The 56454-nt window shown below is 66.1% G+C and carries 48 protein-coding genes; 43 read left to right on the top strand and 5 right to left on the bottom strand.

The annotated features are described in order from the left end of the window. Positions 1 to 481 precede the first annotated feature (481 nt). The 19 genes from JW958_05090 to JW958_05000 all read left to right on the top strand — a co-directional run bounded on the left by JW958_05090 (position 482) and on the right by JW958_05000 (position 21359). The gene (locus JW958_05090; GenBank protein ID MBN1825623.1) at positions 482 to 1504 is read left to right on the top strand and encodes a tetratricopeptide repeat protein; all 1023 of its coding nucleotides are present in this window, start codon (positions 482 to 484) and stop codon (positions 1502 to 1504) included. Positions 1505 to 1749: 245 nt separating this feature from the next. Next, positions 1750 to 2997 carry a transcription termination factor Rho gene (gene rho / locus JW958_05085; GenBank protein ID MBN1825622.1) on the top strand — a complete coding sequence of 416 codons (1248 nt, stop codon included), beginning with the start codon at positions 1750 to 1752 and terminating at the stop codon, positions 2995 to 2997. A 57-nt stretch (positions 2998 to 3054) separates the two neighbouring features. Next, complete coding sequence (gene rpmE, locus JW958_05080) at positions 3055 to 3279, top strand: 50S ribosomal protein L31 (protein MBN1825621.1); 225 nt, start codon at positions 3055 to 3057, stop codon at positions 3277 to 3279. A 134-nt stretch (positions 3280 to 3413) separates the two neighbouring features. Beyond that, complete coding sequence (locus tag JW958_05075; GenBank protein MBN1825620.1) at positions 3414 to 4409, top strand: DUF1385 domain-containing protein; 996 nt, start codon at positions 3414 to 3416, stop codon at positions 4407 to 4409. Then, positions 4399 to 5469: a peptide chain release factor 1 gene (gene prfA, locus JW958_05070; protein MBN1825619.1), complete on the top strand. Its 1071-nt coding sequence runs from the start codon at positions 4399 to 4401 to the stop codon at positions 5467 to 5469. The genes JW958_05075 and prfA overlap by 11 nt, the downstream gene beginning before the upstream one ends. Before the next feature lie 226 nt (positions 5470 to 5695). After that, positions 5696 to 6613 (top strand): peptide chain release factor N(5)-glutamine methyltransferase, encoded by a 918-nt coding sequence (prmC, locus tag JW958_05065; protein MBN1825618.1) that lies wholly within the window; start codon positions 5696 to 5698, stop codon positions 6611 to 6613. Further along, positions 6610 to 8538: a selenocysteine-specific translation elongation factor gene (gene selB / locus JW958_05060; GenBank protein MBN1825617.1), complete on the top strand. Its 1929-nt coding sequence runs from the start codon at positions 6610 to 6612 to the stop codon at positions 8536 to 8538. The genes prmC and selB overlap by 4 nt, the downstream gene beginning before the upstream one ends. Further along, positions 8535 to 9560 carry a low-specificity L-threonine aldolase gene (ltaE, locus tag JW958_05055; GenBank protein MBN1825616.1) on the top strand — a complete coding sequence of 342 codons (1026 nt, stop codon included), beginning with the start codon at positions 8535 to 8537 and terminating at the stop codon, positions 9558 to 9560. The genes selB and ltaE overlap by 4 nt, the downstream gene beginning before the upstream one ends. 34 nt (positions 9561 to 9594) lie before the next feature. Then, the gene (gene rsmI / locus JW958_05050; GenBank protein ID MBN1825615.1) at positions 9595 to 10473 is read left to right on the top strand and encodes a 16S rRNA (cytidine(1402)-2'-O)-methyltransferase; all 879 of its coding nucleotides are present in this window, start codon (positions 9595 to 9597) and stop codon (positions 10471 to 10473) included. Positions 10474 to 10543: 70 nt separating this feature from the next. Continuing rightward, positions 10544 to 11122, top strand: coding sequence for a CDP-alcohol phosphatidyltransferase family protein (locus JW958_05045; protein ID MBN1825614.1), 579 nt, complete (start codon positions 10544 to 10546; stop codon positions 11120 to 11122). Positions 11123 to 11260: 138 nt separating this feature from the next. After that, complete coding sequence (locus tag JW958_05040) at positions 11261 to 12034, top strand: TIGR00266 family protein (GenBank protein MBN1825613.1); 774 nt, start codon at positions 11261 to 11263, stop codon at positions 12032 to 12034. A 191-nt stretch (positions 12035 to 12225) separates the two neighbouring features. Then, on the top strand, positions 12226 to 13872 hold the full coding sequence (locus tag JW958_05035; GenBank protein MBN1825612.1) for a S41 family peptidase: 1647 nt from the start codon (positions 12226 to 12228) through the stop codon (positions 13870 to 13872). 25 nt (positions 13873 to 13897) lie between these two features. Then, positions 13898 to 14887, top strand: a complete 990-nt coding sequence (gene dusB, locus JW958_05030) for a tRNA dihydrouridine synthase DusB (GenBank protein ID MBN1825611.1) — start codon at positions 13898 to 13900, stop codon at positions 14885 to 14887. Then, positions 14877 to 15635 (top strand): nickel pincer cofactor biosynthesis protein LarB, encoded by a 759-nt coding sequence (gene larB / locus JW958_05025; GenBank protein MBN1825610.1) that lies wholly within the window; start codon positions 14877 to 14879, stop codon positions 15633 to 15635. Before dusB ends, larB begins: the two co-directional genes overlap by 11 nt. Beyond that, positions 15632 to 16804: a nickel pincer cofactor biosynthesis protein LarC gene (gene larC, locus JW958_05020; GenBank protein MBN1825609.1), complete on the top strand. Its 1173-nt coding sequence runs from the start codon at positions 15632 to 15634 to the stop codon at positions 16802 to 16804. The genes larB and larC overlap by 4 nt, the downstream gene beginning before the upstream one ends. Next, entirely contained in the window at positions 16801 to 17343 is a 543-nt protein-coding gene (pyrR, locus tag JW958_05015; GenBank protein MBN1825608.1) for a bifunctional pyr operon transcriptional regulator/uracil phosphoribosyltransferase PyrR, read from the top strand. The genes larC and pyrR overlap by 4 nt, the downstream gene beginning before the upstream one ends. Next, positions 17340 to 18281, top strand: coding sequence for an aspartate carbamoyltransferase catalytic subunit (locus tag JW958_05010; protein MBN1825607.1), 942 nt, complete (start codon positions 17340 to 17342; stop codon positions 18279 to 18281). The genes pyrR and JW958_05010 overlap by 4 nt, the downstream gene beginning before the upstream one ends. Beyond that, a complete protein-coding gene (locus tag JW958_05005) occupies positions 18265 to 19587 on the top strand; it encodes a dihydroorotase (GenBank protein ID MBN1825606.1) in 1323 nt (440 codons plus the stop codon). The genes JW958_05010 and JW958_05005 overlap by 17 nt, the downstream gene beginning before the upstream one ends. Then, positions 19584 to 21359: a TonB family protein gene (locus tag JW958_05000; protein ID MBN1825605.1), complete on the top strand. Its 1776-nt coding sequence runs from the start codon at positions 19584 to 19586 to the stop codon at positions 21357 to 21359. The genes JW958_05005 and JW958_05000 overlap by 4 nt, the downstream gene beginning before the upstream one ends. Before the next feature lie 18 nt (positions 21360 to 21377). Here JW958_05000 and JW958_04995 read toward each other — a convergent pair whose 3' ends face one another. Continuing rightward, positions 21378 to 21815, bottom strand: coding sequence for a MarR family transcriptional regulator (locus JW958_04995; protein ID MBN1825604.1), 438 nt, complete (start codon positions 21813 to 21815; stop codon positions 21378 to 21380). A 234-nt stretch (positions 21816 to 22049) separates the two neighbouring features. Here JW958_04995 and pyrF point away from each other — a divergent pair, with 234 nt between their 5' ends. The 3 genes from pyrF to JW958_04980 are packed head-to-tail and all read left to right on the top strand — an operon-like array spanning position 22050 to position 24055. Beyond that, a complete protein-coding gene (gene pyrF / locus JW958_04990) occupies positions 22050 to 22721 on the top strand; it encodes an orotidine-5'-phosphate decarboxylase (GenBank protein ID MBN1825603.1) in 672 nt (223 codons plus the stop codon). Continuing rightward, positions 22711 to 23289, top strand: a complete 579-nt coding sequence (locus JW958_04985) for an orotate phosphoribosyltransferase (protein ID MBN1825602.1) — start codon at positions 22711 to 22713, stop codon at positions 23287 to 23289. Before pyrF ends, JW958_04985 begins: the two co-directional genes overlap by 11 nt. Further along, positions 23282 to 24055: an MBL fold metallo-hydrolase gene (locus tag JW958_04980; protein ID MBN1825601.1), complete on the top strand. Its 774-nt coding sequence runs from the start codon at positions 23282 to 23284 to the stop codon at positions 24053 to 24055. Before JW958_04985 ends, JW958_04980 begins: the two co-directional genes overlap by 8 nt. Here the strand turns inward: JW958_04980 and JW958_04975 are convergent. Next, positions 24042 to 25133: a quinone-dependent dihydroorotate dehydrogenase gene (locus JW958_04975; protein ID MBN1825600.1), complete on the bottom strand. Its 1092-nt coding sequence runs from the start codon at positions 25131 to 25133 to the stop codon at positions 24042 to 24044. The two genes, JW958_04980 and JW958_04975, sit on opposite strands and share 14 nt — an antisense overlap. Before the next feature lie 130 nt (positions 25134 to 25263). On the opposite strand from JW958_04975, the gene JW958_04970 reads away from it, so the two are divergent. The 5 genes from JW958_04970 (at position 25264) to JW958_04950 (ending at position 32633) form a co-directional block, all read left to right on the top strand. Next, positions 25264 to 26571 (top strand): UDP-glucose/GDP-mannose dehydrogenase family protein, encoded by a 1308-nt coding sequence (locus JW958_04970; GenBank protein ID MBN1825599.1) that lies wholly within the window; start codon positions 25264 to 25266, stop codon positions 26569 to 26571. Between the two features lie 88 nt (positions 26572 to 26659). Next, on the top strand, positions 26660 to 27592 hold the full coding sequence (locus JW958_04965; GenBank protein MBN1825598.1) for an SDR family oxidoreductase: 933 nt from the start codon (positions 26660 to 26662) through the stop codon (positions 27590 to 27592). A 32-nt stretch (positions 27593 to 27624) separates the two neighbouring features. Beyond that, positions 27625 to 28788: a DegT/DnrJ/EryC1/StrS family aminotransferase gene (locus JW958_04960; protein ID MBN1825597.1), complete on the top strand. Its 1164-nt coding sequence runs from the start codon at positions 27625 to 27627 to the stop codon at positions 28786 to 28788. Beyond that, positions 28785 to 29747 (top strand): GDP-mannose 4,6-dehydratase, encoded by a 963-nt coding sequence (locus JW958_04955; protein ID MBN1825596.1) that lies wholly within the window; start codon positions 28785 to 28787, stop codon positions 29745 to 29747. The genes JW958_04960 and JW958_04955 overlap by 4 nt, the downstream gene beginning before the upstream one ends. Before the next feature lie 234 nt (positions 29748 to 29981). Then, positions 29982 to 32633 carry a protein kinase gene (locus JW958_04950; protein ID MBN1825595.1) on the top strand — a complete coding sequence of 884 codons (2652 nt, stop codon included), beginning with the start codon at positions 29982 to 29984 and terminating at the stop codon, positions 32631 to 32633. Between the two features lie 31 nt (positions 32634 to 32664). Here the strand turns inward: JW958_04950 and JW958_04945 are convergent, their stop codons facing one another. Next, positions 32665 to 33159, bottom strand: a complete 495-nt coding sequence (locus JW958_04945) for a permease (protein ID MBN1825594.1) — start codon at positions 33157 to 33159, stop codon at positions 32665 to 32667. Between the two features lie 305 nt (positions 33160 to 33464). Between JW958_04945 and JW958_04940 the strand changes: the two genes are divergently transcribed. Continuing rightward, complete coding sequence (locus tag JW958_04940; GenBank protein MBN1825593.1) at positions 33465 to 35483, top strand: M6 family metalloprotease domain-containing protein; 2019 nt, start codon at positions 33465 to 33467, stop codon at positions 35481 to 35483. A gap of 162 nt (positions 35484 to 35645) precedes the next feature. On the opposite strand, the gene JW958_04935 is transcribed toward JW958_04940, so the two are convergent. After that, positions 35646 to 37433 (bottom strand): hypothetical protein, encoded by a 1788-nt coding sequence (locus JW958_04935; protein ID MBN1825592.1) that lies wholly within the window; start codon positions 37431 to 37433, stop codon positions 35646 to 35648. 205 nt (positions 37434 to 37638) lie between these two features. On the opposite strand from JW958_04935, the gene JW958_04930 reads away from it, so the two are divergent. The 14 genes from JW958_04930 to JW958_04865 all read left to right on the top strand — a co-directional run bounded on the left by JW958_04930 (position 37639) and on the right by JW958_04865 (position 54858). Then, positions 37639 to 38640: an undecaprenyl/decaprenyl-phosphate alpha-N-acetylglucosaminyl 1-phosphate transferase gene (locus JW958_04930; protein MBN1825591.1), complete on the top strand. Its 1002-nt coding sequence runs from the start codon at positions 37639 to 37641 to the stop codon at positions 38638 to 38640. A 128-nt stretch (positions 38641 to 38768) separates the two neighbouring features. After that, positions 38769 to 40037 (top strand): serine--tRNA ligase, encoded by a 1269-nt coding sequence (gene serS, locus JW958_04925; protein ID MBN1825590.1) that lies wholly within the window; start codon positions 38769 to 38771, stop codon positions 40035 to 40037. A gap of 26 nt (positions 40038 to 40063) precedes the next feature. Next, complete coding sequence (locus tag JW958_04920) at positions 40064 to 41371, top strand: HAMP domain-containing histidine kinase (protein ID MBN1825589.1); 1308 nt, start codon at positions 40064 to 40066, stop codon at positions 41369 to 41371. A 54-nt stretch (positions 41372 to 41425) separates the two neighbouring features. Then, a complete protein-coding gene (locus JW958_04915; GenBank protein ID MBN1825588.1) occupies positions 41426 to 42970 on the top strand; it encodes a response regulator in 1545 nt (514 codons plus the stop codon). A 5-nt stretch (positions 42971 to 42975) separates the two neighbouring features. Beyond that, positions 42976 to 43443 carry a tRNA (adenosine(37)-N6)-threonylcarbamoyltransferase complex ATPase subunit type 1 TsaE gene (gene tsaE, locus JW958_04910; GenBank protein ID MBN1825587.1) on the top strand — a complete coding sequence of 156 codons (468 nt, stop codon included), beginning with the start codon at positions 42976 to 42978 and terminating at the stop codon, positions 43441 to 43443. Beyond that, a complete protein-coding gene (gene tsaB, locus JW958_04905) occupies positions 43440 to 44108 on the top strand; it encodes a tRNA (adenosine(37)-N6)-threonylcarbamoyltransferase complex dimerization subunit type 1 TsaB (GenBank protein MBN1825586.1) in 669 nt (222 codons plus the stop codon). The genes tsaE and tsaB overlap by 4 nt, the downstream gene beginning before the upstream one ends. Before the next feature lie 9 nt (positions 44109 to 44117). Beyond that, complete coding sequence (gene rimI, locus JW958_04900; GenBank protein MBN1825585.1) at positions 44118 to 44597, top strand: ribosomal protein S18-alanine N-acetyltransferase; 480 nt, start codon at positions 44118 to 44120, stop codon at positions 44595 to 44597. Then, entirely contained in the window at positions 44584 to 45456 is an 873-nt protein-coding gene (locus JW958_04895; protein MBN1825584.1) for an acetyl-CoA carboxylase carboxyltransferase subunit beta, read from the top strand. The genes rimI and JW958_04895 overlap by 14 nt, the downstream gene beginning before the upstream one ends. 97 nt (positions 45457 to 45553) lie before the next feature. Beyond that, a complete protein-coding gene (locus tag JW958_04890; GenBank protein MBN1825583.1) occupies positions 45554 to 49024 on the top strand; it encodes an LPS-assembly protein LptD in 3471 nt (1156 codons plus the stop codon). A 180-nt stretch (positions 49025 to 49204) separates the two neighbouring features. Further along, positions 49205 to 49354 (top strand): hypothetical protein, encoded by a 150-nt coding sequence (locus JW958_04885; protein ID MBN1825582.1) that lies wholly within the window; start codon positions 49205 to 49207, stop codon positions 49352 to 49354. Between the two features lie 69 nt (positions 49355 to 49423). Continuing rightward, positions 49424 to 50614, top strand: coding sequence for a hypothetical protein (locus JW958_04880; protein MBN1825581.1), 1191 nt, complete (start codon positions 49424 to 49426; stop codon positions 50612 to 50614). Then, positions 50532 to 51428 carry an NAD-dependent deacylase gene (locus JW958_04875; protein ID MBN1825580.1) on the top strand — a complete coding sequence of 299 codons (897 nt, stop codon included), beginning with the start codon at positions 50532 to 50534 and terminating at the stop codon, positions 51426 to 51428. Before JW958_04880 ends, JW958_04875 begins: the two co-directional genes overlap by 83 nt. Beyond that, positions 51425 to 53623 carry a hypothetical protein gene (locus tag JW958_04870; protein ID MBN1825579.1) on the top strand — a complete coding sequence of 733 codons (2199 nt, stop codon included), beginning with the start codon at positions 51425 to 51427 and terminating at the stop codon, positions 53621 to 53623. The genes JW958_04875 and JW958_04870 overlap by 4 nt, the downstream gene beginning before the upstream one ends. A gap of 263 nt (positions 53624 to 53886) precedes the next feature. Beyond that, complete coding sequence (locus JW958_04865; GenBank protein MBN1825578.1) at positions 53887 to 54858, top strand: hypothetical protein; 972 nt, start codon at positions 53887 to 53889, stop codon at positions 54856 to 54858. Between the two features lie 64 nt (positions 54859 to 54922). On the opposite strand, the gene JW958_04860 is transcribed toward JW958_04865, so the two are convergent. Continuing rightward, positions 54923 to 55525 carry a transposase gene (locus tag JW958_04860; GenBank protein MBN1825577.1) on the bottom strand — a complete coding sequence of 201 codons (603 nt, stop codon included), beginning with the start codon at positions 55523 to 55525 and terminating at the stop codon, positions 54923 to 54925. A gap of 394 nt (positions 55526 to 55919) precedes the next feature. On the opposite strand from JW958_04860, the gene JW958_04855 reads away from it, so the two are divergent. Beyond that, positions 55920 to 56402, top strand: coding sequence for a hypothetical protein (locus tag JW958_04855; GenBank protein ID MBN1825576.1), 483 nt, complete (start codon positions 55920 to 55922; stop codon positions 56400 to 56402). Positions 56403 to 56454 lie beyond the last annotated feature (52 nt).

Below are 56454 nucleotides of genomic sequence, written 5' to 3'. Positions count from 1 at the left end.
CCCACCTCCGCCCGCCCCGATAAGCTCGACAGATTCATTTCTCCCCTCGACGGAGGCGGGCTCCGGTGGGTGCCCGGCGAGTCGAGAGGGCCCCGAGAGGGAGCCCGGCGGCGGAAGGGAGGGCCGCCCCCCGCCCCTCCTCCTCGAAGGATCACGCCGTCCGTCCGAAGAGGAGGCGGAGGGGATGGCGGGGGAGGGTTAAGGTGAGGGTGCCTTTCCTTCCACCCCCGGCCCTCCCTTCGGAGCACGGTCCGGATACTCCCCCCCTTCGCGCTTCGGCGCTCCTGGATTTTCCCGCCGACCCGCCTCCCTCTACCTTCTTTCGGTGGAACCGGTTGCAAGGCTTTAGGAGTACAAAAAGGGGCGATTTTCCTTGACACTTTCCCGGGAGGACACGTACGGTTTGTGAGACTTCGATGATGCCAACCGTCTCGAGTTCGCGAGACCGTTTCCCACACAGGTACTCGGGTAAGGAGTAATCATGCGTCAGTTCGGTCGTCTCCCGATTCTGGTGTTCCTTTTATCGATGATAGTCGTTTCCCTGGCCTGCATGGCCAACCCGCACTTCGTCGGCGGCAAGAACTACATCAAACAAGAAGTGTGGGACAAAGCGATCGTCGAGTTGGAGATGGCGACGAGCGCGCAGCCCCAAAACGCCGAGGCCTGGTACTACCTCGGCTGGGCTTACGGTGAGACGGGAGATTTCGCCAAGGCGAGCGGCGCCTTCACCAAGTCCAAGGAGATCTCGGACCAGTTCGCCGACCAGGTGGACACAAAAGTCCAAGATTTCTGGGTCGACCTCGCCGCCCGCGGACAGGACCTGGCGAAGGGGGGACAGTACGAGGCGGCGGCGGAGAAGTTCGAGAATGCCCTCTATCTGAGGCCGGAACACGTGGGGACCTATATCTTCACGGCCGACCTCTACGCCGGCATGGGGGACGTGGAAAAGGCGGCGGAGAAATACGAAAAGGCGCTCGAGATCCAGCCGGACAACGACACGACCTTGACCAACTACGCCAAGCTCCTCGAAGAGAACGGTCTCGACTCCCGGGCGCTCCCGCTTTTCGAGAAGCTTCACGCCTCCCGTCCGGACGACGCGAACCTGGCCCACCACCTGGCCGATCTCTACGGGCGCACCGGCCAGGAGGAGAAGGAAATCGATCTTTACCGGGAGTTGGGCGATCCCACTCCGTTGATGGGACGCGCCTACGACGCCTTCGCGGCGGAGCGTTACGAGGAAGCGTACGACCAATACCACAAAGCGATGGAAGTGGCCCCTCCGGGTTCGGACTCGTATTTCGACGCCGCCTACAACGCCATGGTTTCGGCCTATCGGGCCAAACGATACGAGGACGCGATCGCCCTCGGCGAGAAGCTGACACAGGAGAAGCCGGAGGAATCCCAGTACTGGCGCCTTCTCGGCAACAGCTACTCCCGGGTGAAGAGGACCGCGGACTCTTTAAACGCCTTGAAGAAGGCACAGGACCTGGAGACCGGGAAGTAGCTTTTCGCTTGACAGAAAATGGCTCCTTCCCTAGACTTGGGGAGACCTTGAGGGCATCCAGCCCCCGGTGTCTTCTTGCTGACTCAATCTTCTCCGAATGAGCTAGCCGAACGATCGCGTGATCCTAATACCAGTCGGGATCCGAACTCGTAGAAGGCAGGAAGGTCCTTCCGCCAGCAGTTGATCCGAAGAAAAGGGTAAAATAAGCCCCCGCGGGGAGTCGCCCCGCGAAGCGAGGTGATCCGGTGGATCTTGCCGAAATGAAACACAAAACGGTGTCCGAGCTTCTCGAGTTCGCCCAGGACCTGAAGCTGACCGGCACCAGCGGCCTCCGGAAGCAGGAGCTCATCTTCAAGATCCTGGGCGCCCAAACCGAAAAGAACGGGCTCATTTTCGGCCAGGGCGTTCTGGAGATACTCCCGGAGGGATACGGGTTTCTCCGGTCGCCGGAGTATAACTATCTGCCCGGCCCGGACGATATCTACGTCTCGCCCTCCCAGATCAAGCGTTTCGATCTGCGTACCGGCGACACCATCTCCGGACAGGTTCGCCCGCCCAAGGAGAGCGAGCGTTATTTCGCCCTGCTCCGCGTCGAAGCGATCAACATGGAGAACCCGGAGGCGGCGAAGCAGAAGGTCAACTTCGACAGCCTGACCCCCCTCCATCCGAACGAGCGTTTCTCACTCGAGCACGACCCGAAACAGATCAGCACGCGGATCGTGGATCTCCTCTGTCCGATCGGCAAGGGACAGCGGGGGCTGATCGTTTCGCCCCCCAAAAGCGGCAAGACCGTTCTCCTCCAGCAGATCGCCAACGCCATCACCGCCAACACCCCCGAGGTGCTCCTCATCGTCCTTCTGATCGACGAACGTCCCGAGGAGGTCACCGACATGGAGCGCTCCGTCAAGGGGGAGGTGATCAGCTCCACCTTCGACGAGCCGGCGGTGCGGCACGTGCAGGTGGCGGAGATGGTGATCGAAAAAGCGCGGCGCCTGGTGGAGCACGGCAGGGACGTGGTCATCTTGCTCGATTCGATCACCCGTCTGGCGCGGGCTCACAACACGGTGGTCCCCCACAGCGGTAAGATCCTTTCCGGCGGCGTCGACTCCAACGCCCTGCAGCGACCCAAACGTTTCTTCGGCGCGGCCCGGAACATCGAGTTCGGCGGCAGCCTGACCATCGTCGCCACCGCATTGATCGAGACCGGAAGCCGTATGGACGACGTGATTTTCGAGGAGTTCAAGGGGACCGGCAACATGGAGTTGGTGCTGGACCGCAAGCTCTCCGACCGGCGCGTGTTCCCCGCTATCGATATCAACCGGTCCGGAACCCGGAAAGAAGAGCTTTTAATGAAGCCGGACGTCTTGAACCGGATCTGGATTCTTCGTAAATTCTTGAGTGAGCGGAACCCCCTGGAGGCCATGGAGTTCCTGGTGGAACGGCTGATGAAGACCAAATCGAACAAGCAGTTCCTCGAGTCGATGAATCAATAACCCGGGCCCATCGGGGGAGAGGCTCCCGCCGGGAGCCCGGGTCGGGAGACCGAAACGGTGAAGAAAGACATCCATCCCAAGTACCACGACACGACGATCAGTTGCGTGTGCGGCAACGTGATCCAGACCGGTTCCACCGTGGAGAACCTGAAGATCGAAATCTGCTCGAACTGCCACCCCTTCTTTACGGGGAAGCAGAAGCTCGTCGACACGGCGGGCCGGGTCGAACGGTATCGCCGGAAATACGGCCTGGAAAAGAAGGAAGAGAGCGCCGACAGCTAGCGGGACGGCGTCGCAGAAAACCGGTCGGGGGCGCGCCCGCCCCCGACCCGCTTTTTTAGGGGTGGAACGGTTTCCCCGACCGCGGCGCCCCGCGACGTTCCACGCCGCGCGGCGCGGAGAGAAGGGTCCCGGATATGGCATCGGACAGGGAACGGATCTGCGCCGAACGCCTCGGCAAGACCATGTTCAACAAGATCGGCGGCCAGGCGGTCATCGAGGGAGTGATGATGCGCGCGCCGGGCCGGGTGGCCACGGCGGTCCGCCGTCCGGACGGCACGATCACGGTCCGCGCGCGCGACTACCGCTCCGTGGTCGAGCGTTTTCCCTTTCTCCGCTTGCCGGTGCTCCGCGGCGCGGTGGCCCTCTTCGAGTCCCTCGCCCTCGGCGTGGGAGCGCTGATGTTCTCCGCGGAGGAAGCGGCGGAGGAAGAGGAGAAGAAGGGAGACGCCTCGGCGGGGAAGGAACCGGCCGAGGGGAAGGGGAAGAAGGGGGGCGGCGGTTTCTCCTTCGCCCTGTACGGCACGCTGGCGCTCTCCCTCCTCCTGGGCCTCGCCTTCTTCTTTTATCTTCCTCTGATGCTGACCGAATGGATCGGTGTGAAAGGCGGCTTCCTCTTCAACCTGATCGATGGGGCGATCCGCCTTCTCTTCCTGTTTTTTTACATCTTCGCCATCAGTCGCTGGAAGGAGATGCGCCGCGTTCTCGCCTACCACGGCGCGGAGCACAAATCGATTTTCAATCTCGAGTCGGGAACGGAACTCTCCGTGGCGAACGCACAGCGGTTCACCACCCTCCACCCACGATGCGGCACCAGTTTTCTGCTCATCGTGGCCCTGACCAGCGTGTTCGTCTTTCTCTTCCTCGGTCGCCCCGAGTCGATCGGCGAGCGATTCGTCCGGCTCGCCTTCGTCCCGGTGATCGCCGGCCTCTCCTACGAGGTCCTCAAGCTCACCGGGCGCTGGGCGGACCGTCCCTGGATGGCGCCGCTCGTGAAACCGGGCCTTTTCCTGCAGACGATGACCACCGTCGAGCCGGAGGACGATCAGGTCGAGGTCGGTCTCGCGGCTTTGCGGGCCGCGCTGGGCGAACGCCTGGAGAGGCGTGAGGAGTTGTTCCACGATGTTGGATAAGCTGCGCCGGATACGGGAGAAATACGACCGATTGACCGAGAGCCTCGCCGATCCGGAGGTGATGGGCCACCCGAAGCGGATGGCCGAGATCGGACGGGAGAGGGGAAGGCTCGAGACGATTCTGAACGCGGGGCGGCGCTACGAGGAACTCTGCGCGCGCAAGGCGGAGGCGGAGGAGATCCTCGAGGCGGGGGGCGACTCGGACCTGGCGGAACTCGCGCGGGCCGATCTGGAAGAGGTGGAAGAGGAGTTCCCGCAGGCGGAGGATACGCTCCGGCTGCAGCTCCTCCCGCGCGACGAGCGCGACCACCGGAACGTGATCGTCGAGATCCGCGCCGGCACCGGGGGGGACGAGGCGTCCCTCTTCGCCGGCGACCTCTATCGCATGTACCACCGATTCGCCGAGGAGCGCTCCTGGAAGCTCCAGGTGCTCGAGTCGAATCCGACCGAGCTGGGCGGCTTCAAGGAAATCGTCTTCCGCCTGGAGGGCGAGGACGCTTATCGTCTCTTCAAGTACGAGAGCGGCGTGCACCGGGTCCAACGCGTCCCCGAGACCGAATCGAGCGGGCGGATCCATACGTCCGCGGCCACGGTGGCGGTCCTCCCCGAGGCGGAAGAGGTGGACATCCGTATCGATCCGGGCGACCTGAAGTTCGACGTGATGCGCGCCTCCGGCCCCGGCGGACAGAGCGTGAACACCACGGACTCGGCGGTTCGTGTCACCCACGTGCCGACGGGTATCGTGGTGCGTTGCCAGGACGAAAAGTCGCAGCATAAGAACAAGGCTCGGGCGCTGCAAATCCTCCGGGCGCGTCTCTATGACCGAAAGGTGGAGGCGGAGCACAACGAGCGCGCCGCGGCCCGCCGGTCCCAGGTGGGGAGCGGTGACCGGAGCGCGAAGATTCGGACATACAACTTTCCTCAGGGGCGCGTGACCGATCATCGAATCGGATTGACCCTCCACAAGCTCGATCGTATTCTGGACGGCGACCTGAACGAGCTGTTGGACGCCCTCCTGCGCGCCTCCCAGGAAGAGCAGCTCCGCGCCGAGTCGAACTAGACCGGATAGTGCGCGAAGTCCCGTCGCGAGGTTTCGGATCGCGCGACGGGAGGCCGGCCGAGCCGATCGTTTCGGCCGCGTCGCTCCGCTCGAGTCCGAATCATGCGGAGGGGATACCGCGCAATTCGCCAGCGGGAACCACGGTAGATAGCCCGTGCTTATTCCAATCTTCGATCGGGCGCCCTCCCCTCGGCGTCCATTGGGGAAGGGAGCCGCACCGCCAGCCATGAGCGACGGAACCCGAACCTGGACGGTGGTCGCCCTCCTGAAGACCACCTCGGATTATTTCCGCGAGAAGGGGGCGGCCAGCCCCCGCGTCGACGCCGAGCTTCTTCTCGCCCACCTCCTCGGCGGGCGCCGCATCGATCTCTACCTACAGCACGATCGCCCGGTGAACGGCGACGAACTCGCCCGTTTCCGTGAAATGGTCCGCCGGCGCGCCTCCGGGAAACCGGTGCAGAGGATCACGGGCGGCGCCGAGTTCTACTCCATCCCCTTCCGCGTGCATGACGGCGTTTTCATCCCCCGGCCGGAGACGGAACTGCTTGTGGACCGCGGGATCGAGTTTCTCCGCGACGAGGGGGGGGAAGCCCCCTTCGCCGTCGACGCCGGAACCGGGAGCGGCGTGATCGCCGTCTCCCTGGCGAAGAGGATCCCGCGCCTCCGCGTGGAGGCGACGGACCGCTCCCCCGAGGCGGTTCTCTGCGCCAGGGAGAACGCACGCCTCGCCGGCGTGGAGGAGCGGGTGGACGTGATCGAGACGGACCTCGCGGCGCATCTGGAGCGTCTCGGCGCCGCGGCGGACCTGGTCCTCTCCAATCCGCCCTACGTGACCACCGCGGAGATGGCCGAACTGCCGCGGGAGGTCGGCGAACACGACCCGAGCGGGGCGCTGCACGGGGGAGAAGACGGCCTGCTCGCGATCCGCCCCTTGATCGCCGCCGCCGCCGTCGCGCTCCGGCCGGGCGGATTGCTCGTGTTCGAGGCGAGCGACGCCACCGCGGCGGGCGCGGTCGCCGCCGTCGAGGAGACCGGGCTCTACGAAAGCGCGCGGGTGGGACGGGATCTGGCCGGTCGCCTCCGGGTGGTTGAGGCGCGAAGAATCGGCGCCGCGCCCCCCGTCCGGCAGGAGGAGGATCGATGAGCATCACCCGCGTGATCGGCACCGCCGGCCACATCGACCACGGCAAGACGGCGCTCGTGCGGGCTCTCACCGGAGTGGACACGGACCGGCTCAAGGAGGAGAAGGAGCGGAGGATCTCCATCGATCTCGGTTTCGCGCCTCTGAATCTTCCCGGGGGCGTCCGGGCGGGGGTGGTGGACGTGCCCGGCCACGAACGGTTCGTCAAGAACATGCTCGCCGGCGTGGGGGGGATCGACGCGGTCCTCTTCACCGTCGCCGCCGACGAAGGGGTGATGCCCCAAACGGTGGAGCACCTGGAGATCCTTCATTACCTGGACGTCCGCGCCGGCCTTGTGGCGCTCACCAAGAAGGACCTGGTGGACGAGGAGATGCTCGAGCTTGTCCGTGAGGAGGTGGAGGAGGCCTTCCATGGAACCGCTCTGGAGGACGCGCCGATTCTGGCGGTCTCCTCGGTGACCGGCGAGGGGGTGGCGGAGCTGGCGGAGAGGCTCGCCGCGATCCTCCGGGAGGCGCCCGAGCGGCCCGCGCCGGACTGGTTCCGCCTTCCCGTGGACCGGGTCTTCTCCTCCCGCGGTTTCGGCACGGTGGTGACCGGCACGGTCTGGTCGGGGACGGTACGGGTCGGGGACCGTCTCGACCTTCTCCCCTCGGGCAAGGAAGTTCGTGTGCGAAAGGTCGAGGTTTTCAGCGAAGAGGTGGAGGAGGCGCGGGCCGGCCAGCGGTCGGCGCTCGCCCTGCACGGCGTATCCCGGGAAGAAGTGGCGCGGGGGGACACGCTCGCCGCGCCCGGCGTCCTCACCCCCACCCACATGGTGGACGGACGGGTCCGGCTCTCCGAGCAGGGGCGCGGCCTCCGGCACCGGCAGCGGGTGCGGTTCCACCACGGCGCGGCGGAGGTGCTCGGCCGTGTGGCGCTGATCGAAAAGGAGGATCTCGACGCGGGCGGGGCGGGGCTGATTCAGCTGCGGCTCGAGTCGCCCGTGGTCCTCACCCGCGGGGACCGGTTCATCCTCCGCACCTATTCGCCGGCGCGGACCCTCGGCGGCGGGACCGTGCTCGACCCGAGCCCGACCAAGCACCGGCGGAGCCGGAAGGAGGAGGACCTCGCCTTTCTCCGGGTCGCCGAGAGCGGCGACCGGTCCGAGATGGTGCGCGCCCTGCTCGCCGCCGGACCCCGCGCGGCGGCCACGCCGGCGGAGATCGCGGCGCGCCTGCAGATCCCCGAGGAGGAGGTGCGCGAGGCGCTCCGGCCGCTGGAAGAGCGGGAGGAGGCCCGTTCCGTCGCCGGGATGGTGGTCCTCGCCGGGGTGCTCGACGAATTGGCCGCCGAGGCGGAGGAAAGGGTCCGCGACGCCGGTTCGGGCGGCGGGCTGAAGGCGGGCATTCCCCGGGAGGAAGTGCGCAAGAATCTCTCTCGGCGGGTGGAGATTCCCCTTTTCCAGATCATCCTGGATCGCCTGGTCGAGCGGAAGAAGGTGAGCCTTCGCGGGGACTCGCTCTTTCCAGGCGGCGGGGAACTCCCGGAGCGGGTGGAGCGGGAGGCGCGCCGCCTCGAGGCGCTTCTCGACGAAAGCGGCGCCGCGCCCCCCTCGCCGGCGGATCTCGCCGGCCGACTCGGTTTGGATACGAAACATTTTACCGCGCTCGTCGACTCGTTGGTCCGCGTGGACCGCGTCCGGCGGGTCGCCTCGAACCTGATTTACCGCACCGCCGAAATCGATCGTCTCCGAGAGGCGGCGGTCCGCCTTCTCCGCGAGCGGGGGAGCATGGGCGTGACCGACTTCAAGGACGAGACGGGACTCTCCCGCAAGTTCGCCGTCCCTCTACTGGAGCTTTTCGATCAGGAGAGGATCACGCGGAGAGAGGGAGACCGGCGCGTACCCGGTTCCGCCTTCCCGGCGGAAAAGGAGGAGGAGGGGGGATGATCGATCTCCGAAGCGACACGGTGACCCGGCCGACGCCGGAGATGCGCGAGCGAATCGCCCGCGCCGAGGTGGGGGACGACGTCTTCGGCGAGGACCCGGCGGTGAACCTCCTGCAGGAGCGGACCGCGGAGTTGCTCGGGAAGGAGGCGGCGCTCTTCGTGGCGAGCGGAACGATGGGGAACGTGGCGGCGGTGCGCGCCCACACCCGTCACGGCGACGAGGTGATCCTCGACACGGAGGCGCACATCGTCCATTACGAGGCGGGTTCCGCCGCGGCGGTCAGCGGCGTCCAGTTTTGGACCGTCCCCGGACGCGCGGGGGCGTTCACCGCGCGCGACGTGGGAAAGAGGGTGCGGCCCGACGACGTGCACGCGGCCCCCACCACGCTGATCTGCATGGAGAACACGCACAACCGGGCGGGGGGGACCGTGTTCCCCATCGAGGAGATGGAGGGGATCGGCGCTTTCGCGCGGGAGCGGGGGATCCGTACCCACCTGGACGGGGCGCGGCTCTGGAACGCGGCGGTCGCCTCCGGCGTCCCCGAGGCGCGCTGGGCCGCCGCCGTCGATTCGGTCACGGTCTGCCTTTCCAAGGGGCTCGGCGCGCCGGTCGGTTCGGTGCTCGCCGGGAGCGCGGATTTCATCCGGCGGGCGCGCCGGGTCCGCAAGATGCTCGGAGGCGGCATGCGCCAGGCGGGCGTTCTCGCCGCCGCCGGCCTGTACGCGCTGGAGCATCACCGGGAACGTCTCGCCGACGACCACGCGCACGCCCGCCTCCTCGCGGAAACGCTCAATCGGATCCCGGGCTTCTCCGTGGAGATGGACCGCGTGCAAACGAACATCATCTACGCCGACGTGTCGGAACACCGCTGGAGCGAAGCGGAGATCGTTCGTCGAATGGCGGAGAAGGAGGTGCTCTTCCTCTCCCTCGGCGCCGGGAGGATCCGGCTGGTGACCCACCTGGACGTCTCGCGCGGCGCCGCGGAAGAGGCGGCGGGCCGCCTGGAGGAGGTCCTCGTTTGAGAGCCCGGCCGCGCCGCCGCCGGAGGGAGGATCGATGAAACGGGGAACGCTCTACCTGGTCGGCACCCCCATCGGTAACATGGGGGACCTCTCCCGGCGGGCGGAGGAGGTGCTCCGCACCGTCGACCGGATCGCCGCCGAGGACACGCGGCGGACCGGCGCCCTCCTGGAAAGGATCGGTTCCCGCGTTCCCGCGTTATCGTTTTATGCGCGAAACGAAGAGCGTCGCGTCCCGGAGCTGCTCCGCCTGCTCCTCGAAGGCCGATCGGTGGCGGTCGTCTCCGACGCCGGAAACCCGGGGATCGCCGATCCCGCCGAGCGCCTGGTTCGCGCCGCCCTGGAGGAGGGGATCGAGGTGGTCCCCGTCCCCGGCCCGAGCGCCTTCCTCGCCGCGCTGGTCGCCTCGGGTCTTTCGACGCGGCGGTTCCGCTTCGAGGGGTTCCTCCCCTCGCGCGAGGGGCCTCGTCTGGACCGGCTCCGCGTTCTCGCCGCCGAGGAGGGAACCCTCGTCTTCTACGAATCCCCCCGGCGGATCCGCCGCCTGTTGGAGGAGATCGCAGGCGCCATGGGGGAGAGGCGGGTGGTTCTCGCGCGGGAGTTGACCAAGAAATTCGAGGAGTTCCTGCGCGGGACCGCGTCGGAGCTGGCCGCGGGGTTCGACGAACGGCCGCCCCGCGGGGAGTTCGTGGTGCTCGTCGAAGGGGCGAAGGGGGGGGAGAGGCTCCCGCGGGAGAGGGTTCTCGACCTGGTTCGCGAGGAGACCGCCGCCGGCGCCTCTCTCCGGGACGCGGTGCGCGCCGCCGCGAGCACCGCCGGATGGAAGGAGCAGGAAGTGTACCGACTCCTCCGCGGGGGCGACCGCGAGGAGCCGGAGTCGCCCGGCGGCGGAAGCGGCGATCTTCCAGGTACTTGACAGCCCCCGTCGCCGTTGATAGCATTCCAATCTGCGAGATCCCGGAACCCGCCCGAGGGGAGGAACCGCCGTGTGCGCCATGCTCAGTCCGGACCGCAAGGAGTGGGTCCGCTCGCTCCTCCACCCCCTGGTCCGCCTTTGCGGACAACTCCGCATCCAGCCGAACGCGCTCTCGGTGACGGGGCTCGTTCTCGCGGCTCTCTCCGGCCTGGTGATCGCCGACGGGCACCCGCGGTTCGGCGCGATCCTCTTTCTCATGGGCGGTCTCTTCGACATGCTCGACGGTTCGGTGGCGCGCGCCGCCGGCACCGGATCCCCCTTCGGCGCCTTTCTCGATTCGACGCTGGACCGTTACGCGGAGATCTTCGTTTACCTCGGTCTCGCCTACTGGATGCGGCACGACGCCCTTTTCCTGCTCCCCTTCGTGGTGATCAGCGGCTCCCTCATGGTGAGCTACACGCGGGCCCGCGTCGAGGGCCTCGGCGGCGCCTGCGCCGTGGGGCTGCTGGAACGACCGGAGAGGATCGTGATTCTCTTCCTCGGCCTGCTGCTGGGCGGATGGCTGCTCGATCTGGCGCTCCTCCTGCTGGCGGTCGGCTCCCACTACACCGCCTTCCAGAGGATGCGCCACGCCCGGAAAGTGCTCTGATCCGGGATCCCGAAGGAAACCGGAACCGGCGCCGCGCCGTCTTCCCGGATGGGGTGCGGCCCGGCGCGCGCCCGGGCGAATCGAAGCGACATAAAATGAACTCATAGCGGGCCACGGGGTCCGCGCCGGAGGAAGACCATGGCCGACGCGATCGACCACAGGATTTACGGCGACGACATGCAACTGGTGGAGGTGGAGTTGGACCCCGGCGAGGGAATCCGCGCCGAGGCGGGGGCGATGGCCTACATGGAGGACGGCATCGAGATGCAGACCTCCACCGGCGGAGGCCTCTTCAAGGGCTTCAAGAGAATCGTCACCGGCGAGAGCTTCTTTATCACGACCTTCCTTTGCGTCGGACGGAAGAAAGCGTGCGTCGGATTCAGCGCTCCCTATCCCGGGAAGATCATCCCCCTGCGGATGGACGAACTCGGCGGCAATTTCCTCTGCCAGAAGGACTCCTTCCTCTGCGCCGCCCGGGGGATCGAGATCGAGGTCGCCTTCACCAAGAAAATCGGCGCCGGTCTGTTCGGGGGTGAAGGTTTCATCCTGCAAAGGCTGGTCGGCGACGGTATGGCTTTCGTTCACGCGGGCGGAACCATCATCGAGCGGCATCTCGGGGCGGGGGAGACGATCCGGGTCGACACCGGCTGCCTGGTCGCCTTCGCCCCTTCCGTGGACTACGACATCCAATTCGTGGGCGGCTTCAAGAACGCCCTCTTCGGCGGCGAGGGGATCTTCCTCGCCAAGATGACCGGCCCCGGCCTCGTCTATCTGCAGTCCCTTCCCTTCTCCCGCCTTTCCGACCGGATCCTCGCCGCGGCGCAGCATCGCGGTCTCCGGGGGAAGGGGGAACAGCGTGGAATCGGCGGGATCGGCGGCGATATTCTCGGAAACCTCCTCGGCGGCGACTAGCGGGGGGCTTCCCGCCGGCGGAGCGCCGGACGCCCGGTTCGGCTGGTCCGGGGGCGGGAAATGTGCTAAACCTAAGAAAACGAACCGCCGGGAACACCGAATGATCGTCCGGTGTGCTCTTTCGTAGACGGCGGCCTCGCCCGCCCCCACGACGGAACGCCCGAGGGTCTCTCGCGAGAAAGGATCCCATCATGTCCGAACGATACCGCCGCCCGGTCCTCTGGGTCGCGATCGCTCTTTTCCTTGCGGTGCTCGTCGCCGTGGAGCGCACCCCCGCCGGCGACACCAACGCCTACCGCCAGCTCCAACGTTTCAGCGAGGTGCTGAACCGGGTCCAATCGGATTACGTGGACGACACGGAAATGGAGGAGCTGATCGACGCGGCGATCCGGGGGATGCTGGAGAGCTTGGATCCGCACACCCAGTTCCTGGACATTTCCCAGTACAGGGATCTGATGACCAGCACCGCCGGCAGCTTCGGCGGCCTCGGAATCCATATCGCGATCCGGGACGGCGTGCTGACGGTGATCGCTCCGATCGAAGGAACCCCCGCGGCGCGGATGGGGATCCAGGGGGGCGATCAAATCCTTTATATCGAAGAGGAATCGACCGAAGGGTTCACCGCGGACGACGCCGTGAACCGCCTTCGCGGCCCCGAGGGAACCCAGGTCACCATCAAAATCCGGCGCGAGGGGGTGCCGGACCTGATCGAGTACGCCATCACCCGCGACATCATCAAGCTCGACTCGGTCCCCTATACCTTCGTGACCGACGACCGCATCGGCTACATGAGCGTCACCCAATTCTCCAAATCCACGAGCCACGAGATGGAGAGCGCGCTACGCGATCTCGAATCGTCGGGGATCCGCGGTCTCGTGATCGACCTCCGCTCCAACCCGGGCGGGCTCCTGGACCAGGCCGTCGAGGTTTCGGACCTTCTTCTCGACGACGGCCAGTTGATCACCTACACCCAGGGGCGCCGGAAGAACGCCAACAGCCGCTTCGTAGACCACAAGAACACGGAACACGGCGGCTATCCCATCGTGGTGCTGGTGAACCAGTACTCGGCGAGCGCTTCGGAGATCGTCTCCGGGGCGGTGCAGGACTGGGACCGCGGCTTGGTGGTGGGGAAGACCACCTTCGGCAAGGGATCGGTGCAGTCGGTGATTCCGCTGGACGGTGAGACGGGCCTCAAGCTGACCACCGCGAAGTACTACACCCCCAGCGGGCGCTGCATCCACCGTCCCGAACTCGCCTCGCAGAGGCGCCTCCGGGAAATCCCGCAGGAGGGCGAAGAGAACGAGGAGGTCTACTACACCCATGCCGGTCGCCCCGTCTACGGCGGCGGCGGGATCACGCCGGACATCGAGATCGAGCAGCGCAAGATGGCGCCGGTGGAGGCGGCGGCGGAGCGCAGGGGCTACTTCTTCAATTTCGCCGTCGAGTACTTCCCCTACCACACCATCGAGGAGGGATGGACGCCGGACGAGGAAACGCTTCGGTCCTTCCGCGATTACCTCGACCAGAAGGAGGTGGAGTACACCGAGGAGGAATGGGAGGAGAGCCTGGAATACGTCAAGAACGGCATCCGCCGCGAGATCTACCGGAAGGCTTTCGGCGACCGCGCCGCCTTCCTCGTCACGGTGGAGACGGACGAGCAGCTCCAGAGCACCTTCGATCTCTTCCGGGAAGCGGGGACCATGGACGGCCTCTTCGCTCTCTCCGAGTCGATCCGTCTCCAGAAGGAGAAAGAGGAGACCGTCGCCGGCGCGGCGGGAGATTCCTCCTCCTCCGACGGTCTGACGGCCCGCCGGGAGCAGGGGGTCGACGCGGAATGACCCGGGTTCCCCCGGTGTCGGCGGCATGAAGATCGGCGGTCTGGATCTGGAGGCGGGGGCGCTTCTCGCCCCTCTTTGCGGAATCACCACTCCCTCCTTCCGGGTCCTCTGCCGCCGTTTCGGGGCGGCGGCCGTCTATTCGGAAACGCTCTCCTCCGACGCGCTCTTCCGGCTGAACCGGAAGACCATCGACATGGCCCGCTTCCACCCGGAGGAGCGTCCCTACGGGGTGCAGATCTTCGGCGACGACCCGGAGCGATTCGCCCTCTCCGCGCGTATCCTGGAGGACATGATCGCGCCCGACTTGATCGATCTCAACTTCGGCTGCCCGGCGCCCAAATTCGTCCGGAACGGCCGCGGCGCGGCTCTCTTGAAAGATCCGGAGCGAATTGGGAGAATCGTCCGGGCCGTGGCCCGAGCGGTGCGGACGCCGGTGACCGCCAAGATTCGGACCGGATGGGACGGTCAATCGATCCGGGCGGCGGAGATCGCGCGGATCTGCGAGGACGCCGGCGCGTCGGCCATTACCGTGCATGGGCGGACGGCGCGGCAGGGGTATCGGGGGGAGGCGGACTGGGACCGGGTCGCCGAGGTGGTTCGGGCGGTCCGCGTTCCCGTGATCGGAAACGGCGACATATCGGACGGAGACGGCGCGGCCAGGCGGATCGAGGAGACCGGCTGCGCCGCCGTCATGATCGGGCGGGCGTCGATCGGCAATCCCTTCGTCTTCCGCTCCGCTCGGACCCGTCTCGAGGAGGGGCGCGACGCGTACCCGCCCGGCCCGGAGGAGCTTCTCCGGACCTGCCGGGAGCACCTCCGGCTGATCGTGGAGGACCGGGGGACGCGGATCGGCGTGCGCGAGTTCCGTCGCCATCTCGCCCGTTATGTACGAGGACTCCCCGGGAGCGCCGCCTTTCGGAACCGGGTCAACCGGATCGAGGAGCGGGAGGAAGTGGAGCGGGCGCTGGAGGATTTCTTCGCCCCGCTGATCGAGGGAGGGATCGATGGACCCTGAACGCTTGCGGGAGATCCTGGAACGGGTCCGCGACGGCGCGCTCGATCCGGAGGATGCGCTCGGCGCCCTGAAGCATCTCCCATTCGAGAACCTCGGTTTCGCCCGCGTGGATCACCACAGGCAGCTCCGCCAGGGGTGGCCGGAGGCGATCTTCTGCGAGGGGAAACGCCCCGGGGAGGTGGCCGCCATCGCCCGGGCCATCGTGGACGCGGGATCCAACCTGCTCGCCACGCGCCTCTCCCCGGAGGCTTTCGCCGTGCTCGAAAAGGAGATCCCCGGCGTCCGATACAATCCCCGGGGGCGGACGGCGGTGCTCGTCCGGAAAGAGCCGGAGCGCGGCGCGCCGGTGCCGGTCCTCACCGCGGGCACTTCGGACATCCCGGTGGCGGAGGAGGCGGCGGAGACGCTCCTCCTGCTCGGCCACGAGCCGGAGCGGGTTTACGACGTGGGGGTGGCGGGCGTGCATCGCCTCTACGGCGAGGAGGAGCGGATTCGGAGCGCGCCGGTCCTGATCGTGGTCGCCGGGATGGAGGGGGCGCTCCTCTCGGTGGTGGCCGGGCTGACCGGTTCGGCGGTGATCGGCGTGCCGACGAGCGTCGGATACGGAACGGCGCTTCGGGGGTTCACCCCTCTCTTTTCCATGTTGAACAGTTGCGCTTCCGGCGCGGTGGTCGTTAACATCGACAACGGTTTCGGCGCGGCCTCCGCCGCGCACCGGATCCTCCGATCCTCCCGGGAGCGCCCATGAAGATCGCCTACTTCGACGGCCCCTCCGGCGCCGCCGGCGACATGATCCTCGGCGCGTTGATCGACGCCGGCCTGGACGCGGACGCGCTCCGGGAACGGCTCCGTACACTTCCCATCGAAAGTTTCCGTCTCGAGGCGGAGCGGACCGAGCGCTCCGGCATCGGCGGAACGCGGGTGCGCGTGGTTCCCGAGGAGAAGGCGTCCCACCGCGGTCTCCCGGAGATCGAGGACGCGATCCGCGCCGCCGACCTCCCCGAGGCGGTTCGGGAGGGGGCGATCGCCGTTTTCCGCCTGCTCGGAGGGGCGGAGGCGAAGGTCCATCGGATGCCGATCGAACGCGTGCACTTCCACGAGGTGGGGGCGATCGACGCGATCGTCGACATCGTCGGCGCCGTGACCGGCCTCTGGCTGCTCGGCGTGGAGCGGGTCTTCGCGTCGGCGCCGGTCACCGGCACCGGCACGGTCCGGGCGGCCCACGGCGAGCTTCCCGTCCCGGCGCCCGCCACGCTGGAGATTCTCCGCGGGCGTCCCTTCCGGCCGAGCGATCGGGAGGGAGAGCTTCTCACGCCGACCGGCGCCGCCCTCCTCGTCGGCCTGACCGAGCGTTTCGGTCCACCGCCCCCCTTCCGCCCGGAGCGGATCGGCTACGGATTCGGCTCCGCCGAGCGTGAGGGCCCGCCCAACCTGTTGCGGGTGACCGTCGGCGAGGGAGAATCGCTTCTCGGCGAGGAGAGGGTGATCCTTTTGGAGACCGACCTCGACGATTTGCCCGGCGAGATCCTGGGGGCGCTGGTGGAGCGCTCCATGGAGAGAGGGGCTCTCGACGCGGTTCTTCTTCCGACGGTGATGAAGAAGAACCGGCCCGGGCACCGGGTCTCCCTGCTCGCGAAGCCGGAGGACCGGGACCGGATGGTCCGGTTTCTGATGGAGGAGACGGGGACGCTCGGCGTGCGGGTCCGGGAGACGGATCGAATCGTCGTCCGCCGGGAGACGGTGGAGCGCGAGACCCCTTTCGGCTCGGTTCGTTTCAAGGCGGCGCGTCTTCCGAGCGGCGGGATTCGGCTCACGCCGGAGCACGAGGATTGCGCTCGCATCGCCGGGGAGAGGAACATCCCGCTTCTCGATGTTTGGCGGGCGCTGATCGCGGAGGCGGAGAAAGGACGGGAATGACCGAAAGGACCGTTCTCCCGAAAAGGGAGATGCAGTGGGCGATCACGAGGCTCGCCCACGAGATCCTGGAGAAGAACCGGGGCGCCGAGGATCTGGCGGTGGTCGGCGTCCGGACCCGGGGAGCGCACCTGGCCGCCCGGCTGGTCGAGGAGATTGCAAAGATCGCCGGGGGGGAGGTTCCCCTGGGCATCGTGGACATCACCCTCTATCGGGACGACCTGCAGGCGATCGGCCCGCAACCGGTGATCCGGGGGACCGACATCCCCTTCGACGTGGAGGAGAAGGTGATCGTCCTCGTGGACGATGTGCTTTATACAGGAAGAACCGTGCGCGCCGCCATCGACGAGATCATCGATTTCGGGCGGCCGAAGCGGATCTGGCTCACCGTGCTCGTCGATCGGCAGGGGCATCGCGAGCTTCCCATCTCCCCCGATTTCGTCGGTGAGGCGGTGGTGACGACGGAGAACGAGCAGGTGGTGGTTCACGTGTCGGAAGAGGACGGCGAGGACGCCGTGAAAGTCCGGGAGAAGAAGACGTGAGACTGTCCCGAAAGGATCTGCTCGGCCTGGAGGGGATGTCCCGGGACGAGATCGAACTGATCTTGAACACCGCGGAGTCCTTTAAGGAGGTCCTGGAGCGGAAGATTCCCAAGGTCCCCACGCTCCGGGGGAAGACGGCGGTCAACCTGTTCTACGAGGCGAGCACCCGGACGCGCGTTTCCTTCGAACTCGCGGAGAAGCGGCTCTCCGCCGACTCGGTTTCGGTGTCGCAGAAGATGTCCAGCTTCGAGAAGGGGGAGACGCTCCTCGACACGGTGCGAAACCTGCAGGCGATGAAGATGGATTTCCTGGTGGTGCGGCACGGCGCCTCGGGCGCCCCGCACTTCCTCGCCTCACGGCTCGACGCCTCCGTGATCAACGCCGGCGACGGGGCGCACGAGCATCCGACCCAGGGGTTGCTCGACATGTTCACCATGCGGGAGTGGTTCGGCTCCCTCGACGGGCTCCGGGTGGTGATCGTCGGCGACGTGCTCCACAGCCGGGTGGCCCGCTCGAACGTTTTCGGGCTGCGCACGCTCGGCGCGTCGGTGACGCTCTGCGCGCCTTCCACCTTCCTCCCGCCCGGGGTGGCGACCCTCGGCGTGGAGACCGAAACCGACCTGGATCGCGCACTGGAGGGCGCCGACGTGGTCATGGTCCTCCGGATCCAACGGGAGAGGCAGGACGGTTTTTTCCTCCCCTCGCTTCGGGAATACGCCGTTCTTTTCGGACTGAACCGCGAGCGCGCGGCCCGGCTGAAGGAGCGGTGCCTGATCATGCACCCCGGTCCGATGAACCGGGGCGTGGAGATCGATCCGGAAGTGGCGGACGGGCCGCGGTCGGTCATTCTCGACCAGGTGACCAACGGCGTCGCCGTCCGCATGGCGGTGATCTACCTGCTTTCCGGCGGTGAGGTGCGCGATGGCTTGGTTAATTAAGGGCGCGAGGCTCCTCGATCCCTCCCACGGTCTCGACGAGAAGGGGGATCTGCTGGTCGCGGACGGCAGAATCCGCGGAGTGGGCGGCGTGATCGAGCCGGAGGAGGGAATGCGCGTCGTCGACGGGAAGGGACTCGTGCTTTCCCCCTCCTTCATCGATGCTCACGTGCATCTGCGCGAGCCGGGTCGCGAGGACGCGGAGACCATCGCCTCGGGGACGGCGGCCGCCGCCGCGGGGGGGTTCGGCGTGGTGGCTTGCATGCCGAACACCGATCCTCCTCTGGACGACGCGGCATCGATCCGCAACGTGTTCGCCCGTGCCTCCGCGGCCGGTCCGGTCCGGGTGCTCCCCGTGGCCGCCATCTCGGTGGGCCGCCGGGGGGAGCGGCTCTCCGAGATGGGCGAGCTGGTTCGCGCCGGCGCCGCGGCCTTCTCCGACGACGGGGATCCGGTCGGAGACGCGTGCCTCATGCGCCGCGCCCTGGAATACGCCCGCCCCTTCGGCGTGCCGGTCATCTCCCATTCCGAGGAGAGGGCGCTCAGCCGCGGCGGCGTGATGAACGAGGGGGCGATGAGCACCCGTCTCGGCCTCCGGGGGATTCCCGCCGAGGCGGAAACGGTCGCCGTCGACCGGGACGTGCGGCTCGCCGAGCTGACCGGCGGCAGGCTCCATGTCGCCCATCTCTCCGCCGCCGGATCGGTCGAGATCGTGCGGCGCGCCAAAGAGCGCGGCCTGGCGGTCACCGCCGAGACGGCGCCCCACTATCTGGCCCTCACCGAACAGTGCCTCGCCGGCTACGACACGAACCGGAAGATGAACCCGCCCCTCCGCACCGCCGAGGACAGGGACGCGCTCCGCCGCGGGCTGGCTGAGGGGGTGATCGACGCGATCGCCACCGATCACGCCCCCCATCCTTCGCACGAGAAGGAAGTGGAGTTCGACGGCGCGCCTTTCGGCGTGATCGGCCTCGAAACCGCCCTCGCCTCGATGATCACCTACCTGGTTCGCACCGGCCATCTCGATCTCGCCACGCTGGTGGAGCGATTCACCGCCGGGCCCGCGCGGGTGCTCGGGATCGATTTCCCGGGGATCGCGGAGGGGGCGGAGGCGTCGCTCACCCTTTTCGATCCCGAGGAATCCCGGGTGGTGGACGCCTCCCGCTTCCGCTCCCTCTCCCGGAACACTCCCTTCGCCGGGGAGCGGCTCTTCGGCGCGGTGCGGGCGGTTCTGATCGGGGATCGTTGGATCGAGGGCCCGGACCGGAACGGCCCGTCCTCGTTGTTTCCCCCGGAAGGGAACGGATGAAACGGTTTCTCCTTTTCGCTCTCCTTGCCGGAACGATCGCGACGGCGGGGTGCGCCTACTACAACACGCTCTATCACGCCAATCAGTTCTACGAGGAGGCGGAGAGATCCCGTCGGAACGTCGCGCCGGAAAAGCGGGAGAGCGTGGGGCTGGATTTATACGAAAAGGCGATGCGCAAGTGCGCCAAGGTGATCATCGAGTATCCCGATTCCCGATGGGTGGACGACGCCATATTGTTGATGGGCAAATGTTTTTACGCCAAGGGGGATTATCTGGCGGCGCTCCGTAAGTTCGACGAGATCCTGAACTACTACCCCAACTCGAATCTGGTGCGCCAGGCGCGATTCCAGAAGGCGCGGACCCTGGTGGCGATGGAACGCTACGCCGAGGCCGTCCCCGTGCTGGAGGTCTTTCGAGAGGGGGGGAAGAAGGAACTCCGCAAGGAGGCGCTCTACCTCCTCGCTCTGGTGGAGCATCGGCTCGGCCGCTATGAAAAAGCGGCGGAGGGTTTCGAGGCATACCTGGAGCTGACCGACGGCGGCGAACGCCGGGACGAGGTCCTGGGGCTGCTGGGCCGGTCCTACGCGCGGTCCGGGAAGTGGCGGGAATCGTACGAGGCGTATGCCCGGCAGCTGAACAATCCGCTTCTCGATGAAAAAGTACGACTGGAGAGTTCCCTGGCCATGGCGGACGCCCTGGCGCGCGAAGGGCGCTACGACGAGGCATACGAGACGCTGGAGGAGACCCGCGCCGAGGTCCGTACGCGCGCCGACACGTTGCGAATCGAGCTGCAGGAAGCGCGATCCATGCTCGGCGAGGGACGCCTGGAGGAGGCGGTCGACTCCCTTCGCGCCGCTCTCGTTGAGGCTCCTTCCTCGGAACCGGCGGGGGAGATCGCTTATCTCCTCGGTGAACTCTATTTGAACGAGTTGGACAACAAGGATTCCGCCGCCGCGGCGTTCCGCCTGGTGGGGCAGCATCCCGTCGAGGAGGAGAAGAAAAACGAGGCGGCCCGGGTCTCCCGGAATCTGAGCGAGTACATCCGCCTGGAGCGCGCCTATGAGGAGGAGGCGGCGGACACGGCCGAGATCGAGTTTCTCCTCGCCGAGAGCGAGTTCTTCTTTTTCCGGAAACCCGAGGGAGCCCGCCGGCGCTATCGCTTTGTGACTGAACGTTTTCCGGATTCTCCCTACGCGCCGCGTGCGCTGGCCGCCCGGGTGTATCTGTCGCGGCACGGATTTACCGAGGAACCGAACGAGGACTCACTGATGCTGCGCGCCGTCCGGGGGTATCCGCGGAGCTTCACGGCGCGGGAGCTCGTCGATCGGGGGGAAGTGGCGCCTCCCGCGGAATCGCTCGAGGTCTGGATCGCGCTCTGGGACGAGGCGCACCCTCCGGAGGACACGGCGGCGGTGGAGACCACTGCGGTCGCGATGATCGTCGAGGAGGGAGACGATGTCCCCACGGCCATGAGAAGCGCTACGCGCTGGGAAGGGGAGTTGCGGTTCGAGGGGCCGCCGGCGCCGCTTCGCATTCAAACGCGGGTGGAGCCGGAAAAACCCCTGCTCGCGGAGGAGGACGAACCGGTTCGGGGAACCGTCGAGGTGGAGGTCGACGTAAACGGCGAGGGCAGGGTCTTCGAGGCCCGAATCGTCCGTTCCGACAATCCGGTCCTCAATGGACCCGCCCTCGCCGCAGCTTTCCAATGCCGGTACATTCCGGAGCCGATCGACGAAATCCGCAGCACGAACCTCGTCTACACCTTCCGGTGATGCACCCCCCGCCGGGCTTTACTCCACGTCGAGCTTCTTGCGGAGCTGATCCAGAACCTTCTGAAGCTTGACGTGATCGCCCGGGGTCAGATCGCCGAAAGACATCTTCAGGAACCGGTCATAGGACGGGGTGGCCTGCTGGTACAGCTTCTTCCCCTTTGCTGTAAAGAAAGCGCGGATGATCCGCCGGTCTTCCTTGTCCCGTTTCCGCTTCACCAGCCCGCCCTTTTCGAGGCGGTCGACTATTCCCGTGATGTTCCCGCCGGTGACCAGCAGGTTCTCGCCGATTCGGGTGAGTGGAATGCCCTCCTCGCCGGCTATCTGAGCGAGGACCTCGAACTGCGGCTGGGTCAATCCCGACCCGCGCAGCGAATCACGGCATTGCTTTTGTGCTAAGTGATAGCTCTGGGTCAACCGGACCCATGTGTCGGCCGTTACCTTCTTCGTGGCAGCCATTTGCTCCTCCTTTGGAAATCAGGCGCTGGACCCGAGCGCCCGTAGGCTTAACCCATGTACCTTTTACTTATTGCATCGGACCCCTTTTGTCAACCTTTATCATGCCGATCTTGTAAGCAATCATGTTCCAGCCGAATACGTTTCGGGAACCCTAGCACCGGTCCCCCAAACTGTCAACCGGCCCCAGGGAAAAGCGGTGGCGGGGAAAAGACGATTATGATAGGTGTTGCTCCGATGGACGGAAAAGCGGAAATCGCGCTCGCGCTGGACGGGATGGACGACCGGCGCGCGTTGGAGATGGTGGATCTCCTCCGCGGGCGGATCGGCCTGTATAAAGTCGGGCTGGAACTGTTCACCCGTTTCGGACCCGGACTCGTCCGGGAGATCTCCGCTCGGGGGGGCGGCGTCTTTCTGGATGGTAAATATCACGACATCCCGTCCACCGTGGCGGGGGCGGTGCGTTCCGCCGCGGCGCTGGATGTCCGGATGCTGACGCTCCACGGTTCCGGAGGGGAGGAGATGCTCCGCGCCGCGGCCGGGGCGCGGGGGGAGGCGGGCACGAAACTGCTCGCGGTGACCGTTCTCACCAGCCGTTCCGGGCCGGAGACGGCCGGGGAGGTGGAGCGGATCGCCCTTCTGTCGCGGGAGACGGGAATGGACGGCGTCGTCGTCTCGGCCCGTGAGGCGGAGAGGGCGCGCTCGATCGGCGGGGAGCGTTTTCTCGTGGTGACGCCGGGCATCCGTCCCGCCGGGACGCCCGCCCACGATCAGGCGCGAACCGCCACGCCGGCCGAAGCGGTCCGCGCCGGCGCCGACGTTTTGGTGATCGGCCGCCCCATAACCACAGCCGCCGACCCGCTCCGGGCGGCGGAGGCGATCCTGGAGGAGATGGAACGTGCGCGGTGAGGAACTGCTCGGACTTTACGAACGGGAGGGTGCGCTCCTCCGGGGACACTTTCTGCTCCGCTCGGGCAAGCACGCCGAGCGATACCTGCAATCGGCGCTTCTCCTGAGCCGCCCGCCCCTCGCCGAGAAAGCCGGCGAGACCCTGGCCGACCTGATCCGGGAGTTCGGCCCGCGGACGATTCTCGCTCCCGCGCTGGGGGGAATCGTGATCGGCCATGAGACGGCCCGGGCTCTCGGCGCCCGAGCCATTTTCGCGGAGCGCCGGGAGGACCGGTTCCTCCTCCGCCGCGGGTTCCGCCTGGCGCCGGGCGAACCGGTGGCGGTGGTGGAGGACGTGGTCACTACGGGCGGCTCCCTCCGTTCCGTCATCGACATGGCGGAGCGGCTCGGCGCGAAGGTGGTCGCCGTCGCGGCCCTGGTGGACCGCTCCGAAGGGCGGGCCCGCATTCCCGTCCCCTTCCGTCCGGCGGCGACCCTCGAACTCGCCGTCTACGATCCGGCGAGCTGCCCTCTCTGCCGCGAGGGGATTCCGATCGACGAACCGGGGAGCCGCGGGGACGATGCTTGACGTCTGCGCGATCGGAAGCGGGAGCCGGGGAAACGCCTATTGGATTCGGGCGGAGGGCTCGGCGGTTCTGGTCGATTGCGGTATCCCGGCGACCCGCCTTCTCCGGGCGCTGGATCGGATCGGCGCGTCCCCCGGCGAGTTGGAGGGGATCGTCGTCACCCATGAGCACACCGACCACACCGCGGGGCTCGCGGTGCTCCGTAAACGGCACGATCTCCCGGTCTGGGCGACGCCCGGCACTTGGGAGGGCATCCGCCGGCCGGGACCGGGACCGTTCCGTCCCCTCGATCCGGGGCGCCCCTTCGCGATCGGCCCCTTCCGGATCCTCCCCTTCCCGACCCCCCACGACGCGGCGGAGCCGATCGGCGTGGTTCTGGAGAGCGACGCCGGATCGGTGGCCGTCGCCACCGATCTCGGTCGAGTGGACGACGCGGTCCTGGAGAGGATCGGCGGCGCCCGCGTCCTGATCCTCGAGTCGAATCACGACGAGGACCTTCTCCGGGACGGCTCTTATCCTTGGTTTCTGAAGGAACGGATCCGCGGCGATTTCGGCCACCTCTCGAACAGGGCTTCCGGGAACGCCCTGGTCGCCGCCGCCCACGACGGATTGGAAGCGGTGATCCTCGCCCATCTTTCCAAAGAGAATAACCGCCCCGCCCTCGCCATGAAGGGCGCGTGCGATGCGCTTCGCCGCTGCGGGCGGAGTGGGGTGAAGGTGATCGTCGCCGAGCAGGAGAGGGAGGGGGAGGTGCTCAACTTCCGCTAAGTCGGTCTCCGGGACGCTCCGTTCCGACCGCCTCGGCGACATTCCGGAAACCGTCCCTTTCGAGAAGCCGGTCCAAATCGCGCAGCAGCCGGCGAACCATCCAAGGCCCCTCATAGATGAACCCGGTGTACAGCTGGACGAGAGAGGCGCCCGCGCGGATCCTGCGGTAGGCGTCCTCGCCGCTGAAGATTCCCCCCACGCCGATGATCGGGATCGCGCCGGCGAGCGCGGAGCGCGCGATCCGGACCGCGTCGAGCGCTCTTCCGGCGAGGGGGCGTCCCGAAAGACCGCCTCCCCCCTCCGGGGCGCCGCCTCCGAGAGGGGAGAGATCGACGGAGGTGTTGGTCACCACGAGCCCGTCGAAGCCAGCGTCCCGGACGGCGACGGCGGAGGCGCCGAGCGCGTCGTCGGAAAGGTCCGGCGAGAGCTTCGCCAAGAGGGGGGGCTTCCCGGCGCCGGCCCGTTCCTCGGCGGCGCGGCGGACAGCCTCCAGAAGAGGACGCAGCTTCTCCGCCGTTTCCAGGGCGCGAAGCCCCGGTGTATTGGGAGAGCTGATGTTCACGACCAGATAGTCCGCCACCGAAAGGAAGGGGATCGCCGCGGCGATGTAATCCTCCGCCGCGTCCTCCAGCGAAGTCTCCCTCTGTTTTCCCACGTTCGCTCCGACCACGTAGCGGCGACTCTCCCGCGCGGGGAGCCCCCGCAGATGTTCCCCCACTTTCTCCGCTCCGGGATTGTTGAAGCCCATCCGGTTCACGAGCGCCTCGTGCTCCGGGACGCGGAAAAGCCTCGGTTTCGGATTCCCCTCCTGGGGGCGCGGCGTCGCCGTCCCCACCTCGATGTGGCCGAAGCCGATACGGGAGAGGGCCCCCGGGAACCGCCCCTCCTTGTCGAAGCCGGCGGCGAGACCGACGGGATGGGGAAAATCGAGACCGAAGACCCGCGCGCGAAGGCGGGGCCGGGCGCGGGGCGTCCGGATCGGCAGGAGAGGCATCGCGCCCATCACCGTCTCGTGGACCCTCTCCGGGTCGAAACGGAAGAAAAGGGGGCGGACGACGCTGCGGTACAGTCGGCTCATCCCGAGGACGGTACCATGGTTACGCCCGGTTCGTCATTGACTTTACCGCGCGCCAAGGGGGACAATGCCTCTTTGGACTGTTTCCGTTTCGATCGGGCGCGGCGGCCAGCCGTTTCAGGGGGATGGATCGATGAAGAGAATCTGCGTGGTCGGCACCGGTTATGTGGGGCTCGTCACCGGGACTTGTCTCGCCGATTTCGGAAACCGGGTCGATTGCATCGATATCGATGAGCGGAAGATTCAAGTGCTCCAAGGCGGGAGCGTCCCTTTCTACGAGCCGGGCCTCGAGGAGATGATCAAGCGGAACGTCTCCGGCGGCAGGCTCGCCTTCTCCACCGAACTGGACCAGGGGATCCGGAACGCGGAGGTGATCTTCATCGCCGTGGGGACGCCGAGCGACGAACAGGGGAACGCGGATCTGACCTATGTGAAGGACGTGGCGGCTCAGATCGGACGTTCCATGAACGGCTACAAGGTGGTGGTGACCAAGAGCACCGTCCCGACCGGAACCGGCGCGCTTGTCGAGGAGATCATTCGGGAGAATCAGGACGCCCCTTACGAGTTCGATGTGGTCTCCAACCCGGAGTTTCTCCGCGAGGGGAGCGCCATCGAGGACTTCATGCGTCCCGATCGGATCATCGTCGGCACGGACAGCGAGCGGGCGCGGGACGCCATATCCGAGATCTACGAACCGCTCTACCTGCTCGAAACGCCGATCGTGAAGACGAACGTGGCGAGCGCGGAAATGATCAAATACGCGTCCAATGCTTTTCTGGCGACCAGGATCTCTTTCGTCAACGAGGTGGCGAAGGTGTGCGAGAAGGTGGGGGCGGACGTCGGCACCGTGGCGAGGGGAATGGGGCTGGACAAGAGAATCGGGCCGAAGTTCCTGCACGCCGGCGCCGGCTTCGGCGGCTCCTGCTTTCCCAAGGACACCCGTGCTTTCGTGCAGATCGCCGAGCAGGCGGGCGTAGACCCGATGATCGTCAAGGCGGTCATCGCCGTGAACGAACAGCGCCGCTCCGAGATGGCCGAGAAGATCGAGACCGCCGCCGGCGGCTCCCTGGACGGGAAGGTCGTCGGCATGCTCGGGCTCGCCTTCAAGCCGAACACGGACGACGTGCGCGAAGCTCCCGCCCTCGGCGTGATCCGCATCCTCCAGAAGAAAGGGGCGACGGTGCAGGCATTCGATCCCGTCGCCGGCGAGAATGCCCGGGCGTGGAACAAGGAAATCGTCCTGGTCGACTCCATCGTCGATGCCGCCGTCGGCGCGGACGTGCTGGTGCTGATGACGGAATGGAACGAGTTCCGGGAGCTTGACCTTGCCAAGCTGCGGGAGGTGATGATCCGCCCGGTTTTGGTGGACTGCCGGAACGTTTATGAACCCCGCAAGATCCGCGAGGCGGGTTTCGCCTACACCTCGGTGGGCCGGGGATAATCGGGTACGCAAAGGACGGGGCTCCGACCGCGGAGTCTCTTCGATACACGGTACCGGCGGCCTTCCGCCGCCCGGGGAGGTAACCGCGATGCGAGCGCTCGTCACCGGTGGAGCCGGTTTTCTCGGATCCCACCTGTGCGATCTTCTCCTTGCCGAGGGGCACGAGGTGATCGCCGTGGACAATCTGATCACGGGGAATCCGGACAACATCCAGCAGCATTTCGGCAACGACAAGTTCCGGTTCGTGCAACACGACGTGACCGAGTTCGTGTACGTGGCCGGTCCGCTCGACGCGGTGATTCATTTCGCCTCTCCGGCGAGTCCCATCGACTATCTGGAACTTCCGATCCAAACCTTGAAGGTGGGGGCCCTCGGCACGCACAAGGCGCTCGGCCTGGCGAAGTCGAAGGGGGCGCGGTTCCTGCTCGCCTCTTCCTCGGAGGTGTACGGCGACCCGCTCGTTCATCCCCAGGAGGAGTCCTACTGGGGGAACGTGAATCCCATCGGACCCCGGGGCGTGTACGACGAGGCGAAGCGTTTCGCCGAGGCGCTCGCCATGGCCTACCACAGAAGCCACGGCGTGAACACCAAGATCGCCCGGATCTTCAACACCTATGGGCCGCGCATGCGCGCCCACGACGGCCGCGTGGTTCCCACCTTCATCGTGCAGGCGCTGAAGGGGGACCCGCTCACCGTGTTCGGCGACGGCAACCAAACCCGTTCCTTCTGCTTCGTTTCCGATCTGGTGCGGGGGATCTATAAACTGCTCCTTTCAGACCTGAACGACCCCGTGAACCTGGGGAACCCGGACGAGATGACCATCAACGAGTTCGCCATGGAGATCCTGCAACTCACAGGCGGCGCCTCCCCGATCGAATACCGGGACCTTCCTCAGGACGATCCCAAGGTCCGGCAGCCGAACATCGGCCAGGCCCGCCGCCTCCTCGACTGGGGCCCCGAGGTCCCCTTGAGCGAAGGCCTGAAGAAGACGGTCGACTATTTCCGTAGCCGGATGGGATAACGAGTCCCGCCGGCCCGCCACGGTCGATCCTCATGAGGAGCGCATCCTTGAGCGACGCGATACCATTTCTGAACCTCCCCGCCCAGCACCGCGGGCTCCGGGAACCGATCCTGGAGGCGATCGGCGCGATTCTGGACCGGGGGAACTTCGTGCTCGGCGACGCGGTCGCCCGTTTCGAGCGGGAGGCGGCGGAGTATCTGGGCGTGGCCGAGGCGATCGGCGTCGCTTCCGGCACCGACGCGCTCTTTCTCGCCCTCCAGGCGGCGGGCGTGGGACCGGGCGACGAGGTGATCACCCCCGCCTATAGTTTCTTCGCCGTAGCCGAGGCGATCGAGCGGCTCGGCGCGGCGGCGGTTTACGTCGACATCGACCCGGAGACGTGCAACGCCGACCCGGAAGGGGTGCGCGCCGCCCTCGGACCCCGCACCCGCGCGGTGGTTCCCGTGCACCTGTACGGGCTGCCGGCGCCGATGGAGGAGTACCGCTCCATTATCGGGGGCCGGGACATCTTTCTTCTCGAGGACGCGGCGCAGGCTTTCGGCGCCGCCCGGGGGGAGAAGCGGGCCGGCGATCTCGGCGACGCGGCCGCCTTCTCTTTTTACCCGACCAAGAACCTGGGCGCCTGCGGAGACGGCGGCCTGGTGACCACCGCTGACGGGAACCTGGCCGGCGAGATCCGCATCCTCCGGGACCACGGCCAGACCGGCAAGTACCTGCACGGCCGCTACGGCTGGAACAGTCGGCTCGACGCCTTCCAGGCGGCGATCCTCTCGATCAAACTCCCGCTCCTGGAAGGGTGGAACGAGCGGCGTCGCGCGCTGGCGGCGCGCTACCGGGAGTCCCTTGCCGGACTCCCTCTCCGCCTACCGTCCGAGCCGAAGGGATACCGGCACGTCTATCATCAGTTCACCGTGCGCACCCCGTTGCGGGACGCTCTGCGGGAGCGGCTGGCCGAAAAGGGAATCGCCACGGCGACCCACTATCCGCGGGGGATTCACGAACAACCGGCCGTCGCCGCGGGGAGCGGTTTCTTCCCGGAGGCGGAGCGCGCCGCAAGGGAGGCGCTCTGCCTTCCGATCTATCCGGAACTCACCGACGAGGCGGCGGATCGAACCGCCCGGGAGATCCGCGCGTTCTTCGAGCGCGGCGGCAAGGACGCCGGCGCGCGGAGCGAAGAAGGGGAGAGAGGGAAATGAAGAAGGCCCTCATCACCGGGGGAGCGGGTTTCATCGGCTCCCATCTGGCGGACCGCCTGCTCGCCGACGGCGAGCAGGTCACCATCGTGGACGACCTGTCCACCGGCTCATTCGAAAACATCGCCCACCTGGAGGACCACCCGCGGTTCCGTTATGTGATCGACACGATCATGAACGAGGACATGATGGCCAAACTGGTGGACGAGGTGGACACGGTATACCATCTCGCCGCGGCGGTCGGCGTCACCTACGTGATCGAGAACATCCTGAAGTCGATCCAGATCAACATCCGCGGCACCGAAATCGTCTTCGAACAGGCCAACCGGGCGAAGAAGAAAGTCGTTCTGTTCTCGACCTCCGAGGTGTACGGGAAATCCAATTCCCTCCCCTTCAGCGAGGAACAGGACCGTTTGATGGGAAGCACCACCATCAACCGTTGGAGTTACGCCGCCACGAAGGCGCTGGACGAGATGCTCGCTCTCGCCTACTACCGGGAGAAGAAAGTGCCCGTTGTGGTGGTCCGCTGCTTCAACACCTGTGGACCGCGGCAGACCGGTCAATACGGCATGGTGCTCCCGCGGTTCGCCAAACAGGCCCTCCTCGGCCAGCCTCTCACCGTTTTCGGAGACGGCAAGCAGTCGCGCTGTTTCTCCTCCGTGTTCGATATCGTGGACGGCGTGACCGCCCTCGCCCGCGCCGACCAGGCGGTGGGGCGGATCTTCAACATCGGCAGCGACAAGGAGATCAGCATCGAAAGCCTGGCGGAGCGCGTCAAGGAACTGGCCGGCTCGAATTCCATCATCGATTATTTGCCGTATGAAAAAGCCTATGAGCAGGGCTTTGAGGACATGCGCCGCCGTGTGCCGGACCTCACCCGGATCCATGAGGCAATCGGTTATGAACCGAAGGTGGGATTGGACGAGCTGATTCTGAGCGTGATCGCCTATTTCAAACGGTAGAGAAAGGCGCTCCGCCGCCGCGCTCTTCCCGGCGGGCCGGGCGCCCCTTTTTCCTGGCCCGACCCCCGGCGTTCCTCTAGAATCATCGTCCGGAACGGCCTTTGCGGCCTCCGAAACAGCTGAATTCGCGAAGGTTCCCGCCCTGTCCGCCGATAGGTGAAGGTGCGGGGCTCTTTTCGCGGCGGCCGCGGAAAGCGGCGGCGAAGACACGCATTTCCGGATGAAACGACGGCGATGATCGGCGAAACCATTTCCCACTACCGCATTCTCGACAAGCTGGGCGAGGGGGGGATGGGCGTCGTGTATAAGGCGGAGGACCTCCGCCTTCAGCGCACGGTGGCCCTCAAGTTTCTCTCCCCCAAGGCGCTCGGCAGCGACGAGGAGCGTTCCCGCTTCATACACGAGGCGCGCGCCGCCGCCGCGCTCCAACACCCCAACATCTGCACGGTCCACGAAATCGACGAGGTGGAGGGGAAGGCTTTCATCGCCATGGCCTTCATCGACGGGCCGAGCCTCCACCAGAGGATCGCCCGGGGCCCGATGACGATCGACGAGGTGATCGATACGGCTTCCCAACTCTGCCAGGGGCTGCAGGAGGCTCACGAGAAGGGGATCGTTCACCGGGACATCAAACCGGCGAACGTGATGGTCGATTCGAAGGGCCGGATCGCGATCATGGACTTCGGCCTCGCCAAGTCCGCCGCCCGTTCCAAACTGACGCAGGAGAGCACCACCCTCGGCACCGTCGCCTACATGTCGCCGGAGCAGGCGAGGGGGGAGAAGGTGGATCGCCGCTCCGATATCTGGTCCCTCGGCGTGGTGATCTATCAGATGGTCACCGGGCTTCTCCCCTTCCGGAACGATCACGAGACGGCGCTCGTCTACGCCATATTGAACGAGTATCCGGAACCGCTCACGGCGCTCCGCACGGGAGTCCCGATGGAGCTGGAGCGGATCGTCGACAAGGCGATGACGAAGGACCGCGAAGAGCGTTACCAGCACGTGGACGAGATGCTCGTCGATCTCCGGCGGCTCCGCAGCGGGGCGAGTCGGGTCTCGCGGGTCTCCGGCCTTTCCGGTTCTTCCCGGCCGTCGGAAGAAGTCACGCAGGTGATACCGACCCCCTTCCCCTCCTCCTTCGATCCCTCGCGGAGCGGGGGAGGGACCGCCGTTACGCCGCCGCGCCGCCGGAGCCCGCTCCGGATCGCCGTAGGCGTGACGGCGGCGGCGCTCGCGGCCGCTTCAAGTTTCTTCGCCCTTTGCGGTGACGACGGCGGCGATGGAGCGCCGGTCCGGGTGGCGATCGCCCCCTTCGACAATCAAACCGGCGAGAGCGCTTACGACCATCTCGGCAGGATGGCGGCGGATTGGATCACCCGCGGTCTCGCCCGGACCGATCTGGTTGAAGTGGTTCCCCTCGCCGCGCAAGACGCCGCCGGCGGGGGGGGAGAGGGCGCGGAGCGGGGGAGGCGCTCCGCCGCGGAGAAGAATGTGACCGCTCTGGTCTCCGGCTCCTATTACCTCCGGGAGGAGGAGGTGGAGTTTCACGCCCAAATCACCGACCCGGGCGACGGGCGCCTTCTCACCGTTCTCGACCCGGTGCGGGGTTCGGTCCGGGATCCCGAGGAACCGATCGGGCGGATGCAGCAGAGGGTGATGGGGGCGCTCGCCCTTCTCGTCGACCCGCAGTCGAAGGGACCGGCGGAGAGGACCGCCCGCCCGCCCACCTACGAGGCGCTGCGGGCGGAGGCGGAGGGGGAGGCGGCGCTGGCCCGTTTCGACGACGACCTCGCGCTGGAACATTTCTCCCGAGCCGCGGCGGGCGATTCCACCTACGCGGAACCGCTCCTTCATGCCGCATTGGTTCGAATCGAAAGAAACGACGGCGCACGCGCCGATTCGCTTGCCCGCCTGCTGGAGGGGCGGAGGGGATCCCTGCGTCCTCACGAAGCGGACCGCTTGGACTGGGTCCGGGCGAGCCTCGCGGGGGACAGCGAGGGGGCGGCGGAGGCGCTCCGGCGCGCCGTGGAGCAAGTGCCCGAGGGGAGGTGGAGTCTCCGCCTCGCCTGGGAGGAGATCCGCCGCGGCCGACCCCGTGAGGCGCGGGAGTTGCTCGATGCGATCGCCGCGGAACCGGAAGGGATCGCCGGATCGCCGGCCTGCCTACGCGCCCGCGCGGAAGCGCTCCATCGGCTCGGAGAACACGAGCAGGAATTGGAAGCGATCCGTCGCGGGCGGGACCTCGACCCCCTGTCGCCGGATCTGATCCTCGCCGAAGGGCGCGCGCTGGCCGCGCTCGGGAGGTTGGAGGACTTGAACGCCTGGATGGAGAAGCGCCTCGCCTCTCCCTCCGTGGAGGGGCTCACTCCGGGCGGGAGCCTGCTCGAGGCGGCACGCGTTTTGCGCGCCAAGGGGTGGCGGGACGACGCGCTCCGCCTCCTCGATCGGGCGATCGCCTGGTTCGAAGCGCGTTCGGAGGAGGCGTCGGAGACGGAGGAGCACCGGTGGGCGTACGCCCGGGCGCTCTATGCCGCCGAACGTTGGGACGAAGCGTGGGTCGTTCTGGAGACTCTCGGGTTCGACGATCCGGAAAACCCCCGTTACATCGCCGCCTTGGGCGCCGTCGCCGCCCGCCGGGGCGACCGGGACGCGGCGCTCCATCATCTGCGCGCGCTGGAGCAGTCAAGCCGCGAGGATCGTCCCGGCGAGAGGGCCCGATTGGCCGCTTCGATCTACGCTCTTTTAGGAGACCGCGTCGAGGCGCTGGCGCGGCTGCGCGCGGCGGCCGACGCCGGCTGGAGCCGCGCGGAAATGGAGGAGCGGATGGACCTGGAACCGCTCGTCACGGACCCCGCCTTCCGCAAGATCATCCGGCCGGAGCGCTGACCGGCATCACCGGCCGCCCTGCCGAGGCCTTCTACTTTCCGTTTCCGAAGAGAGCGCCGGCGAGCCAGCCCGCGATGGGCGGGAAGAAGAACGTGCAGGCCACGCGGATCGCCGTCAGCCGCCAGCCCAGTATTCCCACCTCCATCGGAAGCCGCCCGATCGCCCAGAGCGACCAGCCGGTCAGAAAGGCGACCATCGTGCCGGTCCCCGCGCCGACACGGAGCAGACCGGCGGCGATGGGAAGGCTGACGTAGGGCCCTCCGGGCGCGAATCCGCCCGCCACCGTTCCGAGCAGGAGACCGCGGAGGCCGGAGTCGGCGCCCACCCATCGGGAGATCGACTCCTGAGGGAGCAGGACCTGCACCATCCCCGCCACGAGAAAGGCGCCGATCAGAAGGGGAAGGGTCTCCGTCAACAGGCGCGCGGAGACCCGCATGCCCTGCACGTGCTCGCCCGCGCCGCGGGAATACCCCAGCCAGAGGAGCACCGCCGCGAGCCCCCAAATGACGAGGGTGGGTATCAACATGGCGTTTCTCTTTCCTCCTCGAACGTTCATCGAAACCTCCCCATGGGGCAAAGCGGAATCTAACACGGCGCGACGGGAGGGGAAAGAGGGGAGAATCCCGAAACGGGCGGGACTTTCGGGGCCCGTCTTCTCTCTGCGCGAACGGAGAAATGAAGAGAACCCGGTTCCGAAGGACTCCGGGAGAGGGTGCTGGAACATATGAGCATAACGTGGTATAATACAACTAGTTCCCCCTAAGAGTCTCCTGTCGCCCATCAGGCCGCCCGTTCGAGGGCTAGGACCGTTTTCGCAAGGAGAGCATCCCGATGAAGCGTTTTCTCCTGATCCCGATCGCCCTTCTCCTCTTGGCATCGCTCACGCCCACCTCCCCGCGCGCGGGAGGGTTCCTGATCGAGCCTTCGAAGAATCCCGAATTCATCGTCTACGACATGGATCCCGCACTGATCGAGGAGCTGACCGGGGTTCCCTACGAGGAGATGGTGCGCCGCCGCCTCGATCGTGAGACGCGGGCCCCTTCCGACACCGGCGTGGTCCTCGCTCTTCTCTGCCAGTGGGAAGACGATCTCGCGGACACCAGCGCCCATCCCCCCAGCGCTTACGACGAACTCCTCTGGAGCCAGGGGGTCGTCGATCCGGGGAGTATGCGGGAGTATTTTCTGGAGGTCTCGTACGGCGACTTTTGGATCGAGGGGGAGGTGCGCGGCTGGTTGACCGAGCCGACATACGATCCCGGGAACTGGTTCACCGATTTTTTCGAAGCCCTTGACCCCTATATCGATTTTTCCGACTTCGACCGGGACGGCGACGGCTACACCGACGCGGTCTGGATCTTCCACGCCGGTCCGGGGCAGGAGGAGACCCACGACCCGAACCACATCTGGTCCTACGCGGTCTCCGGCCTCTATTACATGACCGACGACGGCGTCTACATCAACCGCTACTCCTGCAACCCGGAGATGCACGCCGACGGGTCGATCGTCAGCATCCGCGTGCCCGCCCACGAGGCGACCCACGTTCTCGGCCTGCCGGATCTGTACGATTACGATTCCAAACTGGACACCAACACCTACTTCACCCCCGGCGACGCGAACGACCATCCGACCGTGGACTGGGCGCTCATGGGGTACGCCGGATACAACATCATGTCCTACGGCACCCGGCAGGACCCCTCTCACCACTGCGCCTGGTCGAAGCAGGAGCTGGGTTGGGTGACGCCGGCTTCGATCACCACGTCGATGCACCACGTCCCCCTCCCCGAGGTGAACACCAACGCGGTCGTCTACAAGATTCCGCGGTCGGGAACGCAGGAGTACTTCCTGATCGAGAACAGGAACAGCAATTCCAGCTCCAAGTTCGACCATCTCGATTCGGACTTCTCCGCCTACTTCCCCTGGTTCACCTTCGGCCGGAACCAGAAGGATCCGGGAATGCTGATCCTCCACGTGGACGACGCCGTGTCCAGCAACAACGCCGGTCCGAGCAGCCCCCATTACATGGTGACCGTTATGGACGCCGGCTACGATCCCGCCCATCCATGGGACGGCGTGAGCGAGTTCTCCGAGTGGTGGTACCCCTACGAGTTCCGGATCGGCGCTCCCTTCGCCGGCGAAGACGCGGGGCAAGACGCCTTCACGCCGAACACGACGCCGAACTCGAGCTGGTACGGCGCCTCCTCCGGCATTTGGATCACCAACATCAGCGAGTCCGATTCGGTGATGACCTTCGATATCGGATTCGGGAACGCCTGGCCGGCGATCGTCGATCATAGCCCGGCGGCGCTCGACACGAGCCTGATGGAGGGGGCGTCGCACCCCTTCTCCATCGCCGCGATCGACCGGGACGGGGACGCCACCGCCTACGGCTGGACCGTGAACGGCTCCCCAGTCGGAACCGGCGACTCGATCTACACCCATCTCCCCGGTCCGGCCGGGACGGTGGACACCATCCTGGCGGTCGCTTCCGACGGTTCTCTGGCGGACTCGCTCGTCTGGCTGGTCGGGTCGGACGTGAACACCGCCGTGGCGACCGCCGGGAATGCGCCCGCCCCGCCGGGGCGGCTCCTCACGGCCGCGCCGAACCCGTTCAACCCGACCGTCACCGTGCGGGCGATCCTCCCCTCCGCCGGCCACGCGCGCCTCACCGTGCACGACCCCTCGGGGCGGCGCGTGGCGGTGCTCCTGGACGAGAGGGCGGAGGCCGGCGAGGTGATCCGCGCCTGGAACGGCCGGGACGATGCCGGCCGTCCCGTCCCCTCCGGCGTTTATCTGCTCCGTCTTGACGCGGGGAACCGCGCCGAGACCCGAAAGATCGTCCTTCTCCGCTGAGGGAAAGCCACGAAAAGCCGACTTTGGGCGGGGACGCAGCTGCGGGGCACTCACTCGCGGGTTCCGGCGAAGCCGTGCGGTATCTCCTTGAACCGCTGTGGCTTGCGGAAGTTCAAAGCTCGCGCGTGGCGTGTCGCACCCGGCGCAGCCGCGTTCCCGCTTCTACTTCGTTTCAGGTGGGAAATCCGAAGGGGGTGGGATCTCGAAGACCGCCCATCGACCTTCTCTATGGGAAGGGAGAAGCCCCGACTCTTGAACGAAACGGCGTAACGCGGGATTCCCCTTCTCCTCGTTAATGGTGGCAACGATCCACCGAATCCCCGCCTCTCCCAGCTCCCGCAGAATCCCGGAGGCGTCGATCGTGCCGCCCGGGTCCTCCCGGTTCACCAGATTGCGGAGATAGGGGCATCGCCGGAAGGGTTCCGATTTGCGGAAAGCCACTCGGGTCACCGTGGACGTGGGGATCGGACGGTCCATCAGAACCTGTGCCATCCGGTGCTCGACTCTTTCGATGTATGCGGAGGCGGGGAGGATAAGGACGCTCCCCTCCGAGGTGCTCCCTTCCCGAAGGAGGAGAAAGATCTCGTCCCGAGCAGGCGCATGGGTCGCCACTGTTCCCTGGTAAAGATCGGGGATCGCGGCGAGCGCCCCCAGGGAGAGGAGGGCGAGCACCGCCCGGCGACCCATATCGCTTCGGATCCTTCCCGCGTACCGCACGGCTCCCGCGATTCCGACCCCGGCGAGGACCGCCAGCCCCGTATGCATCAAGAGAAGATAGCGGTAGGGGGTCCGGAAAAAGTCGAAAGGGGGACCCAGCTTCTGGAAGAGCCAGTAGGGAAGGGGGACGCGTAGGCCGGGACGGAATCCCCCCAGGTCGAGGAAGGGACCGAGGGAGAGGAGGAAGCCGGCCAAGGCGAGCGCCGGAAAGATCCACCCCCGGCGCCATCTCAATGCGCACGATCCCGCCGCGACCCAGAGCAGGGTGAATGCGCCGGGGTAGGCCAGATTGATCGGGTGGGACCGGGCGCTCTCCCTGACCTGCATGATTCTCTGGTCGCTCTGCCGCGTCGTGAAGAAAGAGGGTTCCAGGGCGAGCCGGCTGGAGACCCTTTCGGGGGGAGTATAATACGCGGCTCCCTTCATCGTTCCGGCGGGGGAGAGAAGAGCGATCGCCGCGACGCAGAGGACCGGGGGGAGTGCGGCGGCGGCCCAGAAACGTATCTCTCCCGTCCATCGCCATCCGGAGGGACGGCCGATCCAGCGAGCCGCGGCGAGCAAGGGGAGGGAGACCATGATGAACCAGAGGCAGGTGAGGGATGTGAGGAAAGCGCCTACGGCGGCTCCGCCGGCGAGGAGTCCCCGCCGGACGGGCGATACGTCCTTTCCGGTCGGAAGGCCGGCAAGAAGGAGGAGGGGGAGCCAGAAGGTGCTTGCCACGTTCACCGACGAGAGCAACGCTCCGCGAAGGGGCATAAAGGCGTAGAGGAAGCCGGCGATCCAGGCGGCGGCCCGGTTCCGCGTGAAGCGGCGGGCGAGGAGGTAGACCGCGAAGCCTCCCACCGGATAGGTGAAGAGAAGCCAGAAATTGGAGAGCGCGATCAGGACGCCGACACCGTCGGTCGCCGCCAGGACCGGAAGGCTGATGACGCCGTAGAGGACGAGCGGATTGGTATAGAGGAAGGAGAGACCCTGCGGATAGAGCTGGAAGTCGCACCAGTAGGGGGAGGTCTTCTCTACGAGGAACGCCCGCTCGATCCACCAGAATTTCCAGATTGTCTCCGTGGAATCCGCGTCGACGGGCACCTCTTGGGCGAAGCGCGCCGCGATGGGCCAGGTCCAAACGATCGTGGTGGCGACGAGCAGAAGGATTACGGTGGCGAGGATCGCCGGGGAATCGCCGCGGTCCCTCCTCGTTTCCTCCTCGTTCGGGGATGGGGGGGTCGATCTCATTCGCTGATTCCGCCTTCTCTCGTGAGTCGGTTTCCCGGGTTCCTCTGCCGGTAAGCCAGTATGGGAATCGGGAGGAGGGGAGTCAATAGGACCGGAAACGGGCTCTATCGGGTCTCGGATCACGAGGTTGAAAGGTCTTGACAGGTCTCGATTCCCCATCCTAGAGTGGAGCGTTCGTCTAAGGCGGACTTAAGAGGAAAGTTACGTGATTTATTTCGTATCGTTTCTGGTGGCCCTTTCCGCCGTGGTGCTCCTAACCCCCCTCGTCCGCACCGTGGCCGTTCGGGCCGGATTTCTCGATCTCCCGAACCGGAGGAAAATCCACAGGAATCCGACCCCACTTCTGGGCGGCCTGGCGGTGCTCCTCGGTTTTCTGGTCGCTTTTTTCTTGGGAATCCGCCTCCTGGACGTTTCCTTTACACGGCCACTCTTCGGCTTCCTGATCGGGGCGCTCTGGGTCTTTCTGGTCGGATTGGCGGACGACAAGTGGGGGGTCGGGCCGCTTCCCAAGCTGTTCGGCCAGGTGATCGGCTGCTGTTTCTTTTTCTTCTCCGGCAACACGAACGGCCTCATCACCAGCGCTCCCCTCGACCTGGTCTTCTCCTTCCTCTGGGTCGTGGGGATGATGAACGCCCTCAACTTCCTGGACAACATGGACGGAATCGCCGGCGGAATCACCGTGTTGGCGTCTCTCGGCTTTTTCGTGATCGCCCTCGCGAAAGGGGCGACGCTCACCGCGCTGATCGCCGCCGCGACCGCCGGGTCCGCCCTCGCCTTTCTCCTGTTTAATTTCCATCCGGCCTCGATCTTCCTCGGCGACGCGGGGTCGCTCCTGCTCGGTTATCTGTTGGCATCGCTCGGCATCATGTCCACCTGGCACCAGACCTCCCATTTGTTCCTGCTCGTGCCGATTTTGATCCTCGGCTACCCCATTTTCGACGTGACCTTCGTGGTGTTCACCCGGATCTCCCGCGGCTCCCACATTTACAAGCCGGGGAAAGATCACTCCTCTCACAGGATCCGCACGATACTCGCCAACGCGCGGGGGACGGCGATCGCCGTCTACGCGATCTGTCTGGTGCTCGCGCTGGCCGGAGTCTTCCTCTCGCTTACCGGCGAGCGCGGTTTTTACATCAGCGCCTTCTTCCTGGCGGCTGTTGCGTCGCTCGTCAGCGGCGCCCGCCTCTCCCGGGTGCCGATCCAGTAGCTCCCCATTGACGGCCGGTTCGGCCCGTGCTAGCGTCGGAAAAGCGGAACACGGCGGTCCGCTTCATTTTACCCGTTTCGCCCGTCCGTCCCCGGGCGGGGGCGGGGAGCATCGTGGAGGTGCGATCCGTGCTTGACGCGTCATACATACGGGAACACGCGGACCAAGTCCGCGAGGCGATCCGGCGGAAGGGTGACGACGCCGACCTGGACGGGTGGCTCCGCCTCGACCGGGAACGGCGGGAGCTGCTGCAGTCGTCCGAGGAACTACGGGCGGTTCGGAACCGCGTGAGCGAGGAGATCGCCCTCCTGAAGAAGGAGAAGAAGGACGCCTCCGAACCGATCGTCCGGATGCGTGAGACGGGCGCGCGGATCAAGGAGATGGAGGGGCGCCTCAAGGAGGTGGAGGAGGGGCTGGAATCGATCGCCGCCCGCATCCCGAACGTTCCCCATCCGGATGTCCCCGAGGGGGACGAGAGCGCCAACCGGGAGATCCGGACCTGGGGGGAGCCGCGGCGCCATTCCTTCCGGGCCCGGCCGCACTGGGAGACCGGCGAGGCGCTGGGCCTCCTCGATTTCCCGCGGGGAACCAAAATCACCGGATCCGGATTCCCCGTCTTCTTCGGCGCCGGCGCGCTCCTGCAGAGGGCGCTGATCCGATTTATGATCGATCTCCACCGCCGGGAGCACGGCTACCGCGAGGTGTACACCCCCTTCCTCGTCAATCGCGCGTCCATGTTCAACACCGGCCAGCTCCCCAAGCTCGAGGAGGACATGTATCTGGCGGAACGGGACGATCTTTTCCTGATCCCCACCGCCGAGGTGCCGGTCACCAATCTGCACGCCGACGAGATTTTCGACGAGGAGATGCTGCCGGTCCGCTACGTCGGCTACACCGCCTGTTTCCGGCGCGAGGCGGGCGCGGCGGGAAGGGACACCCGGGGTCTCAACCGTCTGCATCAATTCGACAAGGTGGAGTTGGTGCACTTCGTCCGTCCCGAGGAGTCCTACGACGTCCTCGAGGAGCTGCTCGGTCACGCCGAAACGGTGCTGCAACGGCTCGGGCTTCCCTACCGGGTGCTCCTCCTCGCCGACGGCGACCTCAGCTTCGCTTCCGCCAAGACCTACGACATCGAATTGTGGGCGCCCGGGCAGGAGCGCTGGCTGGAGGTCTCCTCCTGTTCCAATTTCGAGGATTTCCAGGCGAGACGGGCGAAAATCCGTTACCGGCCGAAGGAGGGAAAAGCGACCCGGCACGTGCACACGCTGAACGGTTCCGGCGTCGCCCTCCCCCGTTTAACCATCGCGTTTCTGGAACACTACCAGCGTGAGGACGGCACCGTGGAAGTGCCGCCCGTTCTGCAGCCGTACATGGACGGACTGCGGGTCATCGAATAAAGGCAGGGCAATCGGGAGGCTCGATCATGGTCAAGCCGCGCGCGCACGGAGGTCCTCCTCGGATCACCTCGACGCTCCTTCGTGTCTATATCTTTCTGGGGAGCGGTTTTCTCATCCTGGCGCTCTTCTTCTACACCAATCACCTGATCGACCGGTTGCAGAAGGAGACGGAGCTGCTCTCCCGCATCTTCGCCCAGTTCGCGGCGGGGACGATCATGCCCGCCGCGCGGAACGAGGCGATTTCGGGCGTTTTCAGCGAGATGATCGCCGATCTCCCCTTCCCCGTGATCGTCACCGATCGGCGCGGCGTCCCCTGGACATGGCACGCGATCCCGGACGAGCTGAACGGCGTCTCGGTCCGGGTGGAGGACGTCAGCTTTTCCGATTTCCAGGACACGGACCCGGAAAATCCCGCATCGGCTCCGATGAAAGAGGTGATCTCCCTGGCGGCCCGGATGGACCGGACCAACGCGCCGATCCCCTTCTTCGACCCGAGGAGCGGCATCCTGGTCGGCAAGGTGCATTACGGCGATCCGCCGGTGGTGAGCACCCTCCGGCTCCTTCCCTTTATCCAGGCGGCGCTGGTGGCGATCTTCATCCTTCTCGGCTATCTCGGCTATCGAGGGATGAAGGAAGGAGAGCAGCGCTCCATCTGGATCGGCATGGCGAAGGAGACGGCCCACCAGCTCGGCACGCCGATCTCGTCTCTCATGGGGTGGCTCCACCTGCTCCGCACGCGGACCGCCGAGACGGAGTCCGAATCGGTCGTCCTGACCCGCGAGGAGCTGGACATGCTGATCGGCGAGATGGAGCAGGACGTGAGCCGTCTGAACAAGATCGCCTACCGCTTCTCCAACATCGGATCCCTCCCGACGCTGAAGTCGCAGGACCTCAACCCGATCATCCACGAGGTCCTGGAGTATCTGCGGAAGCGGGTCGAGGGGGGCGGCAAGCACATCCACGTGATCGAGGACTTGCGGGAGATCCCCCAGATCCGCGTCAACAAGGAACTGATCCAGTGGGTGATCGAGAATCTGTTCCGCAATTCCGTGGACGCCCTGGCCGAGCGCGAAGGCGGAACGATCCGCATCGCCACGGGGTATAACCGGTTGGGACGGACGGTGAAAGTGACTTTGAGCGACGACGGGCGGGGGATGTCCCCGTCGGACATGAAGCGCGCCTTCTACCCCGGTTTCAGCACCAAGCGGAGGGGCTGGGGCCTCGGGCTCCCGCTTTCCCGGCGGATCGTGGAGGACTACCACGGTGGCCGGATGATGATCGAGAAGAGCCAGAAGAACCGGGGGACCCAGATCTCCATCACCCTCCCCGCATAAGCGGCCCCCGCCGGAAGGGCCGAGCTCCGGGGGGAAATCCGGACGGGAATCGGAATGCGTATTCTCTGGGCGGACGACGAAGTCGACCTGCTGAAACCGCACGTGATCTTCCTGCGCGAGCGCGGGTACGAGGTGGTCACGGTCACCTCCGGCGACGAAGCGATCCGCCGCGTCCGGGAGGAGCGGTTCGACGCGGTCCTTCTCGACGAAATGATGCCGGGGCGGGACGGGCTCTCCACCTTGGAGGGGATCAAGGAACTCCATGAGGACCTCCCGGTGATCATGATCACCAAGAGCGAGGAGGAGGACCTGGTCGAGACGGCGATCCGCAAGAGGATCAACGATTATCTCCTCAAGCCGGTCAACCCGGTCCAGATCCTCTCCGCCCTCCGCCGGGTGCTCGAAAAGGAGAGGATCGAATCGACGGGGATCGCCCGGGATTACCTGGGCGAGTTCAACCGGATTCGCGCGCTCGCGCAGACGGCGAACGCCGACGATTGGATCGATATCCATCGCCGCCTCTCCCGCTGGGACCTGGAGCTGGAGCGCTTTCGCGAGGTCGGCCTGAAACAGACCCAGGAGGACGTCCGCCGGGAGATGAACGCCGAGTTCGCCCGGTTCGTGGAGAAGCACTACGCCGGTTGGGTGGGAGGGGAGAAGAGTCCGCCCCTTTCGACGGACCTGGTCGATCGCTGGGTGCTCCCCCTCCTCGAAGAGGGGAAGCGGGTCTATCTGGTCATCATCGATTGCATGCGGCTCGACCAGTGGATGGAGATGGAGCGCCTGCTCGATCCCTATTTCCAGATTCGCAACGACCACTACTATTCGATTCTCCCCTCGGCGACCCCTTATGCCCGGAACGGCATCTTCTCGGGGCTCCTCCCGATGGATCTGGCGCGGATCCACCCGAAGTATTGGCAGGAGCAGTCCGAGGAGGAGGGGAGCAAGAACCGCCACGAGAAGCAGCTCCTGGAGGCGCAGCTCGAGCGCCGGAAGGTGCGCCTCCGCCGCAACCTGAAATACGTGAAGATCTACAATCCCGACGAGGGGAACCAACTGAAGCGGCAGGTCAGTTCCCTCTTCTCGGTTCCCTTCGTCGCCCTGGTGATCAACTTCGTCGACATCTTCACTCACGGACGGTCCGAGTCGGATATCCTGCGGGAGCTCGCGCCGGACGAGGCCGCCTTCCGATCGGTGATGACCTCCTGGTTCCGGCACTCTTCTCTCTTCGAGATTCTGCGCGCGATTTCGTCGCAGGACGCGACGGTGGTCCTCACCTCGGACCACGGGGCGATTCTGGGACGGAAGGCGACCATGGTGCACGCGAACCGGGAGACCTCCACCAACCTTCGCTACAAGCACGGGAGCAACCTCGGCTGCGACGAGCGGCACGCGGTGAAGGTAAAGAACCCGGAGGACTACAAGCTCCCCCGGGACTCGCTGAACAAGAACTATATTTTCGCCCGCGAGAATTACTACTTCGTCTATCCCACCCGGTACCACGAGTACGAGCGACAGTACCGGAACACCTTCCAGCACGGCGGGATCTCGCTGGAGGAGATGATACTCCCCTGCGCGGTTCTCACCCCAAAGAGGTAGGCGCGGTGGGCGCCCCGGAAGACCCGATCCTCTTTGAAACCGGTTCCCCCGAGGAGACGATGGAGCTGGGGGCGCGGCTCGGCGCCGTTCTTCGACCCGGGGATCTGGTGCTACTCCGGGGGGACCTGGGGAGCGGAAAGACCGTCTTCGTTCGCGGGGTCTGCCGCGCCTTCGGATGCGCCGACCGGGTCCGGTCCCCCTCCTTTGTTCTCGTCCGGGAGTACGAGGGGCGCGTGAGGGTTTTCCACGTCGACCTCTACCGGTTGACAGGCCCCGGGGATTGGCCTAACCTCGGCGTGGAAGACCGTATGGCGCAGGGAGTTGCCCTCGTGGAGTGGGGCGAGAGAATCGCCGGGCTTTACGGCGGGAACGCCCTGGACGTGGAAATCCGCTCCGGGCGCTCGGAGACGGACCGGGTCATCGCCCTCCGTTGGAGCGACCCGCGGTTGGCCCATCTGGGAGGGGCGCGATGATCGTGCTCGGGATCGAAACCTCCTCCCGTTGGTCCGGCGTGGCCCTCGCGTCGCCGGAGGGGCTGATCGGCTCCTTCCACATGCGGGAGGGGGGACGGACGGAACATCTTCATGTCTTAATGGTGCGCCTTCTGGAGGCGGCGGACCTGACGCCGGAATCCCTGGATGGGGTCGCCGTTTCTCTCGGTCCGGGCAGCTTCACCGGGCTTCGAATCGGGCTCGGCGCGGCCAAGGGTCTCGCCCTCGCTTCGGGTTGCCCGGTGGCGGGCATCCCCCTCGCCCCGCTGCTCGCCGAGGAGGTCGGGTCGGAGGGGGGGCGTGTCGCCGTCTGGATCGACGCCGGCCGGGGGGAGGTCCACCAAACACTTTTCCTGGGCGGCTCGGCCCTCGGGCCGGGGGAAACCGCCGCGCCCGATGATCTTCTCGCCCGGGCGGCGGGGGAGACGGCGCTTTTCGTGGGGAGTGGCGCGCTGCGCTATCGCGCTTTGATCCGTGAGCGACTCGGCGAAGCGGGCCGCATCCCCCGCGAGGAGAGGCACCGGCCCGACGCGGGGCGGGTGGCGCTCCGCGGCCTGGAGAGGCTCCGGATCGGGGACGGAGACGACCCGGACGGTTTGGAACCGCTCTATTTGCGGGGGGCGGACGCGAAGCCCCCTCGTTCCTAGGGTGGTACGATGGATCCGGTGGCCTTTCGCCCGATGGAAGAAGAGGACCTGAACGCGGTGGCCGCGCTGGAGAGGGAGCTCTTTTCCGATCCCTGGCCGCGGGAAGCCTTCCGGTACGACATCCGGGAGCGCCGGGCGTCCTGTACGCTGGTCGGGACCGATGAGAAGGGGCTGGTCGCCTACGGCGTGGCCTGGCGCGTGCGGGGGGAACTGCACATCGCGAACATGGCGGTCCGCAGGGATCGCTGGGGCCGCGGAATCGGCGGTGCCCTTCTGGACCGGATGCTCGAGGACGCGGTGGAGGTGGGGTGCCGAATCGCCACCTTGGAGGTCCGCGTCGGAAACCTGAGGGCCATCGAACTCTACCGGAATCACGGTTTCCGGGAAGTGGCCATCCGAAAAGGATACTACGTGGACAACGGGGAGGACGCCCTGGTCATGTTGATCGACCTGGGCGCCCGGCCGGGAGAGAGCGGTGGATTGGTTTAGAAAGAAGAAGCGGGGCCTCAAGGAACCGAAAAAGAAGAACCTCCCCGACGGGCTCTGGGTCCGTTGCGAATTCTGCGAGGAGATCCTCTACCGAAAGGAGCTGGAGCGCAACCTGTGGACCTGCGGCAGCTGCGGGTTCCACTTCCGCATCCGCTCTTCCGACTACATCCGCATCCTGATCGACGAGGGGACCTGGAAGGAGACGGACAAGGATCTCTCACCGATGGATCCTCTCAAGTTCAGGGATCAAAAGAAATACCCGGACCGGATCAAGCAGTACCAGGAAAAGACCGGAATGAAGGAGGCGATCCGAATCGGCGTCGGCGACGTGGAGGGACAGGGGATCTCTCTCGGTGTGCTCGAGTTCGCCTTCGCCGGCGGGAGCCTGGGCGCGGTGATGGGGGAAAAGATCGTTCGCGCCGCCGGCGTGTCGCTTCGAACCGGGCGGCCGCTGGTGCTGCTCTCCTGTTCCGGCGGCGCGCGGATGCAGGAGGGGATCATCTCCCTGATGCAGCTCGCCAAGACCAGCGTGGCCATCGCCAAGCTGGGCGAGGCGCGCATCCCCTATATCTCCTTGGTAACGCACCCGACCACCGGCGGCGCCAGCGCCAGCTTTTCCATGCAGGGGGACGTGATCATCGCCGAGCCGAAAGCGCTGATCGGTTTCGCCGGTCCCCGGGTGATTCAGCAGACCATCGGGCAGGAGCTGCCGGAGGGTTTCCAGCGTTCCGAGTTCCTCCTCGAGCACGGGCAGCTGGATATCGTCGTTCCCCGCAAGGAGCTGAAGAGCACTCTGGCCCGGGTCCTGCGGCACTTTCCCCCCGCCCGCTCCGAGGCGGAAACGGTCCGATCGGAGTGAGGGACCGGGCCGGACCGGGGGCGCGCCGGTACGCCTCCGATCGGCATGAACCCGCCCCGCCGGAGCCGCTCGTCGGCGAACGACGAACGGAACAGCCATGGACGCCGCGTACGCCATGAGCGCCGCATTCCGCGCCGGCCGGTTCGCGCCGGTTCTCGCGCTTCTGCTCGCGTTTTTTCCGGTCCGCGCCGCCTCCCAGGAACTCCCCGAACACGCCTATCTCACCGGCGATCGACTCTCCGCGCGCTCCCTCTCGGACGGCGGCACCGAGGTGGACGTCATCGGCAACGTCCGTTACCTCGACCGGGATCGAGGGGTTCACGCCGCCGGCGATCGCGCGGTTTGGCTGAAGGGGGACCGGACGCTCCGCATGTCCGGACGCGTCCGGATCTACCGGGAGGGGAGTTGGATCTACGGTCCCCTCGGCTTGATCGACAGGGACCGGGAGATCATGATCTTTCCCCGGGGGGTGCTGGTGGTGGAGGGGGACCGGACCGTCGTCGCCGACCGGGGGATCTTTCACACCGGCGGCGCGGAGGCGGACGCCGACTCGGCCCGCTTCTTCGGATCCGTCACGGTGCTCGACTCCTCCCGAAGCGTGATCGCCGACTCCCTCACCGTCCACGGCGGGAGCGGCGAAGCGATCGCCCTCGGCGGAGTGGAGCTGGAACTCTACAGGGATTTCTACCGGATCCTGGGGGGGCGGGCTCTTTTCTCCGACGACCGGATCATCGTGACCGAGTCCCCGCGCCTCATCGAGATGGACAGCCTGCGCGCCGAGATCGGCAGCCTCGAAGGGGACACGATCACTCTCCTGACGGACGAGGAGAGGATCATCGCCTCCGGATCCACGCGCGGCGCCTACCAAGACGTGAATACCCGTTCGGACAAGACCGTGATGGAGGGCGAGGAACGGGTCGTGCTCCTCACCGGTTCTCCTTCTCTCGTCCGGGAGGGGGAGAGCATGGGGGGGGACTCCATCCGCATCCGCTTCAACGAGGAGCATGAGATCGACAGCGTGGCGGTCCTCGGGAGCGGACGGCTCGCCAGTCGGAAGATGGAACCCTTTCTGGAGGAGACGGGGGTGACCGAGGCGGACCGGATCGACCTCCTCTTCGCCGGAGGCGACCTTTCGCGGGTGACGGCGGTCGGCGGCGCCGTCAGCGACCGCTTTCTGCTGGACAAGGAGGAAGGCGTTCGGGAGAAGAATCACGCCGCCGGGGACACGATTCGTTTCTTTCTCGTCGAGGAGGACCTGAAGAGGATCGAGGTGGCCGGCGCCGCCCAAGGGGACCACGTCTCCGTCCCGGCGGACGCGGAAGAGGAGGAGGAGGAGAAGGAACGGGCGCGCTACCACGCGGACCGAATCGAGTTCCACACCGACCGGGATCTGGTGGTTCTCATCGGCCACGCCCACGTGGATCAGGGGGATATGCAGCTCGACGCGGAGCGGATCCGCTACGACCTCTCCCGCTCCGTGGTGAACGCCCTCGGCTCTCCGGTCCTCCAGGACGGGCCGGACCGGGTGGACGGGAAGAGGATGATCTACAACGTGGACCGGGGGCAGGGAACGATCTTCGATGGGGTCACCAAGTACGACCAGGGAATCTGCTACGGCGAGGAGATCGTTCGTGTCGGCCCGAACACGCTGCTTCTCCGGGACGGGAAATACACCTCCTGCGACCTCGAACATCCCCACTATTATTTCCGCGCCGATCGCATGAAGATTTACCTGAACGACAAATCGGTCGTGGCGCCCATCGTCCTGTACATCGCCGACATCCCCCTCATCGCGCTCCCGTATTATATTTTCCCCCTCAAGGGAGGGAGGGCGAGCGGATTCATCCTGCCGGTGGTGGAGTTCGGTTTCTCCGAGAGCAAGGGCCGGTTCATCCGCAACGGCGGCTACTTCTGGGCGATCAACGATTACGCGGACATGACCGTGCGGGGCGATTTTTACCAGGACTCCCACTGGGTCGGCTACCTGGACGGCCGCTACCGCGTCCGTTACCTGCTGAGCGGTTCGCTGAACACGTCCTACAAGAGCTCCGTCGGCGGGCGCAAGCGGTGGAGCGTACAGGCGAACCACACCCAGGAGTTGGGCGAGGACCTGGACCTGACCATGCGGGCCAACTTCGTGAGCGACAAGTCCTACCGGGTGGAGGAGTCCACCACACTCGAGGAATTGGATCGGACCCTCAAGTCGGATCTGGTGCTCAAAAAACGGTGGAGCGACAAGTCGGTTCAGGTACAGATGACACGCACGGAGCGTCTCGACCAGGACCGGATCGACGAGACCCTCCCCTCGGTCAACTTCACCATGAGCCGGCGCGAGCTGATCCCGCCGCCGGAGGAGAAGACGGGGGGCGGAAGCGCCGACCGCAGGTGGCACAACGGCATCTACTGGCAGTACTCTTCGCGGCTCCTCAACGCGCGCGAGAAGAACGGGGACGAGCGGGACGATCACGCCGGATGGAAGCACGACCTGGGTCTCAACCTCTCGCACAAGGTCGGGGAATGGCTCGGCCTCAGCACGCGGCTCAACTGGGAGGAGAACTGGTACGATCGGGACAAGCTGGGACAGAGAAACGTGCGCCGCGGCACAATGGACGCTTCCGCGTCGGTGAACACCAACGTGTACGGGACTTGGTTCCCCCGGATCGGCCCTCTGATCGGAGTCCGGCACATCGCCACGCCGTCGGTCTCTTTCAGCTACCGGCCGCGCAACCCGAACCACTTCGCCGTCGACGAGGACGGGTCCACGCAGGACCGTTTCTACACCTTCAGCGGCTTCGGCGGCTCCCAGAGGGCGAGCCGCACCCTCGGCTTCCGTCTCTCCAACAAGCTGCAGACCAAGTACCGGGTGGGCGAGGAGGAGCGGCGCAACGATCAGCTCCTGCTGCTCACCAACTCCATCGGTTACGATCTCGAGAAAGACCGCAGCGAGGGCGAGGAGCCCTGGTCGCAGCTCCAGTCGTCGCTTCGCTTCCAGCCGGTGCAGGTTTTCAGCTCCGAGCTTTCCCTGTCGCACAATGTTTATACATGGATCTTCAGCGGTCTTTCGGTGCGGTCCAGCCTCCGGCTGAGCGGCACCTTGGGGAAGACGGTGAGCGGCGGTTTCGGCGACGCCGATTCCCCCGACGCCGGTCTCTTCGAGGAGAAGACGGAGTCCCTTGTCCCCTTCGAGGAGGACCGGACCGAGCCGTACCGCGGTGAAGGGGGATTCTCGAGCGGCAAGGCGCGGGACTCCTCCTCCATTCCCTGGACGGCGAGTTTCTCCCACAGCTTTTCCCGCGGTTCTCAGTCGGGCGACTTCAGCCAGTGGCTGAACTCGCGGTTCGGCGTGGGTCTCACCGCGAACTGGGAGATCGACTACGAGAACCGATACGACCTGGAGGCGCGGGAGACGGTCAGCCAGGGCTTCCGGATCGGAAGGAACCTCCACTGTTGGGAGGCGAGCCTCCGCGGCCGATATTCGGGCCGGGAGTGGGAATACTATTTCAACATCCGTATCAAGGCGCACACCGAGATCTATTACGAGAAAGGGGAGAGACGCCTCGGGTTCTGATCGAAGGAAAGACCCCGCGGCGGAACCGGGCGGTCCCCGTCGGTGTGCGGAGAAGGGTGGGAAGAGGGCCGGATCGGCCTTCTTGACATTCGCCGCCTCGGTGTGCTAACTTCATGCGATTGGAACGGTTGCAACCCGAACGCCCAACCGGGCCGTCATCGGGGAGACGGGGAAACACAGATGAAAAGAACGATCGGGGTCGCCCTGGCGGCCGTCTTGCTTCTGGGCGCCGGCTGCACCTTCTTCGGTCTTCTCGGGCCGAAGGGTCCGCAGACGGTCACCTTTTTCTTCTCCAATGAAACGATCGGCGAACTGAAGCCCTGTGGGTGACACTCTAAGGGGAAAGGTGGGCTGGCCCGGCGGGCCGGCGAGATTGAAACCCGACGCGAGTTGAACCCGGTGATCAGTGTCGATCTCGGCAATTTCGTCGCCCGGCGGAATCCTCCGTACGGGTACGACACGGACATCACGCTCCGATCCCTCGAGATGATGGGCTACGATCTGGTCACCATCGGCGAGAAGGAAGTCAGCTGGGGGCTGGACGAACTGGACGAGGCGCTGGCGCAGCACGGCATTCGCGTGATCTCCAACAACATTCTGGACGCGGAAACCGGCAAGACCCGCTATGAGCCTTGGACGGTTCTGTCGGCGGGCGAGATCAAGGTGGGCGTCACCGCCGTCATCGGGGGCGAATCGATCATCCCACGCACCCTCAAGGAACGGGAGGGGATCACGGTCGCGGATCCGATCGAGAGCAGCCGCCGCGCCCTCGAGGAGATGAAGAAAAAGAAGGTCCACATCACCGTGCTTCTCGCCCATTCCGGAATGGAGAAGGCGGAGGAATTCGCGGACTCTCTCGCCGGTTTCGACGTGATCCTCGTCGGGCACGGGCGCCGGGAACTGAAGGAACCGCAGAAGTCCAACGGCGTAATCCTGATGGCGGGCGGCGCGCGGAGCGACAAGCTGGGCGAGCTGACCCTGGTCTGGGAGGACGGGTACGTCCGCACCTTCGAGGGAACCACTTTGGATCTCAAGCAGGACGAGGGGCCCGTCGATTCGGAGATCCGCGCCATCACCTGGGAGAAGATGGAACTCGACGAAAACGGCAACCGGGTCCGGAAGGTGTCGGACGCGAAGGCGCAGAGCGGGAAGAAGGATGAGGGAAACGAGGTGGAGCGGGAGGCCCGCGTCGACCAGGAGCAGTACAAAAAATACCTGGGAATCGACAACTGCGCCCTTTGCCACGCCGACGTGAATGACTATTGGGACACGACGCCCCACTCCCGCGCCTACGCCACCATCGCCGAGGGAGACGATTGGAACAACCCCAAGTGCTGGCACTGCCACGTGACCGGATTCGGCGAGAGGACCGGCCACTCCCGGACGGAACTGCAGCCGGAACTCTGGAACGTGCAGTGCGAAGCGTGCCACGGCCGGGGGACGGAGCACATCCGGGGGCCCGATCGGAAGAAGGTGGATGAGGCGACCTGCCGCGGGTGCCACACCAATGAGTGGAGCCCGAACTGGGATTACGCGAAGTACCGTTCCAAGATCGTCTGCACCAACGCGACCCGGCACGGGCGGGGATAGTCACGCACCGCCCCGATCTCCGGCCTCTCCCGGACTTTTTCCCCGCGAGGAGTTTCCCTTGAAGGAAGGGATCGAAGGGGCCGCCCGCCTGTTGGGCGCCGCCCGGCGCGCGGCGGCGCTGACCGGCGCCGGCGTTTCCGCCGAGAGCGGAGTCCCCACCTTCCGCGGCGAAGGAGGGCTTTGGCGCCGCTATCGCGCCGAAGATCTGGCCACGCCCGGGGCGTACGCCCGGGATCCCGAACTGGTCTGGGAGTGGTACCGCCACAGGCGCCGCCTCGTGGCCGCCTGCGAGCCGAACGCCGCTCACCTCGCCCTCGCCCGACTCGAAAGGCTCCTCCCCTCTTTCACGCTGATCACGCAGAACGTGGACGGCCTCCACGCGCGGGCCGGCTCGCGCGATCCGGTGGAGCTGCACGGCAACCTCTTCCGCGCCCGCTGCGAGTCGGACGGCGAGACGAGAACCGCCGACGGCTCGGAGGGGGACGGGATCCCCCGCTGCCGGGCCGGGCATCCGATGCGCCCCGACGTGGTCTGGTTCGGCGAGATGCTGCCGGAGGAGGCGCTCCGGCGAGCGCACGACGCCGCCGTCGCCGCCGATCTCTTTCTGGTGGTGGGGACTTCGGCGCTCGTTCATCCCGCGGCGACCCTGCCGGTTCTGGCGCAGCAGTCGGGCGCGCGTTTAGTGGAGATCAACCCGGAGGAGACCGGCCTCTCCGGTTACGCCGACATCTCCCTCCGGGGGAAGGCGGCGGAAATCCTCCCGGCGTTGGTGGAGCTCGCCTTTCCCGAGGCGCGGGAAGGGGGGGAAGGTTGAACGGCGTGACGCTCGCCCTGCAGCGGGGGAACATCCCCCTCCTTTTGGCGGCGTTCCTCTTCGCGCTCCTCGCCGCGGTATGGGCTTACCGGCGGACCATCCCCCCCGTCTCGGCGCCTGTGCGCCGCCTGCTGGGCGCGCTCCGCTTCGCCTCCACCGCCCTCCTCCTCGCGCTCCTCTTCGATCCTCTCCTCACGGTGAGCCGGGAGGAGACTCTCCGTCCCGCCGTGGCGGTCCTTCTCGACCGTTCGGCGAGCATGGGGATCGTGGACGGCGAGGGCGGCCCCCGGCGACTCGCGGCCGACCGGGCGCTCCGGGAGGAGCCGGCGGCGGTGCTGGAGAAACTGGAGCGCCGTTACGAGGTCGTGCGCTACGGTTTCTCCGGGGCGCTCCACCCCTGGGAGGAGGAGGGGGAGGGGGACGCCACCGACCTTTCGCGCGCCGTCGAGGAGGCGGTGGAGGCGGAGTGGGAGAGAGGGCTCGACGGAATCGTCCTCCTGAGCGACGGCGCGGTGAACGCCGGGCGCGACCCGGTCCGCGTCGCGGAGGAGGCGGGCGTGCCGATCTTCCCGATCCCGATCGGCGATCCGGAAGCGGTGCGCGATCTCTCGATCCGCCAGGCGCTCGCGAACCGCCTTGTCTACGCGAACAGCCGGGTCGCCGCGGAGGTGACGATACGCGCCCAAGGGTTCGCCGGCGAGTCGGTCCCCGTATCGATCCGCGAGGGAGACCGGGAAGTGGCGCGGGACACGGTCCGCTTCGAGGGGCGACGGGAGACGCGGACGCTGACCTTCCGTTTTCCCGTGACCGAGGAGGGGATCCGGCGGTTCCGCGTCGAAGCGCCGGTGAGCGAGGGAGAGCGGGTGGGCGAGAACAACCACCTCGACTTCACCATCGAGGTGGTGAAGGAGAGACTCCGCGTTCTCCTCTTCGCCGACCGTCCCGGCTGGGATTTCGCCTTTCTCCGTCGCACGCTGGAGAAGGACGCGAACCTTTCGGTGTACGCCTTCTTTCAGGGGCTAGGCGGAGGGCCCGCGCCGGCCGACCCGGGGGCGCCGGGGAACGAACCCTTCCCGGCCACGGAGGAGGAACTCCGCCGCTTCGACCTGGTTTTCCTGTTCGGCGTTCCCGACGCGGTTCGCCGGGAATGGGGGGAGGCGCTGGACCGTTTCGTCCGCGTTCGCGGCGGCGGCCTGGTCTTTCTCGCCGTCGACCCGCTCCGGCGCGGCGTGCCGGAACCGCTCGCGTCGCTTCTCCCCGTCGCCGCTTCTCCGGGCGACCTCTATCAGGAGGGCGGCTTCAAGCCGCGGATCACCACCGAAGGGGTCCGCCACCCGATCCTCCGCATCGAGCCGGAGGACGCGGAGAACGTGGCCCGTTGGGAGGAACTCCCGCCGCTTCTCGGGATGAACCGCCTCGGCCCGGTCCGGCCGGGGGCGACTCCGCTCGCCGTCCACCCCGGCCTCGACGTGGAGGGCCGGCCCGCGCCTCTGCTCGTCCTCGGACCCGCCGGCAAGGGGCGCGTTCTGGTGGTGAACGGCGCGGGTTTCTGGCGCTGGGATTTCCGGATGTGGGGGCTCGGCAAGTCGAACAGGACCTACGAGCGGCTCTGGTCGAACGCGCTCCGTTGGATGGTGGCGCGCGGGGGATTCCAAAACGTGACGGTGCGGCCGGAGGAGATGACCGTACGGAGAAGCGAGACGATCGATCTGCGCGGCCTCGTCCTGGACGAGTCCCTCTCCCCCGTGCCGGACGCGCGGCTGGAGGTGACGGTCCACTCCGATATGGGGGAGCCGGAGCGCTTCTTCCTGGAGCCGGACCCGGCGGAACCGGGCGCCTATCATCGCTCGATCGGACCTCTTCCACCCGGAGAGTACGCCTACGAAGCGGCCGCCCAGAAGGGCGGAGCGCTTCTCGGAAAAGACGAGGGCGCTTTCTCGGTGAGCGACTTCAGCCCCGAGTTTCTCGACACGGAAAGGAACGACGAGCTTCTCGCGGCGATCGCCCGCGCGAGCGGCGGGAGGGTTCTTCCCGTGGAGGAACTCGCGGAATGGGGAGGGGATCTCTCGCTCCCCTCGCGCACGCGGATCGCGCGGAGCGAGCGCGAGATCTGGAACCACCCCGCCGTCCTTATCCTCCTCGTTCTCCTCTTCGGCGCCGAGTGGTTCATCCGCAAACGGAAAGGGCTGTCGTAAGCCCCGTCGTAACCAGATACCTTTTTCCGCCCGCAGGGCGGAAAAAGGTATCTGGTTACGATTGGACCGATTGGTGGCAAGAGCTTCTCGTAACCTGATTCTCTTTTTTCGTCCGGAGGGCGGAAAAAGGTATCTGGTTACGATTTGGTTCCGGCTCCACCCCCGCTCTACCGAAAATGATTGACTTCAAGTACTTATAATCTCTATCATTACACAATAACGTCCCTTTGGCTCCAACCGATTCTTCTTCGGGAGGTGTTCCCTTGTCACCCTTCTCCAACTCTCGTGCATTCCTCACCGCGGCGACCCTCTTGCTGTTTGTCGGGTGGGCGTATGCCGATATCCACGGCGTGGTCCGGGAGGCCGAGGGGGATCCGATTCCCGGCATCGTGGTTTCTCACGGAGACGAAGCGGACACGACCGATTCCGGCGGAGAGTACCTGCTTTACGGGGCGACAACCGGCGTCCGGCTGAGAGGAGGCGCTTCCTGGGGCGGAATCAAGGCGTTGTTCCGGGGATCCGGAACCCGCAAGGCGAGAACCGTCGTCGAGGACACCCTTCATTTCCAAAGCCCCGCCGCGACCTACTGGGAGGCGGCGGTTCCCTTCTCCTACCCTCTCGGTTCGGATACCACCTTTCACGCCTTTCTTCCTGCAAGCTGTTACAGCCCTCCCGGAGTGCCGTGGAGCGGTGTCGAGATCACTGCTGCGCAGGCGCAGCAGATCTGGGATGTCGATCCTGGTTCAGGGCAGGATGTTGAGCTCTACTCAAAGGATGATCTGCCGAGGAACGTTGATGGTACCTTTACAGGCATCCCCGCGGATGAAGCGCTCGTGCAAGAGACTGCTGATCTGCAGAACACGCAGACGGGAATCAATTTCTTCCAGTTGGGTCCTGTTGATTGGCCAAATTATACTCCAGATGGTGTCTATTGGTGGCATAATGAATCTTCAAATTTTGTGCAAGACTATCATTCCAATGGCTTTCTGACCGGGGCTGAGATTTTTACCACCGCAGGCACCTTTTCTATTAACAATGATAGGGCGAAAGAGTTAAACTACAGAGCAGTGAGCTACGGAGGAGGGTCATATGAAGGTCCAGATGCAGGTATTTTTACTCCTGGTGCTGATGATTACACTGCCTTCAACGCCGCGCACATCCGTGTCCTCTACATGCTAGGATTCGCGAAAGAAGACGGAATTAACCACATCAAATTATCACAGTATGTCCCCTAGCTCCCCTTCCTAACCAGATACCTAATCCCCCTTCTAACCAGATACCTTTTCTCTTTTGCCCCGTTCATCGTCCGGTGAGCGTTCTCTTCCGGATCTCGTCCAACGCCTTCTCCTCGTCCTCCCCCGATAGCCACGCGGACCATTCCCCTCCCATTTGGAGCCGGCTCCCCTCGGGAAAGGTGAAGGAGAGTAATCGGCCGCGTCGGCTTTCCCTCTCCGCCTCGGTCTTCCCGCAGTGGGCTCTCGCGCTCGACCACGGGTAGTCCTCGGCTCGACCGACCATCCCCGCGCGAACCGGATTCCTCTCCACATAGCGGATCGCCGCCCAGAAGTGATGATCGTCGAGCGGGGTGGAGAAGAAACGTCCCTGCCAGAGATGGCCGGCATGGTCATATCGCTTGTTGTACTTCCGCGCGTAGAGCCGATGCGTGTCGCGAAGCGCGCGGCCGAGAGAGTGGGGTTCCCGAGGGACGGCGACCAGGTGCACGTGGTTCGGCATGAGGCAGTAGGCGAGGATGTCGAGGCCGTTCCTGGAGGAATAGATTTGGAGGAGGTCGAGGTAGAGGCGATGGTCTTTCTCGTCCGCGAAAACGGCCACCCGCCGGTTTCCACGCTGGGTGACGTGGTGCGGGACACCGGGGAGGACGAGGCGAGCGTACTTGGGCATGAGCGCATCTCCTTTCGTAACCAGATACCTTTTCCTTCGAAGGGGGCTAGCAACCGTCGTGCCGGAGAAAGGGAGTGAAAAGGTATCTGGTTACCAGGAAGAGCCGTCCAGGAAGTTGGCGGTGGTGGCTAGAGCGTGGGCGGTTTTCGTAACCAGATACCTTTTCCTTCGCTTTGCTCGGAAAAAGAGAATCTGGTTACGAAGGGGGTTTGCAACCGCCGGCTTCTCTCGTAACCAGATACCTTTTCCCTCCTTTCAGTCGGGAAAAGAGAATCTGGTTACGGAGGGGCGCGATCGCCTCTTGTTCTCGCGGCTACTCCGCGCTAGAATAACGCTCCCACGGCGGATCCCGCGCTCCTCTCCACCCGTTTCCATGAAAAATGTATATGTCTGTTTGATCGTGGGCGTTTTCGGCGCGTCCCTCGCTTCCGGCGCGGAGATACCCGATCCCCCATTCGCCGGACCGGAAGGACCGTTTCGTCTCGATCCCAACCGTTCCCCTCTTCCCCTGCTCTCCCGCGCGGCCGGCGTCGGGACGGAAGGGGCGAGGCGGATCGGCGAGAGGCGCGCCGCCGGACCGATTCGGGACGCAGGCGATCTTCGACTTCTTTTGGGCGATCCGGAAGAGCTAAGGGAGGAGGCGTTCTCCTATCCGGGCGAGGGGGCGCGAGACTGCGCGCTTCGTCTCCGGCGGGAGAGCACGGGGAGCGGTGTCCGCGACACGCGCGCCTTCGAGGGGAGTTGGGGCGTTTGGGAGGCGGGGGTGCTCACCGAAAGAGATCCGGGGGAGAGCCGTCCCGCCGACTTCCTCGCCGGATCGGTGCTCGCCGACCTCGGCGGGGGAGAGGTGGTCCCCAATAATCGGACAGCATGCTAAGGTGGACTCTCCGGAACTGAGGAGGAGAGACCATGGCGAAACGTCGACGGTT

This window comes from Candidatus Eisenbacteria bacterium (assembly GCA_016930695.1).
GTDB lineage: Bacteria > Orphanbacterota > Orphanbacteria > Orphanbacterales > Orphanbacteraceae > JAFGGD01.
Note: the sequence above shows the minus strand (reverse complement) of the source record. Positions and strands in the feature narration are given on the sequence as shown.

What these genes read in the sequence shown, in the direction of transcription:
- JW958_05090 (MBN1825623.1), top strand. Translation starts at nt 482, where the DNA reads ATGCGTCAGTTCGGTCGTCTCCCGATTCTGGTGTTCCTTTTATCGATG.
- JW958_05075 (MBN1825620.1), top strand. Translation starts at nt 3,414, where the DNA reads ATGGCATCGGACAGGGAACGGATCTGCGCCGAACGCCTCGGCAAGACC.
- prfA (MBN1825619.1), top strand. Translation starts at nt 4,399, where the DNA reads ATGTTGGATAAGCTGCGCCGGATACGGGAGAAATACGACCGATTGACC.
- prmC (MBN1825618.1), top strand. Translation starts at nt 5,696, where the DNA reads ATGAGCGACGGAACCCGAACCTGGACGGTGGTCGCCCTCCTGAAGACC.
- selB (MBN1825617.1), top strand. Translation starts at nt 6,610, where the DNA reads ATGAGCATCACCCGCGTGATCGGCACCGCCGGCCACATCGACCACGGC.
- ltaE (MBN1825616.1), top strand. Translation starts at nt 8,535, where the DNA reads ATGATCGATCTCCGAAGCGACACGGTGACCCGGCCGACGCCGGAGATG.
- rsmI (MBN1825615.1), top strand. Translation starts at nt 9,595, where the DNA reads ATGAAACGGGGAACGCTCTACCTGGTCGGCACCCCCATCGGTAACATG.
- JW958_05040 (MBN1825613.1), top strand. Translation starts at nt 11,261, where the DNA reads ATGGCCGACGCGATCGACCACAGGATTTACGGCGACGACATGCAACTG.
- JW958_05035 (MBN1825612.1), top strand. Translation starts at nt 12,226, where the DNA reads ATGTCCGAACGATACCGCCGCCCGGTCCTCTGGGTCGCGATCGCTCTT.
- dusB (MBN1825611.1), top strand. Translation starts at nt 13,898, where the DNA reads ATGAAGATCGGCGGTCTGGATCTGGAGGCGGGGGCGCTTCTCGCCCCT.
- larB (MBN1825610.1), top strand. Translation starts at nt 14,877, where the DNA reads ATGGACCCTGAACGCTTGCGGGAGATCCTGGAACGGGTCCGCGACGGC.
- larC (MBN1825609.1), top strand. Translation starts at nt 15,632, where the DNA reads ATGAAGATCGCCTACTTCGACGGCCCCTCCGGCGCCGCCGGCGACATG.
- pyrR (MBN1825608.1), top strand. Translation starts at nt 16,801, where the DNA reads ATGACCGAAAGGACCGTTCTCCCGAAAAGGGAGATGCAGTGGGCGATC.
- JW958_05005 (MBN1825606.1), top strand. Translation starts at nt 18,265, where the DNA reads ATGGCTTGGTTAATTAAGGGCGCGAGGCTCCTCGATCCCTCCCACGGT.
- JW958_05000 (MBN1825605.1), top strand. Translation starts at nt 19,584, where the DNA reads ATGAAACGGTTTCTCCTTTTCGCTCTCCTTGCCGGAACGATCGCGACG.
- JW958_04995 (MBN1825604.1), bottom strand. Translation starts at nt 21,815, where the DNA reads ATGGCTGCCACGAAGAAGGTAACGGCCGACACATGGGTCCGGTTGACC.
- pyrF (MBN1825603.1), top strand. Translation starts at nt 22,050, where the DNA reads ATGGACGGAAAAGCGGAAATCGCGCTCGCGCTGGACGGGATGGACGAC.
- JW958_04980 (MBN1825601.1), top strand. Translation starts at nt 23,282, where the DNA reads ATGCTTGACGTCTGCGCGATCGGAAGCGGGAGCCGGGGAAACGCCTAT.
- JW958_04975 (MBN1825600.1), bottom strand. Translation starts at nt 25,133, where the DNA reads ATGAGCCGACTGTACCGCAGCGTCGTCCGCCCCCTTTTCTTCCGTTTC.
- JW958_04970 (MBN1825599.1), top strand. Translation starts at nt 25,264, where the DNA reads ATGAAGAGAATCTGCGTGGTCGGCACCGGTTATGTGGGGCTCGTCACC.
- JW958_04965 (MBN1825598.1), top strand. Translation starts at nt 26,660, where the DNA reads ATGCGAGCGCTCGTCACCGGTGGAGCCGGTTTTCTCGGATCCCACCTG.
- JW958_04960 (MBN1825597.1), top strand. Translation starts at nt 27,625, where the DNA reads ATGAGGAGCGCATCCTTGAGCGACGCGATACCATTTCTGAACCTCCCC.
- JW958_04955 (MBN1825596.1), top strand. Translation starts at nt 28,785, where the DNA reads ATGAAGAAGGCCCTCATCACCGGGGGAGCGGGTTTCATCGGCTCCCAT.
- JW958_04950 (MBN1825595.1), top strand. Translation starts at nt 29,982, where the DNA reads ATGATCGGCGAAACCATTTCCCACTACCGCATTCTCGACAAGCTGGGC.
- JW958_04945 (MBN1825594.1), bottom strand. Translation starts at nt 33,159, where the DNA reads ATGTTGATACCCACCCTCGTCATTTGGGGGCTCGCGGCGGTGCTCCTC.
- JW958_04940 (MBN1825593.1), top strand. Translation starts at nt 33,465, where the DNA reads ATGAAGCGTTTTCTCCTGATCCCGATCGCCCTTCTCCTCTTGGCATCG.
- JW958_04935 (MBN1825592.1), bottom strand. Translation starts at nt 37,433, where the DNA reads ATGAGATCGACCCCCCCATCCCCGAACGAGGAGGAAACGAGGAGGGAC.
- JW958_04920 (MBN1825589.1), top strand. Translation starts at nt 40,064, where the DNA reads ATGGTCAAGCCGCGCGCGCACGGAGGTCCTCCTCGGATCACCTCGACG.
- JW958_04915 (MBN1825588.1), top strand. Translation starts at nt 41,426, where the DNA reads ATGCGTATTCTCTGGGCGGACGACGAAGTCGACCTGCTGAAACCGCAC.
- tsaB (MBN1825586.1), top strand. Translation starts at nt 43,440, where the DNA reads ATGATCGTGCTCGGGATCGAAACCTCCTCCCGTTGGTCCGGCGTGGCC.
- rimI (MBN1825585.1), top strand. Translation starts at nt 44,118, where the DNA reads ATGGATCCGGTGGCCTTTCGCCCGATGGAAGAAGAGGACCTGAACGCG.
- JW958_04890 (MBN1825583.1), top strand. Translation starts at nt 45,554, where the DNA reads ATGGACGCCGCGTACGCCATGAGCGCCGCATTCCGCGCCGGCCGGTTC.
- JW958_04885 (MBN1825582.1), top strand. Translation starts at nt 49,205, where the DNA reads ATGAAAAGAACGATCGGGGTCGCCCTGGCGGCCGTCTTGCTTCTGGGC.
- JW958_04875 (MBN1825580.1), top strand. Translation starts at nt 50,532, where the DNA reads ATGAGTGGAGCCCGAACTGGGATTACGCGAAGTACCGTTCCAAGATCG.
- JW958_04860 (MBN1825577.1), bottom strand. Translation starts at nt 55,525, where the DNA reads ATGCCCAAGTACGCTCGCCTCGTCCTCCCCGGTGTCCCGCACCACGTC.